Consider the following 56,425-nt stretch of genomic DNA (forward strand, 5'->3'; position numbering starts at 1 on the left):
GCCAACCGTTGGAACCAAAAGATGAGGTATTCGCGAAGTTATACTGATGCGGAAGGCAGGCTGATTTTAGAAAGTGATTTTGATTATTCGGGTGGGGTATCAGAGGAAGCGATCAAAGAGTTTTTACAAAAGTTTCAGATTTTGAATTCTCAGTTTAGCACGTTACTGATCCTGGCAGAATGAGTCGGAAGGGATTCCATCAATTCATCATATATTTTTTGATTTATTGGCTTTCACTAGTTCAATTAGATTCAAAGGAAAACTCTTTCTCGGAAGCATCCGATATTCGATTGTGTTTTGAAAGGGTAAGTGAATGTCTAAATCGTTGTCACCTCAACCATCCTACTAGTGATACAAGATTTCCGGAATACAAACGAAATTACTGCAGAGAAGAGTGTATCACCGATCCAGCGAATTTGATTTGTAGGAATCTATTCCAATCAAGTTACAAATAAGAAGGAATCCTGATAATTCAACCTACAAAACTCGACACTCTATCTGAATGCGTATGCATCTGCCAAAAATTTAAAATACTTTAATGCTTTGAAAAAAATAGTATTCGGAGAGGAACTGGGAAAGGACATTGAAGGAGAAGTCATACTCGGTTGATGCAGAACGAAAATAGGAGAGAATCAAACATGTCACGTCCATTCAAAGTATTAGGGATCCAACAAGTTGCCATTGGTGGGGAGTCCAAGGAAAAATTATCCAAGTTTTGGGTCGATCTAATGGGCCTTACGAAGGTTTCCGAATATAAAAGCGAAAAGGAAAATGTCGATGAAGACATCCTTTCGATGGGAAACGGTCCCTATAAAGTCGAAATAGATTTGATGCAACCGATTGATCCGAATAAAAGTCCAAAAGTTCACGATCCGAAACTCAATCACATTGGTCTCTGGATTGATAAATTGGAAGAATGTGTGGATTACCTTACCAAACAAGGAGTTCGTTTCACACCAGGTGGGATCCGGAAAGGGGCCGCCGGGTACAATGTATGTTTCATCCATCCAAAAGGAAATGAAGAATTCCCCCTTTGTAGCGAAGGTGTACTGGTTGAGCTTGTCCAAGCGCCAGAAGACGTCATCAAAGCGTTGGGTTAAACCAAAGCTAAGTCAGTAGGATAACAGACGATTGGTGTCATAACCAATCGTTTTTGCATATTCTATGTACTCGGTTTCAATCTGGGGGGCTATGGTTTTCTCTCTGGAGAATACCCACAAAAAATTGGGATCAGGTCCACCGATGAGGGCTGTTTGGTATCCCTGTCGGTCAATTCGTAAGACCAAATAGTCCCCAAAGAAAAACGGAAAGAAAAAACTAACTTTTAGTTTGCCTACACTTGGGTTCGGTATGAGTGCCACTCCATCCAAACGAGTTTCCCCAGTTGCACTGAGGCCTTGGTTTGTGACTCGGATGGTTCCGTCTCCTGGTAAGGAGTAGGTAGCGGAAACGGCAGAGAGTCCAGATTGGAAAGAATTGTCGATGCGTTTGATTTCATTCCATGTTCCTAAAAATTGATTCCAGTCAACATTGGTTTCCGCATAAGAATCAAAAGGCGAAGTGGATAGGTAGGTAACAGCACCAAAGGTTAGCAATCGACCAATCGTTAACTCATTTTGCTCTTCCTTGGTTTCAAAGGAAAGATCCTTCGTAGAACAGCCATTCAATAAATAGAAAAGGAAAAAAGGGAGGAGTAAGACGACTTGTTTCCTGTTTGACCGATCTAAAAATCCCATTTCCCTTTAGATCGGGGCAACCAAACGTTTGATCCAAAATTTAGATTGTGTTTTCTTTTTTTTGGTGGGCCCACCGCCAGTAGGCATAAGCAAAAAGTGCAAGAACCGTGGTGATCAGAAATTGTGTTAAGTGTACAACGGTTGCATACACAAGTCCTTCTCCCGGATCCCTTCCTAAAATGATAAAGCCAGAGATTATGGCAGCATGGAAAACTCCAATCCCAGAAGGAGCCGAGGGAATTGCCACACCCATTCCACCGAGGAACATAAAGAGTAAGGCTTCTGGAAATCGAATTGGCATTCCAATGAGCATCCCTGCCAAGTAATAAGAAACTGCATAACCGAATACCCATGTTGGTAAAGAATATGCCAACGGTTTTACTAGTTTATCCCCTTGTAGGAACTCTGAAAATTCGATTAAGTGGTGGTCAAGTTTCGTTTCATACAATGATTTTTTTCCAATAAGAGAAAAACACTTGAGAAGTAGGGATCGTAGTAGGGGTAAAAAATACTTCACTAGGATAAGACCAACTAACATTCCTATGATGACGAGACTAGAAATCAGAAGTAAACTTAGGTTTTTAGATTGTCCAAGGCCCATATAAAACAGGGCAGTCGCTCCAATCACAACAACGGCTCCCAAATCCATCACCTTTTCTAAAAATATCCGGCTAAGGAGGTGTGTGAGAGGTAAATCCGAATCTCGTTTGTTCATGAGTAGGCGCACTAAATCGCCACCCCTCGCGGGGAGTACCATATTGAGTCCCACTCCAATGATTGCGGTAGAAAAGGATTGTGTGAATGTGATTTTTTTCTCGAGCAGGTGGAACCAACGGATGGAAAAAGGGACAAAGGCCCAAAGGTTTGACAAAATGAGTAAAGGAAAAATCCACCAATTGATTTTACCTTCCAAACGTTGGAATTCTGTAAGATCAAAATTTTTCTGTAAAAAATAGATGGCAATGCCAGAGACGATGATTCCAAATAATAATTTTTTCATTTGATTAACCTGGTGGCCACACCATATGCCTTCCACCTAACAAGTGAAAGTGAATATGCCCAACGGTTTGCCCTCCATAATTTCCGCAATTGTTCACCACCCGGTATCCTTTCTCCATAATTCCATTTTTTTCGGCAACTTTTGGAATCACTTGGAAAATTTCACTTATCACTTTTGGATCAAGGTTTCCAATTTCATTCATACTTGTGATATGTTGTTTCGGTATGATGAGTAAGTGGATGGGAGCTTGGGGAGTGATGTCATGGAATACAAAAATCGAATCCGATTCGTATTCTTTTTTTGAAGGAATTTCCCCATTAATGATTTTACAAAAGATACAATTTTCCATATCAAACCTTCTTATTTGCAAAGACTAAGGATGCAGCCCCGAGAGTTCCAGAAAGATTCCGTCCTTTCCCCAGTTTTAATCTTTCGTTTAGGATAGGAAAAATATTGGAACGAATTTCTTTTTCTAATTGTTCACCAAACAAATCAAAGGAGTTGGTGATCCCTCCTACAAATACAACGGCTTCGGGATTCAAAAGATGGATGGCTCCCCGAACCGCATGTGCTAAGGCTAAGGTTCCAAAATGGAGGATTTCTTTTGCAACTTGGTCTTCTTTTCTGACAAGTTCAAAAAAGGATTCTGCATGGGGCAGTTTTGTATTCGTAGATTCAAAATAACGATTGAGAAACCCTCTAGTGGAAAAATAACTTTCCACACAACCACGGGCACCACAACCACAGAGTGCACCTCCGATAACAGATGTTGTATGGCCAATCTCAATCCCGTTTCCCAAATATCCTGTATACAAAACCCCATGTTTGACAAAACCTCCACCTACACCTGTTCCTAAAGTGAGGATGAGTTGGGATTCGCACCCTTTGTAAGATCCGAAATAGGCTTCTCCGAGAGCTGCACAGTTTGCATCATTTTCATAAAAAACAGGTAACAAAAATTCCTTTTCTAACGTTTGTTTGATTGGGACATTTTCTATCCCTACCATATTGGCGCTTGTTAGTAAGATACCCGTTTCACTATTGAGAGGACCTGGTGATCCAACACCAATCCCTATGTTATCTTTTAGGAGTGGACGGATGGTTTCCGTGAGAGTTTTCAAAAACGAATCATTGTCTAAGTGATCTGGAGTTTTGGATTGGTTTGACTTCAGTTCATTTCCTGATTCATCAAAGAGTGAAACTCGGATACTCCCACCACCAATATCAACTCCGATCGCTTGTTTCAAAACATCACTCTCCCTTAATCACTTGTTCGAACCTTCCGTTTTTCATTTCGTAAACGGTTTGGGCATCAAAGGCAAGTTTCATATCGTGAGTGACGAGGATGATGGAATGGTTTCGTTTGTTGTATTCATTGAGTAAAAGTTGGACTAAGTAACTATTTTCTGGATCCAAATCCCCTGATGGTTCATCGGCAAAAAGGATGGCTGGGTCGTTGATCAGGGACCTAGCAATTGCTGCCTTTTGGATTTGCCCACCTGATAAGGTCCTTGGTAAGGAATTTTGGATGTCTCCCAATTTCAAATGTTCGATGAGGTAATCACATTTTCTAAGGTAGTCATCGTTTGAGAATTTTTTTGTAAATAGAGCAGGGAGAAGGATATTTTCTTTGATCGTAAGGTTACCAACAAGTTCGGAAAATTGGAAAACGAGACCAAGGTCTCTTGCCCGAATCTCCGCTAACTCTTGTTTGGAAATTTGGGAAAGTTTGATTTGGTCGTACAAAATGTCCCCTTCCGTGGGTGACAACATACCCGTTAGCATCGAAAGCAGGGTGGTTTTCCCCGATCCCGAAGGCCCAATGATGGCTACATAATCCCCTTGGTTCACATCGAAGCTTACCGAACTCACCGCTTCTTCTTTTCCAAATCGTTTGGTGAGGTTGTGCACCCGGAGTAACATTATTTTTGCCTCCGAATGGACTTGTAGGGGTCCATAAAGGTGCTGATCCCAACCGTTGGGAAGGAAACAAGGATTCCTAAAAACACATAAAGCACCAAACAGGTGAAAACGGATTTTACTTCCCCTAAAATACCAAAATCAGGAGGAGGCGGTAAAAAACTCAAATTGACCAAGATGGAGAAGAGGAAACTAGGTAAAAATAGGAAAAATAAGGACAAAGAATGGAGGAGTATACAGCCCATCCGGTTCCCACCCACAGCCATCATCACTCCGATATCTCCCAGCGCATGTAGGCAATGGAAGAAAAATAAAGTCATCAGTGCAAAGCTTGTGGCGTAAAAAAGAATCTGAGGAGACTTGTCAAAGGAAACGATACTAGTAAGAGACACTCCTGCATACAAGTGGAAGTGGATCCGTACCGCAAGTACGAGGAAAGTAAAAACAAGGGTTCCCACAAGGCCATAGGCCAAGGAATAGAGACGATCTCTCGTGAGAAGTCGAAGAGCAAACGAAATGTAGGTGAGTTGTATCACTTCCAGGACAGAATTGACGTAAGACTCTTTTTTACCAACCAAAATAGGAATTTAGGAAGGATTCGAATTTGGCATTTTTTATCTTTGTAGGAGCCGCTGTGATTATGCTAGGCTTTCTCTTGACCTTTGTCATTGGTCAAAGGCGGGATAGTTATGCCAAAGCCCTAAGCCTTGCAACTTTAGGGAATTTTCTAGATGCTCGCGCCCTAGTTCGGGAAAAATTGGAAGAAGACCACCAAAACCCCTATGGTCACTACGTGATGGCAAAAATTTATGCCATGGAAAATGACCCGTTAAACGAAGCCAAACACCTCGAAATCATCAAAAAAAACAATCGATACAACAAGGAAATTGATCCCGTCACGGTTTCGAACCGGATTGCGGAGATTTATTATAACAAAGATTTTTTTGAAGAGGCGTTTTTCCACTACCTCGATACCCTGCAAACCGACCGCTCCAATCCAATTGCATGCATCCGATTGGGATTTATGGCCCTCGGACAAAAAGAATTCAAAATTGCTGACCATTTTTTTTCCCGAATCCCGGAAGAAAAAATAAATCTCACTTCGTTTTACATCGCGAAGGGTGTGATCTCAGGGGTCACGGGTGGGGGAAAGGAAAGAGATTACTTTGAAAAAGCTTATAAACTCGAAAAAACTCCTGTCTCCGGATTTTTGTATGCACTTTCCCTTTCCAGGGAAAACAAACACAAGGAGGCAGTGAAAACTGCCATCGCCATCAGTGAACAAATCGAAGACGAATTTGTTAGGTTCACTTTATTCCAGTTCCTTATGACAGAAGCCATCCTTATGCAAAATTTCCCGGAGGCTCTAAAGTATGGAAGGTTATGCCTTGAGATGGCAAAACTCAACGCATGGCAAAGTGAAATCACAGAGTGTAGCATCCATTTTGCGATGATCACAACCTATATGGGTAGGTATGAGGAAGGGGCCGAATACCTAATCGAAGCAGAAGCAGAACGATTGGATGATCCTGATGTGATTGCCCTTGCGAATTTAAAATACCGTTTGGAAAGGGGCACTGGGACCGTTGAATCCTTGACCCATGAATACGACCTAACACGTGAATTGAATTTATTATCTGTGAATATTTTCCCGAACTCACGTTATTTCGAACTGAGTGGGATGCGATCCTCCAAACCATTTAACATCAAGGGGATGGTGGATGAAAATGGAAAAAAACTAACATCCAAATTGGACATGCTTGGCTTAGATAAATTTGAAAAATTCATAAGCCTTCCTGGAACCAATTTTAAAAACCAAGCTACCCGAATGGTGATGAGCCTTGGTTACCGGGTGACAAAAGAAATTTCCAATCCCGAAGCAGATGGTGTCAATTTGCTTGCTTCCTCAAAAGAAGATGTAAACAAACGGGCATTATTTCGAGTGCGAAAGTGGAAAGATGCTAAGGTATCGGATGTATTTCTACGAGAGATGACAAACCAAATGGAAGATTTAGGCGCATCCAAAGGATATGTGATCGGCAATTTTGATGTTACAGAAGCTGGAAAAAAAATCATCTCTGCAAGTAATGGTGCTCTTGAAATGTATTCAGGGGATTTGTTTGAGGACCTCCTCAACAAAACGATGTAATGCGAAAACATTGCCTGGTTATGATTCCAAAAGTCCCTAATCAAAAGAATTGTATGTTTCTTTGGAATGGTGTCGTATTTCTTATCCTCATTTGTTTTTTAAATTCCTGTTTTCTTCCCAATCGAGAGAAAGCCAATGGATTGAATCCGTCAGCAAACGAAGTCCAAACACGTAAAATCCAATGCCCTTTTCCCGTTACCATGGGAGCCATTTATGGAAAAGGCATCACCAATTTTGATAAAACCATGGTTTTATTTGTAACCAAACAATTATTACTTGATTTATGTGAAGGGCATTTTCGGCATTTGTTGTCTTATGTAGAAAAAGAAACAGGATTGTTTGTGGATGCCAAAGGATACTGGACCATTCAGGAAGTAGAGGAAGACTTAAACGATCCTGATGGATACTTCGCCCTCTATTATATCAATCAAACGAAACTAAACCAAACAAAGGGAAGTAGTGGAAACCTAACCATCCGTGATGTTTTTTTGGAAGCGGGTCCTGTTGTTTTAGATTTTTATATTGGATCGAGTGAAGAAGTAGAAATCAAATTTCGATTTCCAAAAGATCCTAAGTTAGAACGTTATCTCATCAATCCTAATTTTATCAAAATCAAAAACACTTGGTATTTGCACCGCATGTTTTAGTCATTTGGTGCCTGTGATCACTTGTTTCACAATGTCAGAAGCACTAAGTCCTGGATGATTTTTCTTTGCATCTGATACTTGTTTTGTGGCAGTTTTTTCGTCAAAACCCAGTTGGATGAGGGCAAGGGTTGCCAAATCGGTTTCTCGATCCAAAACATTGTTTTCCGTTGTTCCTTCGTTTAAAAAGATTTCGAATTTTTTTAGGTTTTGTTTGATTTCAAATAGAATTTTTTCAGAAGTTTTCCCTTTTACTTTTGGGATTTTTTCTAAGGTTTTTTTATCATCTGCTTTTGCAATTTGGTACAAATCATCTGCTTGGAAAAATGATAAAATTTTTAAGGCAGTGAGTTCGCCAATCCCATGTAGGGATTTGATGAGTTCGAATAATTCTCGATCTTTTTTTTGTGCAAAGCCAAACAACCGTTGTGCGCGGTCTGTAATGGAGTGGTAGGTATGGATAAAAATCTCCTGTCCAAGTTTCTCTTTGCATTCTAGATGAAGGGGAAAGGGAATCATCACTTCATAACCAACACCTGAAACTTCGACCACCAAACGATCGATTTCTAATTGGAGTAATTTTCCACGTAAACTTGCTATCATAATGACTTCTCCTTTCCTATTGTAGGCGGGGAAGAATTATGACTACTCTTCTTTTTTTTTAAAGAATCTTTCCGAAGAGCGAACGATAACAAAAAGGTTACTTGTAATTTTAAAAAGAAGAGTTAAAAACAGTTGTTGTGAAACGGATCCGAAAATCAAAAAATCCTGCCCTGGCCCAGTACCTCACCTTAGCGGATTTATTCAAAAATCTCCCACATTCGGTCCTTCGTGAGATGATGGACCATACGGTCCGGGAATTCTTAAAAGGAGGAGAGGTTTTATTTTTAGAAAATTCCATAGGGAATGATTTGTACATCTTGGCTGCAGGGAAACTTCGTTATGAGAAACGTGGGGCGGATGGAAGTTTGCGTGATAGCGGGGAATTCAAACGACTTGATATCATTGGGGAACTCAGTTTGTTTACCGGTGAAAAACGTTCTGCAACTGTCAAAGCAGTGCGTGATTCGGAACTCATCCGAGTTCCAAGAGAAGTGGCACTTTCCATCCTCGTCAAATACCCAGAAAGCCTTTTGCAAATCACTAAAATCATCGCAGAAAGGCTTGCGCATGCAAAAACCGAATCGAAACCTTTTGTGCCACAAGCAAAAACATTTTCTTTATTATCCTCTCTTCCTGAAAAAACAATTTTAGATGCCATCCATTACCTCGGTCTTGTTTTTTTGAGGTATGGTTCGTTTTATGTGGTCGACGAATCCATGTTTAACGAAAGAGTTAAGGAACTTGAGAAATTAGAAGAAGCCGACCGCGAGCCTTGGATCATTCGATTTTTCACTCAGATTGAATCAGAATATGATTATATCTTTTACATTTTAAAAGATGGAAAAAGTATCAGCTCGTTTGCGGAAAGGGCTCTCCGCCAATCTGATAGTTTTGTGTATATCAAAGATGCATGTGAAACGCCAACTTGTATCGAATTAGAAGCTTTTATCGACAAACGTAAGTATCACGATAGAAACCATGTATTGGTTTTAATCCAACCAGACAAAAATTCAGTGATCACAGGTACCATCAAACATTTAGAAAAACGAAGGTACGAACGCCATTACCATGTTCATATGGAACGGATGGATACTTGGGAACGATTGGGAAGGGGTTTACTTGGAAAATCCATTGGCCTTGCACTCGGTGGTGGTGCCGCAAAAGGTTTTGCTCACTTAGGAGTGTTAAAGGCCTTAGAAGAAAATTCAATTCCCATCGATATGGTTTCTGGTACAAGTGCAGGTGCGATTTTTTCTGCCCTCATTGCCATGGGAGAATCCAGTGAAGCAAGTAAAGCCAAAGCCAAAGAATTTTGGGTTTCCAGGGAGCTCTTGAATGAGTACACAATCCCTGTTTTATCACTCACGACTGGACGTAAGTATACGGAAGCCATCCGTGAATTTTTTGGAGAGATCCAAATAGAAGATTTATGGATTCCTTATTTTGCGATTGCGACTGACTTATCCCATTCCGAAATCGAAGTGCAAGAAAGGGGGAGTTTGTGGAAAGCCATTCGTGCGAGTACTTCGATCCCTGGAGTGGTCCCACCTTTTATCAATGAAGGGATTGTGTATGTTGATGGCGGGGTTCTCGACAATGTGCCAGGCATTACCTTAAAGGAACGTGGTGTGGGCAAGGTGATTTCCGTTGATGTATTTGGAGATATTTATCCAGACCAAGACCGTGAACTTTGTGATTACTTTGATCCGAATCGGCCTGGTGTGATGACAAATCCCTTCTTTCAAATGACTAACCTAATCAATTTCCAAGACCTAATGAAACCCAAATTCCCTCCCATTGGTGACATCATCATTCGTTCCATTTTGGCATCGAGTCGGGAAAGGATCCGCCAAACTGAAAAAATATCCGATTTGTTTTTGCAAATCCCAACCAATAATTTTGGGTTACTCGATTGGTTTGCCTACGAACGATTGATTGAACTAGGATACATATCTTCAGTTGAGAAAATCAGAATGAACCGAGAGAAATTCATAAATCCTTCTTTACAATGAAGGATTCACAGTCTACTCATTGGATCATGTTTTCAGAATTTTCTTTCCGTATGACAGGCCGATGGTTTATCCTTTTTATTTTCCTATTTCCCTTTCTTTTACACTCTCAAAACTTAGATAACTTACTTAAGTCGGGATACAACAAACAAGAAACCTTACTCATCCGAAATGAAATCCGAAAGAAATTGGGAGACCGGGCCAACCAAAAACAAATCCAAGATACCATCGAATCCCTTCGCGTATGGGCTGTGTTTGAATCCATGAGCCCGTCTGAATTTGCCTTGGAAGTGGAACGATTTGTCATTTTACAGGACCACGGTTATGATTGGGAAGAGGTAGAAGACCTGATTCCCTATTTCATCACCACCAAACCATCGAAAGCCGAAATCCCTTTTTTTGGAAAATTCTATCGTGAGATGAACTTAAGCCAAGTCCCAGAAGAAGAGATCATTCAATTTTTCCAATTGGCAAAAAAGAAACGTTGGACAGGAGATACCATTTTTGTTGCAGGAAGACTTTATGTTTTACTTCGAAAACAGGAACCTAATTCTAGTTTGGTGTTCAATCTTCTCGAAAAAAAATTACCAAATAAAGTAACAAGTTTAAATCCCGAAAAACAGAAAAAAATATTCATTGAGATCAAATCAGATTCCAAAGGACTTGTGGATGATGAAAAATGGAGTTTGGTGATCGAAGATACAATTTCTGTTTTGAATGGCAAAAATTCCATTTCGGATTTTAAGGTGTCAAACCGCCGAACAGAAATCCTTTGGAATGAAGAAGGCAATTGGATCAAAAAAGAAAGACCAAAATTAGATCCTAGTTTGATTTTTATCGAAGAACAAACGAGTTTAGTCCTTTCTCCAGAAAAACAAGAATCCAAACGAAAACTTGTGGATCCAGTGGGAAGGCAGTGGATTGGAACGCCTTATCTGTATGGTGGGTATTCCAAACGTGGCATTGATTGTTCAGGTCTTACCAAATCCATACTCACTGATACAAAAATTGGTATGAAGGAGAAAGCCATCCCACGTTCGGCAAGAGACCAAGCAACTATTGGAAACTTTGTTTCCCGAGAAAAACAAGAGATTGGAAATTTGGTCTTTTTTTCGGCTTCCCCCAATACAAAAAAAATCACTCATGTCGGTTTAGTATTAGAAAATGGAAATTTTATCCATGCCTCAACTAGCAGAGGTGTTGTCATCCAATCACTCAATGAAAAATGGTGGAAGGAACGTTACGTCACTGGACGAGATATCTTTGTAAGCGGTAAGTAGAATGGCAAAAAAGAAAGCATTAGTATTGTCAGGTGGTGGAGCGAGGGGAGCCTACCAAGCCGGAGTATTGCGGTACCTAGAAGAGATTGGATGGAAACCAGACATCATTTGTGGGACTTCTGTTGGTGCAATCAATGCTTGTGCCATTGGGTCTGGAATGGATTCCAAAGAGTTATCCAATTTATGGTTACAACTTAACCAAAAGCATATCATGCGTTATTCGATTTGGAATATGCTGAAAGGGTTTTTCAGAAGGAAATATTATCCACTCGTAGAGACTTATCCCCTTAAAAAATTCATCCATGAACATCTGGATTTTACAAAATTAAACCAAACAAAAACAAAAGTGATCATTTCTGCAGTGAATATTCTCAGTTCAGAACTTCGGTTTTTTGAAAATCCAAAATTGCAAATCGAACACATCCTTGCTTCATCCGCGATCCCCATGATCTTTCCTTGGCAGATGATTGATGGGGAACCATATTGGGACGGAGGAGTGATGGCAAATACTCCTATTTTACCTGCATTAACCCATGAAGCATCTGACATTGTGGTGGTATTACTTTCGCCTGTAGGAAGTTCGACGATTATGGAAACTCCAGTGACCAAAGACGAGGCCTTGGAAAGGTTATTTGAACTTTATTTACTTGGATCCTATCGAAGTGTCGAACAAGGATTGGAATACAGAAAATCTGTTATGGATGGCTTGACATCAATTGAAAATTTTTTCTTAGGTTTGCGTACCCAATTTACCAAAGCAAAAATTTCTGTCATCGCCCCAAAACAAATGTTAGGTCTTGGGAGTATCTTAAACTTTAAAAAAGAGCAGGCGGAAATACTTTTGGCAGCAGGGTATACGGATGCAAAAGACTTTTTTGAATCCAATCCCAAATCAAAAAAATAGTTTAGTTTCTGGAACTCACCATGATGTAAATGGAATGAGCACTGTATTCAAAGGATTGGGCAAGTGAATTGGGGTCAATCCTAGAAGTTCCATAACCAAGTTCGCGGATGTAGGTGACGGAAACTGATGATTTTGAAGTGACCCAAGAGAATCCTAAACTCAAACCCCGATTCCTCGAGTATTCGTTTCGTGGATTTGTACCAGACCTTGCTACCTTATAAACCACGCTCGTTTCTCCCGACGATTGAGAAACTTGGTTTCCAAATGTATTTTGTAAGTACAAATCAACAGCAGACTCTGTCCATGAAATGGGTTTTGTATTGGGTTCGTTTGTGTAAATCCCACCAAGTACGGCAAAGGTGTCAGCAAGGTAGTACTCCATGCCTGCCGCAAAATTGGTGGTGGAGATACGAGTGAGTTCTCTCACTTCAGTGTCATTGATTGTATACGTGACCCTTCTTCCTAATGTGCTAATTTCATCCTGGTTCCTTCTTATCTTATAACCGGAGGTATGGATCATATCAAAGGATGCAAGGAATCTGGCTGTTGGGAAAAATGCCACACCAAACCGCATTTCGGATGTTTGGGGGATGGATGTGATGAGTTTTGGTTTTTGAGTGAGGACACCTTGTTCGATGGAGGAGGCACTTTCACCTGTTCCTTCTATGAAATCAATGGCTGATGTTCCGGGCCGTCTTGTGGAATCAGCATACACTTCATTGTACAATCTGTCTCCACCTGTAACAAAAATCCTGCGGTAACTCATTCCAAGGGAGAGTTTTGGATTGGGTTGGTATTGGATTCCAAACACTGGCATAAGACCTGTAGTCTTTCTGTTGTCCACATAAGAACGCATCACATAACTCAAATCTGAAAACTGTTGGAATTGTGTCCTCGAAGCTTCCTTGGTATCATTCATATAATAAAGTGTAGCACCTAAAGAGAGTTTGTCGTTTACAAGGTATGCTAAACTAGGCCCTACAAGGAGTTGGTTGTACCTTTCTTTTGTATAATTCCTTGTGGAATTGATAGAAGGAGAAACAAGTGGGTAGTTTACTTGGTCCACTCGGTTGTACGAATAATTGTATGTATTCACAATCGAAAATGCAAATTTCCACCGGTCAAAGTTTTTTAAAAGTCCAATGAAATTGGGATCAAAACCTTGGTGGGTTTGGTTGTATCTTTGTCCTGGAGTATCTATATTGATATAACTACGTTTCACATCTTTAAAATTACTGGCAGATATGGAAATCCCATCGTTATGGGTGAACCCAAGTCCCGCAGGGTTGTAATAGGCACCAGACGGGTCATCAGCGATTGCCGTAAAGGCACCGGCAAGTCCCGCCGCTCGTTCTCCATAAAATCCATGTAAGTTGTGGAAAGGTTCGGAAGCGAACATAGATTTTGGATAGTTTGATAATGCAAAAAGGAATGTAACTAGAAGGAAAAATCGAAATTTGGATTTTGATTTTACGGGTCCGCTTGGGTTCTGGAAGGGTTTTTTTGACATACGATTCTATATTCTTTTCGGATTTTATTGAACTACTATTTCGATTGATGATTTTTATAATTGGTAAATAACATCTGCTAGGGGAGTGTATACTTCATTTCCATTTGCATCTACTTCATACCGGTACACGACTGCCGTCGCTACTTGGTTTGCTTGGCCATAAAAGTCTACGTAATAGGAAACTGTGGAATCGGATTCGTTTTCATAAAATTCACCCCACCCGATGTATTCATCTGGAAAATCATCTGGATCCACTCCCGCGGGCATGATGACAAAGGCATCATAGGCAGAGTAGGCTCCGGAACCAATTCCAGCACCAGGAGGAGTGATGGTAAAGTCCACATACACATCCCATTCAAAGCTATACGCTGTTTCGATAAACTCTCCGTATAAGTCGGTATCGAGGACCCCAAGTTCTTCATATTCATCATTTACAGGTGCATCAATATCATAATAATCAACTGCAAAATAAGTAATGTCCCCATTGTTATCATAGGTTTCTGTTAAGTAGTATTCAAAGTTGTCAGCATTGTCAATGTATTCCGTTAACACATAACCACCGAAATCATTGGTGCGACCTTTTACGGAAGTGGTAATTTTGTTACCGGCGGCATCATCGTATACATTGCTATAATTCAGAGTCACACAATTGTTAGCGTTGGCATTTGTATCATTCGCACATTCTTCAAAGGTAAATCTGGTTGTGGATTTATCAGTGTTGCCCGAACCCGAAGTGACTTGTTTGATATTGAGGATTGCTTTGTCTTTTTTTCCGTTTTGTGTGATGTAAGTGATAGAGGCATCAACACTTAGCGAGATACCAAATACCTTTAGCGAACGACTGATGGAACTCAAAACCTTTGTTTTGTCATTTTTGAATTTGATACTTTTTTGGAATTTGTTGTTTGCTGGGCAAGGTTGGGGGGTACCAAGCGAATCGGCAAACGAATACTCCACTTCAATATCATATTCATTATTACTTAAGTTCCTGAAAACCATCGCTGGAGTTGGTACGGCTTGGCCAATGAAAGGCAATAATCCTTCATTTTGCAAACTGACGAGTTCTCCTCTTGCTTCTTCTGTACTGAGACCAAGCCTTTCGATCCCTTCTAAAAATTCATCTTCCATCGCTTGTGTGATGCGCACCGTAGACGTTCCACCAGGGATACAAACTCCAGGACTTGCTTTTGCGATTGTATAGGAACCACTAATGAGTACTAAATCTTTTTTGGAGTCGCGTAAGATTTCGGCAACGATCCCCGTACCTTCGGTTAAAAAGTTTTGTCCAGTAAAACCATAGTCCAAAGTGTCCTGTGCAATGCCTTTATTTGTAAAATTCATTTTCGATGTTTTGCGTTTGGTTTGCAAACTGGCGCCGAGTCCACTAGAAGGCTTACGAATGGACCTTGGAACGGCCACACTTAGATTGGAAGGTAGCTCTGAATTGATACTGGATGATAATAAACTTCGGATAAAAAAACGTGTGACTAAGGCACTCAGTGAATTACTTTCATCTTTTTCTTTTTTGCATCCTACGAAGATGGCAAAAGATAAAAAGAGGATAAGAAAAAAATGTTTCATCGCCCATTCATCACAATGGATTCATAAGAATTGTCAATACGAAAGTCAAAAGTAAAAAAAGAGTTTTCAAACTTTAGGAAGAGATCACATTCAAGGGAAATGAGATCGAATTATTATTTCATTGGTTTTCTTTTACTTGGAATTTCAGTTTTTGCAAAAGGAAATGTCTATGTGCAAAGCACCAAAGCAAAGTTACTCTCGCAACCCAAGTTGAATGCTGAAGGTTTGGGTTTAAAAGTAGGAGAAGTACTAACTCCAATTCAAGAACAAGGACTTTTTGTACAGGTCCGCGTGGAAGAGAAAACAGGTTGGGTTTCAAAATTATTTGTTTCTCCTTTGCCTCCAGGGAACCAAATGAAATTGGGCATCACTTCCAATTCCAGTGAAGCTGTTGTTGCTAGGCAAAGGGCTTCCGATTTTACAAAAACGGCGGCTGCAAGAGGACTTTCTGAAACGCAAAAGATGCGAGTGAGAGGTGAAGGTGATTTGTATGACTTCGAATCCTTACGTTGGCTTGAGTCCGTCCCCTTAACGATTGATACAAGGAACACAAAACCAGAAAGGAATAAACAACTAGAAACTATCGTTACGTCTAACGCGGATTTAAAAGGGGACTTGTTTGTGTTAGGTGAAACAAAGGCGGAAGTGAAACTCGGTCGTTCCCTTGCAGCCAGGTTATTAAAACGGTATCCATTGGTTCGTGATTTAGAACTTACACGTTATCTCAATTCCATTGCCACAAAACTTGGAGCCGTTTCGTCGAGGAAGGATTTGGAGTTTCGTGTTGGTGTGATAGAATCCAGTGAAATCAATGCGTTTTCATGCCCGGGTGGTTATTTATTTTTAACAACCGGTAGTTTGAAAAAGATCCAAACGGAAGCAGAACTTGCGGGGATCATTGCCCATGAGATGGGTCATGTGATCTTGTTCCATAATGGAGAATTTACAGAATCCAATGTATGGATTGATATCCTTTCGGGACTTTTAACACCTCCTGGTAGTGAGGTAGTAAATACTGCGATGGCAACAGCAATCGGAGAAATGGAAAAACAATTTTTTGAAACAGGTCGCGATGCTAAAGTTGAATTGGAAGCAGATGAAGCGGCAGTGGGTCTTGTTTCGCAAGTAGGTTATTCACCTTTGGGATTGTCCAGTTATTTGAATGCCATGTCAAAAGCGGAAGGAACTGAACTCTTAAAAAAAACTCACCCTGAAACCAATATCAGAATCGCAAAACTGGTATTTGCCGAGCAGTCGGTATCCACTGATGGCGCCCCGCTCGTCGTTGACCGGTGGAGTGAATATAAAATTAGAATCGCAAAATGAAGAAATACAAAATATTTATCCCAATCATATTAATGGTGGTGATCCCTGCGATCTTCATGACTTTCATTTCCTTTTTTCGGTTTTCAACAACATTAGATCGAAAGTTATCGGATGCATTTTTTCATATCTTACCATCCCATCATTTTTTTTCGAAAGACATTGTCATCATCGACATTGATGAACTAAGCATCGCAAAATATGCAGATCATCCGGAACTTGGACAGTGGCCATGGAAACGGCATATCTATCCAACTTTAATTGGTTATACGAAATTACTCACTCCACCTAAAATCACAATCATCGATATTATGTTTACAGAGAGATCTGATTACGATGAAGCCATCGTGACAGCAAACGAGAGTTTGGGGGAAATTTCTCATGCAGCCAATTTTCGAGATGGTGGGATTGTGATCCCAAGACAAGGTATAAACGAAATCAGTCAGAGGTTTCGTGTCAATTTGCAAACAACGTTACCCTTTCCCCAATACGAAAATGCATCGTTTCCCATAGGTAAAATTGGAGAAACGGCACCAATGGTCCATGTGGTAAATGTGAGAGCGGATAGTGATGGAATTTTGCGGAGATTTTCTCCCGTTGTTATGTGGAACGGTTTGTACTTTCCTACTTTAGCCCTACAAGCATTTGTTTTGGGGGAACCTTATCAAATTGAAACGATGGATTCTAATCTTTTGTTAACAAAAGAAAATTTAAAACGTGTTGTACCACTTGGTAAAGATGGAATGGTTCGTGCCTATTTTTATTCGGAAGCAGAATTACGAAATATTCCTCGTTACTCTGCTTCTGGAATCATTGAATCACTGGAAAAATTGAATTCAGGAGAAGTGGAAGATCCAAACGATTTACTTGTCCCCCCAAGTTTGTTTGAAAACAAAATTGTTTTGATCGGGACATCCGCCGCTGCTACCCATGATGATGTGGTGACCCCTCATGGTTTGTTCCCTGGAGTGATTGCACAGGCGGTTTTTGCATCCAATCTAACAGAGGGCCATTTGTTAAAAGAGTTACCTGAATCCTATGGTATCAGCTTTACCATTTTGGTATTACTCATAGGAGTTCTGATCCTTTTTATCAACCAATGGCACCTTTTGAAAAATTTATATCCAATCATCGCCATATCTATGTTTGTTGGATTGTTTTACATTTTGTATCGAATGGATTTTGTGATATCTACCTATTCTTTTGTATTGGGATTTCCTATTTCCTATTTGTTGGGATTTGCCTATTTAACCTATACGGAAGGAAAGGAAAAACGTAAATTTAACAACATCTTAAGGAACTTAGTGGATCCAGGTGTTGTGAGTGTGGCTCTCGAGAATATGGACTCCCTCAAACAAGGAGGGGAGTGGGAAATCACCGCATTTTTTTCTGATGTGGCAGGATTTTCTACGATTAGTGAAGAGTTAAGCGCAACAGACCTTGCCAAATTACTCAATGAATACCTTTCTGCGATGACACTCGTTTTGAAATCCAATTCTGGAACCTTGGATAAATACATCGGTGATGCAATTGTTGGCATTTTTGGAGCACCGATTCAATATAAAGACCACCCAAAAATGGCATGTAAATCTGCATTGGAGATGTTATCCGAACTAGAAAAACTTCGTACCAAATGGAATGAAAACAATGAATTTACACCACTTGCACGTGCTATGGTGTTTCGCATAGGACTTAACTGTGGTTTGGCGAAAGTTGGGTTTATGGGAACTGATAGTTTGGCTTCTTATACCATGATGGGAGACAGTGTGAATTTAGCGGCTAGGTTAGAAGCAGCTGCAAAGGACTATGGGGTTTCCATTTTGGTTTCAGAAAGCATCGAATCAGTTTGTAAGGACGAATTCCATTTCCGTTTTTTGGATTGGATCCGTGTAAAAGGAAAAGAAGCACCTGTTAAAATTTATAGTTTAGAATCATTACAAAAAGACGTAACCGATGTGATGAGACAAGCAGAACGCGAATATGAATTGGGATTTGAAATGTATTTGGGTCGCAATTGGGAAAAAGCCATCGAACATTTTCAGAATGTTTCTAAATTATACCAAAGAGAAGATATAAGCAGTCATTTACTCATCAAACGTTGCCAAAGTCTTTTCCAAAACCCACCACCTGTCGATTGGAATGGGGTTTATACACGTACATCAAAATAATACTATACGTTAATATCTTATTTTTACAATGTCCAGAAAAGGATTTTCTGGGATGGATGAAACTAAAGTAAAGGCAATTTGTTGGAGGTTGACAATTGGTTTAGAATTACTGACAGCAGTTCTTGCTGTGCCGACAGCCGTATTATTTATAATCATTGGTGGGATGTATACATTCGATAAATCGTTGTTAGTTGTCTTGGGTGCAACGATTGCTCTCTTTTCATCGTACATAGTTCCTACGGTTCGATTTCTGAAGTTAAAGAAATTACTTCGAAAAACAATTCCCGAATCTTTTCAGAATTTAAATCTCCTAGAAAAACAAAATATCAAATTACAACTACTCGAGTTCCCGAAAAAGAATTCTTGGTATTTTTTAGTGCAATGGTCTTTTGGGATTCCATTCGCTGCATTTGTTACCTTTCAATTTTTTACTCCCACGATTGTGGAATCATTACCTTATGTGATTTTGCCATTGCTCATTTATCCAGTATTAGGTGTATCTCATTTTTTTCTAACAGAGCTTGTTATCACTGAGGTTTTGGTAACAAAGGAACTAAAAGATTTACCTTTAGAGTCTCATACAATCCCGAAAGTCGGCATTTATGCACGAATCTTTTTTACGATGTCTGCAGTGTTTAGTATGACGTTAACTGCCTTGGGATACCTTTTGGTTGCCGAAGTCACTCAATTCATCCAACTTCAAAATGCGGAACTCACATTGGTCCTCATGGCAGCCTTTATCACTGTCAATATTTTTGTATTAACCTCTCTTTTTGTGAAGGCTATGAAGTTTAATACCATCCAAATGGCAACTCGTTATCGGGAATTAGCAGATGGTGACTTAAGGGAGTCAGTTCCTATCATTTCGACGGATGAGTTGGGGCATGGATCAATTTCTTTGAATTCATTTATCTTAAACATTCGCAAAATCACTTCGGATGTTTTAGAAGAATCAGACAAAGTAAAATCCGATGCTAAAATCATTGCAACACAAACACAAGGTTTAACTCAGGCGATGATGGAACAGGCTTCTTCTTCTGAAGAAATGTCTGCTGGAGTCGAAGAAATGTCAGCAAGCATTCGTTCGACTGCCTTTGGAGCCAAAAAACAAAACGAAATCACAATAGAAGCTAAAGATTTAGTCCTCGAAATGGAATCTTCCATTGGATCAATCCATGATTTGATGAGTTTAACTGAAAAAGAAACCAAACAAATGGAAGAAGAAACGAAATTAGGACAAAATGCCTTGTTGTCTACACTTTCAGCTATGTCAGGTATCGAATCAAGTGTAGACCATACTTCCAATGTCATCCAAGTGATTGGTGAAATTTCTGATAAAATTGGACTTTTATCACTCAATGCTTCGATTGAAGCCGCGAGGGCAGGGGATGCTGGACGTGGCTTTGCAGTCGTTGCGAGTGAGATTTCCAAGTTAGGAGAACAAACACTATCCAATACAAAACGAATTTTGGAAGCAGTGTCCCAAGCATCCATTTCCACAAAATCGGGAAGAGATGCTGTTTCCAATACAGAAAAAACCTTCAAACAAATTGAAAGCTCAGTGCACACCACAATCGATCTCATCAAACAGTCCAGTGTCATGACAAAAAAACAACTGGAACTTGTAAAAAATGTAAAAGAGAGTTTCGAAAAACTAACCAACAGAGCGATGGAGATTGAACAAAATACAAATGAACAAGCAAGGACATCCGAAGAACTAGCAAAAAGTATCGCAAGTATCACAGAAGGAACTGAATATTTAAATCAGTTTGCAAGTGATATTGACAAACTTTGTGCGGCCTTATCCAATAAGGCAGCTAACTTAAGGCAAACGATTGATTTTTTCAAAATCTAAAGAATTGGATTGATTCGAATCGAGATACTGCCAGAAAAACAGTCAGTTTCAATGTTTTGTTTTTCTCACCAATTCTGGTGAGGAAAACAAGGGTTTATTTGTTAAAAAATTATTTACAGTTTAGAATGATTTGTGCAAAACTTTTCCCGAGTGAAGTTCAAATGAAAAAAAAATTAATCTTTCCATGTTTATTTCTCATGATAAGTTTCAATTGCATTACGTTCTATGAGAAAATCCAAAACCCTTCTTATGAGAAAAATGTTTTCAAGAAGAATGCATCACAACCTTCACAATCTTCACAAACCTCTAACTCTCCAAAACCATTCATCTATGATAAATCTTTTTCCTTACAACCTGGGCAAATGGTTGGAAGTTTGTTATATGATCCGAATTCTGATTTTTTTAAAGTTGAAATCGAAGAAAAAAGAAAGTATAAAGCAAACAATTCACCGTTTTTATGTTTGCTAAGTATACTTACCATTACTTTGATACCATGTTATTATGACGCGGTTGAAACAGTTCAGTTTACGGTTTCGAGTCCCTATTTTTTCGATAAGAGGAAACCCATAGAACAATCGATAAGGAAAAAAGAGTATGCTTGGTTTCCGTTGGTATTTGTAAGTCCATTTTTTGGAGATAAATCTCCTGAGGATGGAAACTTAATCGCATTGGAGGAGGTGGAAGGAAAATTAATTAAAGAATATGATGCGATGGTTTCTGAAATCGAAGTTACAAAACGTAAACTAAAACCATTAATCCAAAATCCAAAAAAATATTCGATCATATTGAATGATTTTGCAACAACAGATCTCTATGCACAGAATTATCAATTTAATTTAGGAACAGGAAGAGATGTCATCATTCAAATTTTTAATAATTCATTTAAAACTATCAGAAAAGTAAGATACCATTTAACTTCCACAAATAGTCTCATCAAAAGTCCCAATGATGTTTATGAAATCATTGAAAACGAAGAGATTGTGATCCCTGGGGGATTTAGTAAAAATATTTTATTTGCCAATCGTAATCCTCGACCAAACTCCTTATTTTTGTTTATGGATAAAGTTGAAATTGAATGGGAAGATGGTTCCAATTCGGTGATTTCAAAAGCTGAAGTAAATCAAATAAAGGTTGTGGCCTCTCCCAGGGTGATTGCCGATCTGTTTAAGTAAACATTTAAGATTTGTCATTCCAGAAGTGAATTGATTCTTTTTCATTTGATAAATCCTAATTTCCTCGCTCGTTCGATCAATTGCACTCGGTTACGAACTCTTAATTTTCGATAGATGGTTTTGAGATGAGTGTTGAGAGTATTGTCACTAATTCCTAATCTTTTTCCGGCTTCATGGATGGATAATCCGGAAGCTATTTCAAGTAATACTTGTTTTTCACGATTCGTTAATTCAAACTCAGATTTCTCATTTGGTGTGCGAAAGTAATGGATCATTCTAAGGGCAATGGTGGGGGTGATCATGGCCCCTCCATTCATAATGGTTGTGATGATATGGTTTAAATCAGATAACTCTGATTTTAATAGATATCCAAGTGCCCCTGCCCGGAGGGCTGCAAATATTGTTTCTTCCGAATCCGCAATGGTTAGGGCAGCTGTTTTTAAATCGGGGATTTCTTCCGAAATGATTCTGATCAGTTCAATGCCATCCATCTGGGGCAAACGGATATCTACAAACAATAAATCAAGGTCAGTTTTTTTGCCATGTTTTAGGAAATCTTCAGCGGAGGTCCAAGTCTCAAGCCTAACCGGAATATTTAATTCTTTTGTTTTCACTTCAAAAGAAATTTGGAATTCGAACTGATTTTCAACCAAACCTAGTTTTAGAAGATTATTTTTTTTCATTATGCATTAAACTTTGAATAGGAATTTGAAATTCGATTGAGTAAGTATTGTTTATAATGGATTCCGAATAAGTTGCATTCAGTGATTGTAGTCGTTTTTGAATCGATTTACTTCCGATTGAAATTTCCTTCGAAGGCAAAAACTTGGTGCCAACATTCATCTTAACAGATAAAAAATAATCAGTTAAAACAAAACTCCAATTGGAAGTATTGATTCCATATTTCAAATCATTGGTCGCAATCTCGACTGTAATTGCATATAAAATCCTTTTGGTATCTTCTTCTTCGATGTTTTGGAATTGATTTCGCGTATATTCCGTTGTTTCAAATCGAAGTTCTCGATTTGCATTTGTGTACCTTCTCGTAAGATTTAATTGCAAACCAAACATGTAATCTTCAGCCATAATTCGAAAATCGTCATTATCATAGATTGTATCTCGAAAACTTTGAAAACATTTTTTGACATCTATTTTTAAAGAATCGATGTCTTTCTCGGTTAATTGGATGTTTGGTTTTAAATTATCAATTTTTAATCTTAAATCAGTTAATTTTGCTCCCAAATGGTCGTGTAAATCGGAGACAATTCTCTCCCTTTCATTTGACAATGATACTTCCAGTCTTAAATTTTTTCTTTTTTCATTTAATATTTCAATTTCCGCATCTGTTTTTTCTTTTCGTAATTTTTCTGTATGAAGTGATAACACGTACGCCTGTGACAGTAAAAATGTGATAAAACCGGGTACTTCTATAAAATCGATTCCTTTGATAATATTTCTTTCGATTAAGATTTCAATGAGTACGATCACTGCAAGAAATAAGAAAAGAAGGAAAACAACTTTTGCTCCTCTGTCTCCTTTTTTGATTTCCTTAACCAGTAGAATGGACAAATCGACTACAGCTAGGCCAATAAGAATGTATACAGGAATTGGAATATGCGCAAAAATTGCCGGAGGTGTCAAAATGACAAGTAACGAAAGAGATATAAAGATCACGTTTAAAAATTTTGAAAAAATCTTTTGTGGTTCTTTTGAATACGAAACACGGATGAAGTGATAAAAAAAAGGTAAGAGAGCTAAGAAATTTAAAAATTCAATTTTTTGCCAATTTTCCCACGAAATCATGGGTAGTGTTTCAACTAAATATTGTTCGTTGATAAGTAATGGCCTTAAAGATAAATTGAGGCAGAAAATTCCGAAATATAAAAAAGGTTTATCCTTTCTAAAAATTAAGTAAGCAATGATATGATAAAATCCAAGTATAAATGCAGCACCAGATAAAAAAACTGATTCAGCAATTCCATTTTCCCTATAACTGATAATATTTTTGTATTCTCCTATACGCAAAGGAGACGGTATCCCACCTCGTGGGAAATGAAAATTTGCAACTTCAATGGATAAAATGATTTCGCTGGAAATTGAGTTAAGTTGGATTACGTTTCGGTTAAATGAAGGGATTGCCAATTCTTTCGTATTGGCAACTTGTCCGCTACTCGCTACTAAAGATTGATTGATATAAACATGATAAGAGGAATACATTTCTGGTATGTGTAAACCCATCAAAACGTTCGGAATGTTTTTGATTTTTAATTGGTAAACACCAAACCCTTCGGCAGGGATTCCAGGATCATTGGTCCATAAGGAAGGCATTCCAACGAAGAGTTTAAAATCCTCTTTGATCGTGTTTAATCTTTGGTTTGGATAAAATTCCCACTCCCCATTTAAGGGGATCACCCGACTAGACAATTTGTTTCCTAAATCAAAAACACCTTTTTTTGCATGCACTGTCACTTCAGAACAATTAGTGAGGACGAAACAAAAGAATACAAGCAGGCGTAAAATCACAGTATTTGAATAGATAGAATCCATTCTTACTTTGTCTAGAAATTGTTTCCTTTCAAAAAATTGAATCTCACCAATTTTGGTGAGATTTCTTTTATCCATTGTCACCAATACTGGCGATTGTATTACACAGCGATTTCTGATATCGTTAAAGGATCAAATTTGAGGATTTCAATGAATATCTTATTAAAATATATTTTCATGTTTAGTTTTTTCTCTATCTTAGTTGTTAACTGTGCTTCTTTATCGACCTTAAGCGATAGCGAAGTAGAAGCACGATTAGAAAACTGTAAAAGTTTGGGTATGCCTGAAATCCCTTGTCGAGAAGTTGCCAATGAATTTGGAAGACGAAAACAAGCGGAATACAAACGTGAAAAAGAAGCAGAAGCACTTGAGGATCAAAAAATCCAAAATGAAAAAGATGCAAAATCGATAGAGATGGCAAAAACGATAAAAATGCCACCTGCTGGAATGGTTGATCCCAATTTATCCAAACAGATGTTAGAAGCGTATTCTGCCGCTTTCTCGGAAGAAAAGTTGACGAGTATGAGGGCTGTGATTGTGTCCAAGTCTTTTAGTCCGATCCGTCATGAGATCAGTGGGATCATCATAGCGAGAGGATTTGCTGGAGTTGTTGCGATGAAGCGACCCAATGGAGAGTGTTTTGTTGCATCTACCTATTATGAGCAAGTGTATGATGGACAAAAATACACAAATGTTTATTTTAAGCGGTATTCCACTGCATGGCCACCAGAAAGTACGAAATACCAACAATTGATCGATTGTAATCATGTTTATAAATAGGATTTTATTCGAGAAATAATCTGTAAAAATTAAAGTTCACATTCGTTCGTTCTGTTCCAATGCATCTTTTTTCCTTTAAAGCCTGTTTGCAAAAAGCAGGCATATTTTTTCTCGAATTTGGGTACCTTCCGAATATTTGATTGTCAATTGATTCACCTTATGACCTGATCAAAGTTATGGCACAACATGGAAATTTTTATTTACCCTATGGGGTTACATTGGCATCACCTTCGCAACGATTTATCGCAGCATGCATTGACATCCTTTTCATTTATGGTAGTGGATTCGTCGTTTTATTAGTAGTATTAGTGATCAATGTTTTGATTCCTTCTGAAAACCAGTTTAGTACGATTTACCTCACAGGAATCTTTTTGTTCTTAATCTTTTTAACGTTTTTCATCAATCTGTATTTTTTGGAAAAAGATGGTCAAACTGTTGGAAAAAAATTGATGAAAATTAAAATCGTGGACGAGTCTGGCGCGATGCTCTCGACTGATCGTCTAATCATGTTAAGGCAAATTGTTCCAGCCATTGTTTTCCACATTCCCATTTTAGGTTTCATCTTGTTTCTTTTTGATTCTGTTTTGATTTTTTCAAACCGAAGGCAATGTTTTCATGATCGAATTGCCAAAACCATTGTTGTGAATGTTCGTAAAAATAATTAATCGCAACTTGATTTCCTAGTGTCAAAGTGTACAAATTCGTATACTTTGCGATTTTTAGTTTATTTAATGTTTTTTTCAGGTGTAGAATCGATTAATCATTCCAGCCGAAACGATACCCTAGACCCATGCCAATATTCCATTGATGAATGGATCCTCGTAATTCTATTAAACTTGATGAACCTACATTTTTTGACAATTGATCATAGCTAAAGAATATTGTGACTGCCCAATCCATTGATATTGGTAAGAGAACTGAGCCAGTGAATCCAAAGAAAAAAAGTCCCGAATCAAGATTTTGAGGGAAAATTCCTGTCCTACCGAATTGAAAGATGTTTATGCCGAAATAATGGTTTAAAAATTCTTTATTTGCAAGAGAGATTCTGGGCCCAAAATTAAAGGAAATTGGTCCTTTTCGATTCGAATAAGTAAAATAAAAATCCAAAAGTTTTCCGTAATGTTCATATACTCCATTTCTGAATTCACTTCTAATCTTAAATTTCTCTATATTGTATTGAATGAAGAAACCTAGTTCGCCAGCAATACCTAAATTACCTAGTCTATTTATGTCTTTGGTTCCCTTTGAAATAAGAAAGGGTGAGGCACCATCTTCGTCATTTCTACCGAAACGAATTTTAAAAATAGGACCGTAAGACCAATTTTCATTCAATAAAAAATTATAAGATAATCCATCTGGTATAGAAAAGTTTACTTTGTCTTTATATTTGAATCTTAAATCAGGAAAGATTGAATATCCAGAATACCTTGATCCAAAAAAGACAGGCCCATAAATAGGTGCGATTCCCAATGAAATAGTCCAATCATAGGAAGGTGGAGGTTTCCTGATACTCTCATTTGAGTAAATTGAGCGACTTAAAAAAAATGTTAGAATATACAGTAAAATTTTTAAGAAACAACTTTTCATTCTTTCTGCTTTTTTGCAAATGCCTTCCAAAAAATATCAGTATGATTGTGTAAATATTCATCTATGTTGAGAGGTCTTACTTTGTGACCACCTAATTTTTTTTGGTGTAATAATACCAAAAATAAGGGAGAGATTAAAAATAAAGCAGCGACTCTAGGTTCACATTCGATCAATTCATTTTGTTTCTGGTGAAGGATCAATCTTCTTTCAACAGCATCTAATAATGGTTCAAATAAATGGACCAAATAAGATGGTCCGAGTTCTTTTTCACCCATGCCATGTGACAATCCGAATTGATGGATTGTTCCTACTGGACCTGATTCAAAACCACTTGTAATGTATTGGAGTAATTTATATATTGATTCTTTTCCATTTCCTTCCGGTACCAATATTTTTTCTAAATAAGCTTCGCCCTTGATTTCTATGTGAGTGAGTAGGGCTGTCATGACTCCATTTCGGCTTTGAAAATAGTGTTTCAAAGTTGGTGGAGAAACATTCAGTAACTTCGCTACATTTCTAAAACTAGGAAATTCTCTGAATTTTTTTTGGACTAATTTTTGAAAGAGTGATTCCAGAATTTTATTTCGTTTCACTTCATAGTCTTCGTTTTTACTACCTTCCGGTCTAGTCATTGATTGCCTCTAAAGATAATTCCATAAATAGTAAGAAATTACAATTTCATGCTGAATAAGTTGACTGAGATGATTTCTGTTCTTTGATTTCATCTTGAAAGCTCGATTTGGGTTTTTATCAAATTTGACTTTTAGATAGAGATTGTAATCTCTTTCTAGTTTTTTTTTGTTTTCGAAAATTCTTTTTAGCTCCCCGATTTCCATTTTTAAGATTTTTGCAATTTCACGAAAATTGGGTAAAGAATCAAGTTTCTGATTTTTTAACACTAAATTCAGTTTTCTCAATAAAATCTGCTTTTTTGATTTTAAATGAGTATTTTGATTAGGTTCCCTTAGTTTCGTCATTGGAAGTCTTTTTATAAAATATATCACTTGATATAGATTATAAAATAGAATATTCCAGGTGGAATAAGATAATCAAGTTTTTTTTAGTAAATTTTTGACTGATTTTATTAATTATATTCGCGAATCTCTTATTAACTCGGTTTTGTTCGTCGCCTCCCATCCAGGTCGGCTTTTCCAAAACATTGCTCAATCCACCCTCTAGCCTGTAAGGCTAGCCAACGCTTCACCACCTCCCGCAAGTAGGCTCCGGCGGTTCACGGGGTCGCAATGGATTGGCTCACAAAACTGTTCGATTCCCAATTTGTTTTTGTTAGCTGGACTTGGTTTTGAAATTCTAACTGGTGCCCCAGGAGGGAATCGAACCCCCACTGTCGGTTCCGAAGACCGATGTTCTATCCGTTGAACTACCAGGGCAAATTGGCGGGATGTATTGTCAGGATAAGGGGAGGCTATCCTTGGGCAAATGATTTTTTGGAAAAGAAAAACTCATTCGAACGATGTATGAAAAAAGTAAAATGGTCCAAATGACAAGAAGGAATCGTAAGAACAAAAATACATAGTAAATTGGTTTTGGTTTCCCTGGTACAAGAAAAACGGTAAGGTCATTCACTTGGAAAAGACTGGAACCAGCTATTTTTTTTCGAATCGCATCAAAGTTCTTTCTGAAATCACCTAATCGTTCGGATGGATCCAATTGAAAGTCGTTTGTGTAACGTAAAGAACCTTCATCACCAAAGGCATAAAACGTTGCTTCCCAACCGACAAAGGCAAGGTGGATGGGAAAAGATCCTGGTGGGTTTCTGATAAAAAAATAGATGGTGCCTCCCTCATAGGAGAAGGATGGGATTTGGCCTTCCAAGCGAAGTTTCTCTTTGCTAAACCCATCTTCATAAAAATCAGACCAATCTCCCCATTGGTAAATGGTACCACGATCTTCTTTCCAAAGAATCCCACCTAAGTTTCCTATTTGTTCTAAATCTAGTGCCCATGCATTTCGTTTCGTTTGGGAAGAGATCAAGTTGTCTTTTGTGATTTGATTTTGTTTTAGAGAGTTTTTGATGCGGATGCGAAGTTGACGAACTTCGGATTGGTTCGTTTCCAAAAGCCTCTTTTTAATTTCGATTTCCTCTTTTTGGAAGGGATCGGAAAAAATAACTTCTGAAATTGTGATGAGAAATTCTGTGAGTGGGTCTTGTTCCGTTTTTGGTGCTACTGCATTCATAGGTGAGACCAAAGAAAATAGAGAGACAAGGAAAATAAAAATATAAATTCTCATCATATGTTATATCGGCAATCTGGAGTCTATTTATGACTTGTTCCATCTGCGAAGCTCACAAAAATCCCAAAGAAATCCTATACGAAAATGAATTTTGGATTTTACGAAAAGCAAACCAAAACCTTGAGGGTTATCTTTATTTAGAAGTGAAAGGTCATGTCGAATTTTGGCACCAATTAACACTCGAACAATTTGAGTCCTATGGCAAGGCACTCCACAAGGGGACAGAAATCGTAGAAAGTTACCATCCAGAAAAAATGTACATGACCGCAATCGCCGAACGAGTTCCCCATTTGCATGTCCATCTCATCCCCCGATATGTAGGACAAACGCCTGGAATCGAACATATTGCAAAGGCAACAGGGCCAGGATTTCCCAAACCAATGTAAAAAATGCTTGGAGGTTCAAACAACCTCTATACGATTTTGGTTTGTGATTTTAGAACGACATCCAACAAACCAAATTCCCAAATCTTTGCCAGAAGATTTGGAGACCTTACAAGAGCGTTTCTTTCTTTTGCAAAGAGAAAGTGTACGACAAAAGATTGCTCACATCTTTATACTCGAAGGGTTTGCTTCTTCTGGAAAAGGATCTATCTTACAGTCTTTGACCATCCGCCTAGACCCAAGAAAATTTAAAGTACATTCCCCTTACGTAGACCAATCAGAGGATCGTGGGTATCCATTTCTATGGAACTTTTGGAAAGTGTTGCCTAGATATGGTGAATTTCTTTTTTATTTGAACACATATTACAGTCGTTTGGCGTATCTCAGGTCACAGAAAAAATTAAGTTTGGTGGAATACGACCACAGATTGTTGTCCATTCTCAATACAGAACGGATTTTATCGAAAGACAAAATCATCGTTCATAAATTCTTTTTCCATTTATCCAAAAAAGAACAAAAGAAACGACTAGAGGAGGCAAAAAAAAAGAAAAAAAACTGGGAACTTTCTCCATACGACAAAGACCAAGGTGAACATTACAAACGATACTTTGAAATTTTTGATTCGATTTTAAGTTCCTCACGGACAATTGATTCTCCATGGACCATTATCGCGAATGATAAAAAAGAGGATACCAAACTACTTGTGTTTGATGCCATCTTGGAAAAACTGGAACGTACGTTAGACTATGATTCCAAAGCAAATTTACAAATGATCCAACGAGGAATGGAACTTATCCCATGAAACAAAACCTCTTTCTATCTAAAATTTTAAATTTAAAGCAACTGGATCTCGGTTTGTCGATTCCAAGTGATGAATACCAAATCCAAATGAAAGGTTTAAAAAATAAAATCAGAGATTTAACCTTTCTTGCAAAATCTAAAAACAAACCTGTGTTAATTGTTTTTGAAGGTTGGGATGCGGCAGGGAAGGGGGGAGCGATCCGCCGGCTCACATCGGAAATTGACCCACGTTTATTCGAAGTACATCATATTGCAGCTCCCAATGAAGAAGAAATCAAACACCATTACCTTTGGAGGTTTTGGAACCGAATTCCCAAAATAGGTCATGTTGGTATTTTTGATCGTTCGTATTATGGGCGAGTGCTTGTGGAACGAGTGGAAGGTTTTGCAAGTCCTCCGGAATGGTCACGTGCCTACGAAGAAATTTTTTTATTTGAAGAACAACTCCAAAGTTTTGGCACCATCATCATCAAGTTTTGGTTGCATATCAGTTCAGATGAACAACTCAAGCGATTTGAAGAGAGGAAAAACGATCCCCTCAGGCGATGGAAACTCACAGACGAAGACTGGCGTAACCGTGACAAATGGCAATTGTATGAGGATGCAGCCAATGAAATGTTTCATAAAACGGATTCTCCGAAGGCTCCATGGCTTTTGGTACCTGCCAATGATAAATACTATGCGCGGGTCATGGTTTTGGAAGGAGTGGTGAACCGATTAGAAGAGGAATTAAAAAAAAATTGATTTAGATAGCTGATTTTTTCGGTTATTTCGGTAATAGTATCATTGACAATAGTTTCCTAGGAAACTAAATGTGGTTTATGCCAAATGAACCTAATCTGGAGCCAAGCCATCTAAAATCACATTTGGGTTACCACCTTAGGGTGGTTTCGAATGCAGTCTCACATGCTTTTGCAAAAAAACTATCCCATTTGGATGTGACGGTTGCTGAATGGGTGATCTTACGAGAGATGTATGCGAACCCAACCAATACTTCTCCAAGTATCGTAGCTGAGTTTACAGGCCTTAGTCGAGGCGCTGTGTCAAAACTCATCGACCGATTGTTACACAAAGGCCTTGTGAGTAGAGAGGAAGGCTCCGTCGATCGACGTTACCAAGAGATCAAACTCACCAAACAAGGAAGGACTCTCGTTCCGAAATTGGCAAAGGTAGCAGATGAAAACGATGCATACTTTTTTTTACGGCTCACCGCAGCGGAAAAAAAAGAAATCCTAAGGATTTTACTCAAACTCACAAACATACACAAGTTAAATACAAACCCAATAGAATGAGGAAAACAAAATGACAAGTTTAATTACAAAACTCACTGAGGCACAAAAATATGCCATGTCCATCCGTCCCAAAATTGGTGGCTTTCCCGTACTCGCTGAAGTATTAAGGCAGGCTGGTGTTACAATGAACCGTTGGACCTTACCATCCTGCCAGTCCGTTTATATGATGCAAGGTGGAGCCATTGTCCAACAAGGAAACCCACTCCTAACGGGTGTTTCTGAGATTCCTGTGTTTCAGAAAGATAAATTAATTACGGCCCTTCGTTTAGACCAAGAAGGTGGGAGCACATTCCCTGAATTCTTAAAGTCAACTTGGGAGGCAGGTGTGGTAGGCTATGATGCCGACTTTGTGAAACGGAATGTAAGGTATTACGGAGTCAACGGAGAAAGTTACCAAGAAGATTACCCGGAAGTTCATTTATAAGGTTTTTGTTTGATTTGGAAGGTATAGGTTCTGTCACTTGATTGTAGGACCACTTGTGCATAAAAACCTAAGTCCAAGGATCGAAATTTAGAGCGAAATATTGAAGCCTCTTCATCAAAAATTTCTTTGCGGCAATCGGGGACAAGAGTTTTCCATTTTTCTTTGGAAACAGAATGGTACAAAAACCCATTGGTTTGGGAAGGAATTGTCCTTTCTTCCCAAGGGATTGGCTCTGAAAAACACAAAATTCCATTTCTTGTTTTGATCCGAAATTCTGATTTCCAATCTGGGTTTGGAACTTTAGATTCAGATTTTGTATTATTTTCGATAAATAAAAAATAACCTTGGTAAGTTGGGTCTTCTTCTCTCGACAAACTTAAATACATTGGAAATCCATCTACCACTTGTTTGTCGGATTTTGTACTGTTTTGAAAACTACCAGGGTTTAGCGCTTTGAATCCAATGTAGAAAATAAGCACAACGAGTACCAAATCAATGAGAAGGACAATTTGCCTCCATCTCGTTTTTTTGTGTTTGTCGTTGATTTGTTTTAAGTAATCACGAAACTCTTCTGGTGAACGTGAGTGGTATCCTTTTCCCATTACAATGCCTCCACAAGTGATTTGAGGATTTGGTGTGCCGATGGATACGGTTCTTCCAATTGTTTGGAGTTGTCCAAAAAGGAAAGTGCAAGTAATACAACTTCAGGAATGGAAAGTTCTAAATCCAAACTAAAATACCTAGTTAAAATTCCAGAGAGAAGATCTCCAGTTCCCATAGTCGCAAGTTTTGGATTCGGTGACTCCCAAACATACGAAGATCCATCTGGACAAACAAGAAGGCTCACAAATGATTTTAATAAAACATAAACTTGGTGTTCTTTTGTAAAAGGAATTAAACTATCATAGGCTTCTTGGATGGAATGGTGATTTTTTCCTATTAATCGATTTAACTCACCCACATGAGGTGTGAGTAGGATCCGATCACCAACTGGAAGTTTCGTGCCAATTTCTGGGATTGCGCCAGCGTCCAAAATACAAGTTTTCCCACTTTCCAATTTTAACTCAGAGAGGCCTGTGGGGTAGGACTTTAGCCCAGGACCTACTAAAATGGTTTTTGTTTTCGCATAAAAAGGATCGGAAAGAAGAGAATCAAAATCGCCGAAAAGAGCCATTTTGGATAAATCTTCTTTTAATACATATTGGGATATTTGTTTGGAAGGAGAATAAATCTTTGAAATACCACCACCTAACCTAGAAAAGGCCTCTTCTGAGAGAAGGATCGCACCTTCCATTCCTTGTGAACCCCCAAAAAACATAGCAGATCCAACACTGTATTTATGAGCATTGTTTTTACGTTTCAGAACCTGAATGGCTTTTTCTGGGTCCTTTTCATAATAGTATTTATTGGAAAACTTTGTTTCTGTTAGGTGGGTGCGGATCGGGAAACCAATCGATTCAAAATACCTTGGGATTAGATTGTCTTTTTCATAAATAAAACCTACATTTTCCCATTTCTGTGTCCCTAATTCTTCAATGGAATCTGCGTACACATAATGATGAGTTTTTTGCCCTTTGGGTCCGAGGGAGTACGGATCCCAACCACTAGGGGTATCCAGGGAAAGTCGGTAAAAAAATACTCCAGACTCGTTAATGGTTTCGATGAGTGATTGGAAATCCTTTGCGAGTGGGGACTTGAATCCAGTGCCAAAAATCGCATCCACGAGTAAAACGGAATCTTCTTTTGTCAGTTCGGTTTCAGTTTGGAAATCCTTAAGACTGCCGATCTTACCAATTGTGTTTTTCACAAGTGATTCATAGAACTGTCCCGCTTCGTTTTTATTAGGTGAAGTTTGGAAAACTTGTACCGTGTGACCTTCTTGGTAAAGGAAATGGGCCAAGGCATAACCATCCCCACCGTTCCCTCCAGAACCACAAATGATCCAAATGGATTCTGCTGTATTCCAAAGGTCTTCATTCGCATGAAACACGGATAAGGCGGCCATTCCCATAAGAGATTGTTCGGAGAATCCTAGTTTTGTGATGGCCAAAGAATCCATTTTTTTGGATTCATCACTTGTAAAAAGCGGAATTTGTTTCATCTAAATCCAGCGGTACACTTCTAAGGCACCAGACCGTATGCGAACAGAATAAATTGTATCAAAGGCATCTGTATATGTTTCTCTCCACTGGCCCCTTGGACTAGAAAAAGGAATCCGTTTGTTGTTGATGTGGTTTCCTTCTTTGTCATGGACTTGCAGACGAACCGAATTCCCACCATCTTCTGTTTCCCAAATATAGAACTCACCATTGTTTCGAATGGAAAATAAAATTTCAGAAGGGTCTTGGATTTCTTTTAAGAGTTCTGAATTTTTCGAATCAAATTGGAAACGGTAAATCCTACGAAATTTAAAACGTTTGTCTTTTTTGGAATCATAACTAAAAGAACCTAAAACGTAGTCTCCCTCAGGATGGGGAATGAGTTTATCCAATGTGATGTCGTATTCTTTGGCATCACTTGTATTGAATACATCGAGTGCTGATTCCTTCAAATTCCCTTTGAGTTCTCCTTCCTCAAAATAAGAGAGTCGCATCTCTTCTGCTATGCGGTGGTAAACAAATAATTTATCACCCTCACCAGGCATTATGGATTCAATGTAGCGGAAGGGTTCTGAGTTTTTTCCCGAAGCCCCTAACATAAACTTTACGACACCTTTTTGTGTGATTTGTACAAGAAAGGAAGGGAGGACAGTTGTCCCTTGGGTCGAAAAGGCACCACTGTAGGTTTTGTATAAGTTCTCTTGGCCGGGGGGGAGTTCCATTCCCTTGGAAGAAATCCGGTTTTGGACCACAAGGTCCCCGTCTTCATTCATGGCGACAATGCCAATCCCGCCAAAACGAAAGGGGTAGTGGGGGATCCCTGCAACGGATTTGAAATCCGGATTCCCGATCGTCGCATCGAGCCTTCCATTTCGATCAAAAAGTTTGATGACAGACTGTTTGTTATCAGCAAGGGCCGAAATATTGGAAGAAGTAGGGATGGTTAAGGGAACATTGGTCAATACTTGGTTCACCACCACACCTTCAAAGGTTTCATTGGTGGCTCCGAGTGGGATGCGAAAGAGGATTTCTTCCTTTAGGTTCTCCACTCGGAAACGCAAACAGGAAATGGAAACGAAGAGTAGGACGCCGATGTACAGGGTTCTCATGGTGCAACATCCATTCCCTAATTTTTTATTTACAGGACAACTCGCTTTTCCTAGCCTGTCTAGAGACGTGCTAAATTTTAGCATGAGCTTTGGTCTCTTATACAGATTCCTATTGGAATCTTTGGATATGGTTTGGTATATACCGAGGAAAACATCAGAGAACTGATTTTACGAGTTCTCGCTCCACCTCTAGCGCTTTTTTCGCTCCAAGTACAGAATCGGAAAAACCACGCCCTCATTGAGATTGAACTGGATCATCTCACAGACAAAACTGGCTCTGCTAGTTTGGAAGACTGTGAGACTGTGTCTAGGAGACTCAAAGAGGAGCTGGACCAATGGGGAGAGGAATTTGATTTCACTCTCCAAGTCTCCTCCGCGGGAGCAGAACGTGTTTTACGTTTGCCGGAGGATTTAATTCGTTTCCAAGGACTTTTAGCAAAACTAGAAGTGCCGCTGGAAGCAGGGAAATGGGACAAACGATTGTTTCGTTTGGGACCGGTTTCGGGGGATTCCGTTGAGCTTACGCTTTACGATCGTAAAACTCGACACAAAAAGAACCAAAAATCGGTATCTATGCCCATCGCAGAAATACGAAAGGGAAATTTGTATTTAGAAATTTAAGACTATGGCGACAAAACAAGCAACGAAAGAAACTGGGCTATTCGAAGCCATCCAACAATTCTGTCAGGACAAATCTCTTGATAGAGAACTCGTACTCGGTGTCATCCGCGACTCCCTCCTTGCCGCTTATCGCAAAAAAGTTGGTTTAGAAGCGGAAACGGACGACCGCTGCCAAGTTGAATTTGGCTCCGACAATAAAAATGAAATCATCATCTCTGTGTTACGCGATGTCGTAGCAGATAAAACAACAAACCCTCTCGAAGTTTCTTTGGAAGATGCACAAAAGATCGATCCAAAGGTCGAAGTAGGAAGCCAAATCCGAGTGTTTGAAAAACCACAAGACTTGTCTCGTGTCCTTTCAAGCCAAGCAAAACAAATGGTTTTCCAACGTCTACGCGACATGGAAAAAGAATTACTCTACCAAGAATACAAATCCAAGGAAGGGGAACTCACTCATGGGTACTTCCAACGTTGGAAAAAGGACATCATGTCAATCGACCTTGGTAAGGTAGAAGGCATCATGTTAAAAAAAGACCAAAACCCTGGCGAAAAGTACCGCCAAGGGGACCGTCTGAAAGCCATCATTTCTCGTGTGGAACTGAGACCTCGTGAACCGATGCCTGTCATCACATTATCCCGTGCGTCTGGTGACTTTGTCAAAAAACTCTTCGAAATGGAAATCCCAGAAGTGTATGATGGCATTGTGGAAATCCGAGATGTCGCGCGTATCCCGTCTTACAGAACAAAGGTGGTTGTCACCACAAGTAAATCTGATGTAGACCCAGTGGGTGCTTGTGTGGGGATGAAAGGGGTTCGGATCCAAGCCATCGTAAGAGAACTTGGAAATGAAAGGATCGATATTGTGCTCCATTCGGATGAACCAAGTGTCTTCATTGCCAATGCCATCTCTCCTGCAAAACCAGTAGAAGTGCATGTGGATAGAAAACGTGGGGATGCACTTGTCATTGTCCCAGATGAATCCTTATCCCTTGCGATTGGGATCAATGGTTCCAATGTAAAACTTGTGTCCCAACTTTCGGGATTTAAAATCGATATCAAAACTGTATCACAATACAACCAAGAACTCGCATCACCTGAAGCACGCGAAAAATTGGACAGACTCTTCAATGCCCAACAAGAAGCAATGGAAGAATCGGAAGACGGTTACAACGAGTCAAGTGGAGAAGAGGAAGAAGAAGGTTCTGGATACACACCTCTCTCTGAAATCCCGGGTCTCACACCGAGGATCGTTGGCCTATTAGAAGCCGGTGGGATCAAAAATGTGGAAACCCTCCTTGAGTTCAGCCAGGAAGAACTTTCGAAAATTTCCGGGATCGGAAAAACCACGGCAGAACAGATATTACGTCTGTTACGTGAGTCAATCGAATGGGTAGAAGAGGGTTAAGTTTTAAGGCATAATATGGAAGAGCAAAAATCGATCAAAGAAACCCTCCAGCAAGGAGCCAGTGGTGACAAAACCAAGAAAAAACTTGTCATCAAAAAGAAAGCGGCCCCTTCTGATGAGAAAAAAGAATCCAGTTCCGGGAACCAAGAGCCTAAAGCTGCGGCAGAAGTGAAACAACCTTCTACTCCTAGTGCGGACAAAAAAAAGGATTTAAACGAACTCATTCGGGAAGAAGCAAAACGACAAGGTCTCGGATCTGGTCCGCAAGCTCCTTCCCAAGCATCTCCGATTGTTTCTCGTCCAGAACGAAAACCGGAACCTCTTCCTCCACAAGAAAGAGAAAAACCACCGATGGACCGAAAACCGGAATCCATCTTATCAGGCGACACATCTTCACCAAACTATCGTTCTGGTGGAGGGCAAGGTGGTGGAAACCAAGGGTATTTTAGAAAAGAAGACCGCAATCCAATTGTGAGCCGGCCTACAACCCCACGTCCGCAAAGACAGGATGGCCAAGGTGGTGGTTACCAAGGGAATCGCGGACCAGGCCAAGGTGGTGGTTACCAAGGGAATCGTGGACCAGGCCAAGGTGGTGGTTACCAAGGGAATCGCGGACCAGGCCAAGGCGGTGGTTACCAAGGGAATCGTGGACCAGGCCAAGGCGGCGGTGGATACCAGGGAAATCGTGGACCAGGCCAAGGCGGCCCAGGTGGATACCAGGGAAATCGTGGACCAGGACAAGGTGGTCCCGGTGGCTACCAAGGAAACCGTGGGGCAAGACCCATTGGCCAAGGTGGCCCAGGTGGCGGTGGCAGACCTCCCGGTGATGCTCCCTTTGGTGCTCCTCCAGGAGGACTTCCAGGTGCTGGTGGTCCCGGTGGTGCCAAAAAGAAAGTTTTTGATAAAGAAAAAGGTGGAAGGGAAGAAAACGAAAACACAAAGTTTTTCAAACAATCCTTTCGCAAACAAAAAGCACAGGCTGCTGCCCTCGCCGCAGTTCCCAAAGAAATTTCCATTTTAGAAAACATCCAAGTGGGTGAGATTGCTAAAAAACTAAACCTTAAACCAGGGGAAGTGATTAGCAAACTCATGAAGATGGGGATGATGGTAACGATCAATAACGTTATCGATGCGGAAACGGCATCGATTCTTGCAGACGATTACGGTTGTAAGGTGAAGATCGTTTCCCTTTATGACGAAACTGTCATTGAAGAAGAAAAAGACGATCCAGATGATTACATCACACGTCCTCCTGTTGTTACTATCATGGGTCACGTTGACCATGGTAAAACCAAACTCCTCGATACGATTCGGTCTTCCCGAGTGGCAGAAGGGGAATCTGGTGGGATCACACAACACATTGGTGCTTACCAAGTGCAAACAGAACGTGGAAAAATTGCCTTCCTCGATACACCTGGTCACGAAGCCTTTACTTCGATGAGAGCACGTGGTGCCTCCGTTACTGATATTGTGGTGCTCGTTGTGGCTGCTGATGATGGGGTGATGCCGCAAACCATCGAAGCCATCAACCATGCCAAAGAAGCAGAAGTTCCGATCATTGTTGCGGTGAATAAAATTGATTTACCAGCAGCAAACCCAGAAAAGGTAAGACAAGAACTTTCCAACTACGGTTTACAACCAGAAGAATGGGGTGGAACTACCATCTTCTGTGATATATCAGCAAAAAGTAATATTGGAATTGATAAACTGCTTGAGATGCTCATCATCCAGGCAGAACTCCTAGATCACAAAGCAAATCCGAAACGAAAAGCAAAAGGAACCATTGTAGAAGCGAAACTCGATCCAGGTCGTGGTGCTGTGGCAACGGTTCTCATCCAAAACGGAACCCTTCGTGTGGGTGATGCCTTTGTTGCGGGTGTACATGCTGGTCGCGTCCGTGCGATGTATGACGACCTTGGTCGTTCCATTAAAGAAGCAGGCCCATCCTTCCCGGCACTTGTGACGGGTCTTGATGGTGTTCCTGATGCAGGAGCTCCATTTGATGTGGTGATCGATGACAAAGAAGCAAGGACCATCTCGCATAGCCGACAAGACTATGAAAGACTTGGCCAATCGAAAAATGCTGCCACTCGAGTGACACTCGACAATATGAGTGAGATCATCAAACAAGGTGCACTCAAAGAACTCAAAGTCATCATCAAAGCGGACGTTCGCGGATCGACTGAAGCGGTGAAAGAAGCCCTCGAAAAACTTTCGACTGCAGATGTTCGTTTGAATGTGATCCATGCAGGGACTGGTGCCATTGTGGATTCCGATATCATCTTAGCTTCCGCATCGAATGCGATTGTGATTGGTTTCCACACCCGTGCGAATCCAAAAACAGTATCTCTTGCTGAAAAAGAAAAAGTCGAAATCAAATACTACAGCATCATCTATGATGTGGTGAACGAAGTGAAAGCTTCCATGGAAGGAATGCTCGAACCTGAGAAAGTGGAAAACATCATTGGAAAAGTGGAAATACGAGATGTATTCAAAATTTCCAAAGTGGGGAACATTGCAGGTTGTATGGTGAAATCCGGTAAGGTAACCAAACAAGCACATGTTCGTGTGATTTCCAGCGAAACAGGTGAGATCACTTGGGAAGGGAAAATCAAAAACCTCAAACGTATGAAAGACGATGTGGCTGATGTCCTCACTGGGTTTGAATGTGGTATCTTACTTGATGGATTCAACGACTTCTCCGTGGGTGATGAGATCGAAGCATACGAGATCCGAGAGATTGCTCGTAAACTCTAAGGCGGCCTAAATGAATCCCATTCGAATGAAAAAACTCGAATCGGAGATCATCCGCCTTATCTCCTCTGCGATCTTAGAAGGCAAGGTAAAAGACCCTCGGGTCTTTTTGCCAAGTTTCCACCGCATTGAAATCAGCGAAGACTTAAAGTATGCGAAAGTATACTTCACTGCACTCTGTAATAACAACGAACGAAAAAAACTCACACAAGGGCTTGTTTCCTGTGCGGGGTTTTTATCTTCGCTTGTTGGGAAAAACCTCCACCTTCACACCAATCCAAAATTTAGTTTTGTCTGGGACAACAACTACATCAAAAGTTTAGAAGTGAACCGACTCATCGATGAATCAGCACCAAAAACTTTATTTGAAGAACTCCATCCAGAGGAAAGGGAAGAGGAAAACGCAGATACAGATTCGGAAATAGCGGATACAGAAAACGATACCGATTTCGAATAAACACATAAGTGTTGTTTGGTGAAATGCTATGGCAAGACCTTACCAATCTGGATTTTTATTTGTGTATAAACCACCTGGGATCACGAGTTCCGATTTGGTTTTAAGAACCAAACGTTTGCTCGGTCAGAAATCGGTGGGGCATACGGGAACTCTCGACAGGTTTGCAGAGGGACTCCTAATTTTGCCTTGCGGGGATTACACGGCATTCTCCCAAGTATTCCTAGGGAAAGACAAAACCTATTTGGCAGAAGTGATTGTTGGGCTTCGTACGGATTCAGGTGACCCCGATGGGGTTGTGGAAATGGATGAGCGCAAATCAGCGAAACAATCTTTCCTTTCTACCTTTCCCATCCAGAAATTGGAATCTGAGCTCCAAACTCTTACCAATCTCAAAACCCAAAAAGCACCGAAAATTTCAGCTCTGAAAGTTGGTGGGAAACGGCAATCTGATCTTTTCCGAGAAGGAACTACTGTGGAAGAAAAGGAACGTGCCATCACCATCCATTCGGTAAACGACATCCAATTCACAGAAGACGGGTTTTCCTTTCGCATCCATGTGAGTTCTGGGACGTACATCCGTAAAATTGTCCTCGACCTCTCTGAGAAATGGGGGATCCCACTCTCGCTTGGAAGGCTTGTCCGAGAATCCATTGGAGAGTATGGGTTGGAGGGTGCCAAAACCTTGGACCAGATTACCTTTTTGGATTTGAAAGGTTGGAAAGAAGTGTTCCCTTTGCCGATTCGCCTCGTGGATGAAGCGGAAAAAAAAGCGGTCATCCACGGCGGATACATTTGGGACAAACTCCCCAAGGCGGATGAAAATGGGTTTTATATCGTAGACTCTGACGAAAAGACGATCCTTGCTTGGTGTTCGTACGCAGAGAAACCGGCCCACATTCCTTACCGATACCGAAAAGTATTTTTTGACCCTTCCGCAAAAATTATGTTTTCTAAATGAGTCCTTCTTAAAATCTGGATACTGTTATGATCACAAAAGAACAAAAACAGCAGATCATTGCTACTTTCGGTAGCAAGCCAAACGACTCAGGTTCTGCAGAAGTACAAATCGCTCTTCTCGACTCTCGTATCAAAGACCTTACGGAACACTTCAAAGCAAACAAGAAGGATTTCCACTCTCGCCGTGGCCTCATCGCTATGGTAAACCAGAGAAAGAGTTTATTGGAATACCTCAAACGTTCCAACCTAGAAAGTTATAAAAAGCTGATTGAAAAACTCGGCCTTAGGAAGTAATTCCTATGGCTACAGAGTACACTGGTGTTTGGGGTAGAGATTCGATTACCCTAGAGACCGGCAAGTGGGCGAAACAAGCTCACGGGTCGGTTGTATACAAAACCGGAAATTTGGTCCTGCTTGCCACAGTGTGCGCGGCAGACGAACCAAAAGATGGACAAGATTTTTTCCCATTAACTTGCGAATACACGGAGAAGGCTTACTCGGTAGGTCGTTTCCCTGGTGGATACTTCAAACGTGAAGCAAAACCAGCTGAACACGAAGTACTCCTTTCCCGTATCATCGACAGACCCATTCGTCCTATGTTCCCAGAAGGTTACTTCTCGGAAGTCCAACTCCTCGTTCAAGTTTTATCCGCAGACAAACAAGTATCGGTCCAAGGCCATGCGATTAACGCAGCTTCGGCGGCGCTTTCTGTTTCTTCCATTCCGTTTGCAGGTCCCATTGCAGGAGCTCGTATCGGTCGTATCGGTGGAGAATTTGTTCTGAACCCTACTAACGAAGAGATCACAAAATCTGATTTGGACTTAGTGGTTGCGGGAACCAAAGATGCCATCGTCATGATCGAAGGGGAAGCAAACGAAATCTCCAAAGATGACATGATGGCAGCACTTCGTTTTGCACAAGAGCAATTGAAAATTGCTGTTGCCATGCAAGAAGAATTAGCAAAGAAAAATGGAACTGTCAAAAAGGAAGTGGTTTTAAAAGCTCCTGACAAAGAACTCCATGCTAAAATTCGTGAATTCGCATTCGAACGTTTGACTGCTGCCAACAAAAATGCAGACAAAGCAAAACGTAACGACGACATCAAAGCCATTAACAAAGAAACGGTTGAACATTTTAAAACCTTACTGGCTCCTGAAGACAAATCGAAAGACATCAAACATTTCTTACATGAATTGGAATACGAAGTGGTCCGCGAACTTGTGCTTGGCGAAGGGATTCGTTTTGACGGTCGTAAAACGGACGAGATCCGAAAGATTTCTTGTGAAGTGGATGTGCTCCCTGGACCACATGGTTCAGCAGTTTTTACCAGAGGGCAAACACAGTCCCTTGGGGTGATGACACTCGGAACCACTTCTGACAACCAAAGGTATGAGACACTCGAAGGTTCCAAAGAAAAGAACTTTATGTTACACTACAACTTCCCTGCGTTTTCCGTAGGCGAGGTAAGACGTAACTCTGGTCCTGGAAGGCGTGAAATTGGTCACGGGAACTTAGCGGAACGTGCCATTAAAAAAGTCCTGCCAACACAAACGGAGTTTCCGTATGTGATCAGGCTTGTCTCTGAAATTTTAGAATCCAATGGATCCTCTTCCATGGCATCTGTTTGTTCTGGAACACTGGCGCTTATGGCAGGTGGAGTTCCGATTTCTGGCCCTGTGTCTGGGATTGCGATGGGACTTTTCAGTGATGAAAAGGGTCGTTTTGCAGTACTTTCTGACATTGCTGGGATTGAAGACCACTTCGGTGATATGGACTTCAAACTTGCAGGGACCAAAAAAGGGATCACGGCTTTCCAAATGGACCTAAAAGTCAATGGACTTGGTTTGGAAGTCTTACAAAAGGCCATTGAACAAGCAGAAGTTGGTCGTGACCATATCCTTGGTGAAATGAACAAAGCCATTTCTTCTGTGAAGGGAAACCTTAGCGAAAACGCTCCTCGCATCACACAAAAACAAATTCCAAAAGATCGAATTGGAGAGCTCATTGGCCCAGGTGGGAAAATGATCCGTGCCATCATCGAACAATCTGGTTCTGAGATTTCAGTGGATGATTCAGGAAAGGTAACCATTGCCTCCCCAAGTGAAGAGTCCAAAGAAAAAGCCATTGCCATGATCGATGGAATCTTTGAAGAAATTGAAGTGGGAAAAATCTACGAAGGTGTCATCAAACGTATCGCTGACTTTGGGGCTTTTGTGGAAATTTTACCTGGAAAAGAAGGTCTTTGCCACATCTCCAAATTGGATGTGAAACGAGTACAATCTGTTCGTGACATTGTTTCCGAAGGGGAAAAAATCAAAGTGAAAGTGATTTCCGTTGATAAAATGGGAAAAATTGATCTTTCGAGAAAGGATGTCCTTTTAGACAACTAAACAGTCCCCAAACATCTGTTTGGGGGGAGTGAACCAAATGGCACCCGTCATTGAATGCAAACGAACTGTATTGCCAAACGGCCTTACGGTTCTTTTCCAACCTATGAAACACGCATCCTCGATGGGGGTGGGTGTTTTTTTAAAACAAGGCAGTCTTGCCGAAACCAATTCCGAACATGGATACTTTCACTTTTTAGAGCATATGCTCTTCAAAGACACAGAAACTCGCACGAGTAAAGAAATTGCTGAGTCCATTGAGAGAGTGGGTGGGATCTTAAATGGTTCTACGGGTCGCGAATACACACAGTACTATGTAGTTGCCATCAAAAACCAAGCAGAACTTGCCTTTGAAATTTTATCCGATATGTTATTTCGACCTCTCTTTCGAAAAGAGGACATCCAAACAGAAAAAGGTGTCATCATGGAAGAGATGCGTTCGTATGAAGATGCCCCTGATGATTTTGTATACGATTATTACTTTCGTAATATCTTTGGGAAGTCACCTTACGGCCGTGATATCATTGGCACTAAAAAATCAGTGACTGGAGTCACAGAAAACTCCATCCGAAAATTTTTTGAAAAACATTACTTTCCTAAGAATATGGTGATTTCTGTTTCAGGGAATTTTACTTGGGAGAAGGTGCTCGACCTTACCAAAAAATACTTTTCCTTTGAAAATCCCAAAGGGAAATCACCGACTGAACTCATTATCCCTGCGCCTAAAAAGAGTTATTCGAAGCATTTGGAACGTCGGAAAATCGAACAATTCCATATCATGTTAGGTGTGAATGGAAAACAGAGGGACTACCGAACGGTCACAGTATCAGGTCTTATCTCAACCATTCTCGGTGGAGGTATGGCCTCTCGGCTTTTCCAAAACATCCGTGAAAAAGAAGGTCTTTGTTATAGCATTTATAGTTTTCCTTCTTATTACAAAACCACTGGGCTTTTTTCCATTTCCTCTGCGACTTCAAAAGAAAAGGCCGCACGGTGTGTGGAACTCATCTTAAAAGAATTGGAACAAATCACAAAACAAGGTTTTTCCAAACAAGAACTTGCTGATGCCAAATCCAACCAAATGGGTTCCATAGCCATCGGGTATGAACTACCAGAAAACCGGATGAATAATATTGGCTTACAGGAAATCTATTATGGTCAGTACTTTTCTTTAGAAGATAGAATGAAGGCAATCAAATCCGTTACCTTAGACGAAATCAATCAGGCCGCCAAAGAGATGTTTGGTTTGGATAAAGTGCATTTGTCTTGTGTGGGGGATATGACAGAAAGCCAATTTGCTAAAATCCCCGTGCAATTTGGTGGATAAAAAAAGACTGAGTCTAGGTAGCAAAACATGAATTGGGTGTGCCCATTTGACTCGTTATCTACTGGATCCGAAGTAAGTCGTCTGATTTAGAAAATCCAAAATCCAATGTGTAACAAAAGGACTTTATGTTAGAATTCAAAGGCCAGCTCCAAATCCAAATCTTAAAAGAAGGGGCTGTTGTCCCAGAATACAAAACTACCGGGTCAGCAGGGATGGACCTCTCCGCATGCCTTTTGGAAAACCTTATCCTTCCAAAAGGAGAGGTGGTTTTTGTGCCGACGGGCCTAGCCATGGCAATCCCCGAAGGGTATGAAGGGCAAATTCGACCTCGCAGTGGATTTTCAACCAAAAACCGCATCATGATGCCGAATGGCCCAGGGACAATCGACTCAGACTACCGGGGTGAAATCCTGATCCCACTCCTCAACTTGGGTGGAGAGGACTTTGTCTTAGAACCAGCGACAAGGATTGCCCAAATTGTTTTCCAATTAGTGGCCAAACTCTCGGTGCAAGTGGTTCCAAAACTTGGGGATACGGCTCGGGGAACGGGTGGGTTCGGCAGCACCGGAAAATAAGACATAATCAAAAAAAAAGACACTTAGCTTTTTTCGGAGATGACCGATAGAAGCTGTAGAGGTGCCTTTTTATGATGCGATCCCTTTGGACCGGTGCGACCGGGATGATTGCCCAACAATTTCACATTGATACCGTTGCCAATAACTTAGCCAACGTCAACACAACAGGGTTTAAAAAGAACCGTGTGGACTTTGAAGACTTAGTTTACCAACACCAAGTGCTTGCGGGAACTCCAGCCACCTCTGTTTCCGAAATCCCAACAGGTGTGAATGTGGGACATGGTGTGAAAGTCGCCGCCACACAGAAGTTATTCGAGATTGGATCCTTCCAAGCCACAGGGAATAAACTAGACCTCGCACTTACAGGCGAGATGGCATTTTTTAAAATCCAAATGCCTGATGGTACTTTTTCTTACTCAAGAGATGGGTCATTTAAAATTGATTCCAACCAACAAGTGGTTACATCGAACGGGTATTTGCTCGAACCTCCCATCATCCTACCTGAAAATGCCATTTTAAATACACTTATGGTTTCGGAAGAAGGGGAAGTCACCGTAAAAATCGGAAATGACATTCGCCCGACCACCATCGGCCAATTGGAGCTCTACCGATTTGTCAACCCAGCGGGTTTGCAAGCTGTGGGGAAAAACTTATTCCGTGAAACCGTCGCCTCTGGACCTGAAATACCAGGGATGCCATCCCAAGAAGGGTATGGAAGTGTGTTACAAGGATTTTTAGAAATGAGTAACGTAAAAATCGTGGAAGAAATGGTGAATATGATCGTAGCACAAAGGGCTTATGAATCAAATTCCAAAACCATCCAAACCTCAGATAACATGCTTTCGACGGCAATTGGGCTAAAACGTTAATGAAACTTTGGATTCCTTTCCTATTTAGTTTGGTACTTGGTTTGCCAATTTTTGCAAACCAAGAGGACAATCGTTTGTATCTCAAACCGAAAACAATAGTAGGTGTGGGAGAGGTGAGGTTGTCAGAATTTACCAACTGGAAAGGAAATTGGAATCCAATTGTCTACCAAAATGTAAAGGCACCTATCCTCATCAAACCAGAGGATCTATCTGGTCTCCTCCAAAACCTCTACAGAAAGGAAATGGGAACCAATGTTCCTTTTAGCGTGATGGGAAAAGACGGAATTTTACTTCCAAAGACATCTGTACTTTCTAAAAAAGAACTCGAACTATCACTTTGGAAAGACTTAAACGCTTCAACTGATCATCCGTTAGGTGAGTTTGGGGAAACCTTTCGAATTAGTTCTGAAAAAGAAACCTTTCCCATCATCTCGGGCACTTCGACTGTTTGGCGTTATCCGGGAAGGTCCCTCCATGCGGGGAAACGCCTTTTCCCCTTGGATTTTTACTTTGAAGGCAAACTCGTGCATTCAGAATCAGTCCCCTTTCTCATTGAAGAGAAAAAAAAAGCATACTTCACGAAAAGGGAAATCCCATCCAAAACAATATTGACGGATGATGATGTGGAATTACGGTATTTTTTCTCCAGTGACTCGTTTAGAGAATACACGGAAGAAAACCCAGTCGGCAAAACGGCTTTAAATGGATTTTTACCTGACACAGCCATTGAGAAAAAACAAGTGAGAACCCTCCATACCATTGAACGTGGGCAAGAAGTAGAACTTGTGTATACCGCCGGGAATTTATTACTCAAAATCAAAACAAGGGCATTGAACTCAGGGGACCGAGGGGAAGAAATTTCACTTCTCAACTTGGCTTCACAAAAAACAATCAAAGCCCGTGTGCAAAATGAAGGTGTATGCCTTTTGGAAGAGAAATAAGTGATGCCCTGCCTAGTGATCAAAGCACAGTTTATTCGTTTCCATCTAACACAAGGATTGGTTACTTCCCATCGAATTAGAACCAAACTGTTTGTTTTATTCTTTTTGGTTACCAGTCTGGTTGGGCTTTCTGCGGAATCCTTATGGAAGGACAAAGACCCGTATTCTTATCCAAAAACCATCCAACCCGGAACTGTTGTCAAAGTGGTACTGAAAAATGGACTTCGAGTGGAATATGAATCGGAATACAAAGCGACCTTTGACAATGACATCAAAACTGTCCCTGATAAAAAGTTAGTGCCCGACCTTCCGAATTACACAGCAAATTCTACTTATATGCGATCCAAAGTGGGAAAATCAAAATCCCAAGGAAAAGTAGTAGGGGTAATGGCAGTGCTTGTCACTGGCATTGATCCTGGAACTGGGAATCTGGAACTCGAAGGAAGTCGTGTTTTTAATTTATCAGAAGAGCGGATTAACCTTCGTTTGTCGGGAACAATTTCGCCAGAAGACTTAGACAAAAACAGATTCATTGCAAGTGACTTAATTGCCAATTTACGAGTCGAATACCAAGGAACTTTGAACCCAAAGGAATTAAATGATCCTAACATCCAAATGAAACGGATCACAAACCCTGATGGAACCATAACGGAAAAAGCGGAACTTTCCGATAAAGAGAAACAAGAAATCATTTTAAAAAATATCAAACGACTCTTAGGTGAAAGTGAGTGATTGGCATGAAAAAAATAGTGAGTTTCAAAATCACGAACGATCAAAAAAAGATCAAAATAAAAGGGCTTTTGACTAATCGTAACCGTTTTTTTGCAAAGCCAAATCACCCAAATGGAAATTCTTTTAAAATGCAGTTTCCCTTCGTTCGCGAACAGAAAGAATCCATAAAACAAACCATTGTTTCCTTATTTACTTTCTGTTTTTTGTTTTTTGTAACACCTCTCCTCGCCGTTGAAACAAGACTAAAAGACCTCGTTCGAATTGATGCGGTCAGGGAAAACCAACTCACTGGTTTTGGGCTTGTGGTGGGGCTCAATGGGACAGGGGATACCAAAAATCCACTTACCGAGGAAGCCTTACAAAATTACTTAAGTGGGCTCGGTGTGAATACCAAAAAGAACCTCCGTGATGCAAAAAACACAGCATCTGTTCTCATCACTGCAAACGTTCCCGTAAACTTAAAAGAAGGTGACAAAATTGACATCGTGGTTTCGTCACTGGGTGATGCCCGTTCCTTAGAAGGTGGGGTTTTACTCCAGTCTCCCCTCAAAGCCGGAAATGGAGAAACCATTGCCGTTGCTTCCGGTGTACTTGTGTTTGGTGGGAAAGAGAAAAAACGTGGTGCAGATAAAAAGTCTGGTTCCAATACAGCCCTCGTTCCTATGGGTGCAATCTTAGAAAAATCGATTCCAAATGCACCTGTCACAAAATCGGTCAAACTTACCTTACTCGAAAAAGATTATACAACCATGGGTGCAATCGTTGATGCAATCACTGCGGAAATGGCAGTGGTGCCGGAAGTGGTTTCCCCAACAGAGGTCCTTGTCCCACTTCCCACCTCACAGGGGCAAACGGGGCCGAATGGAGAGTTGGTGTCGGGTGCACCAAAACTCGATCTAACTTTTTTATCGAAATTGGAAAACCTCACAGTGAATTCCTCGCCAGTGGCTCGGGTGGTGATCAATGAAAGGACTGGGACCATCGTCATGGGGGCAAACATTGCAATCGATGAGGTTGCAATCTCCCAACAAGGCCTTACCATCCAAATTGCCAACCGGGACAAAGCTCGGTATTTTTTCCCCATCCAGGACGAAGGGAAAGGGGAATCTGTTTTTGTTTTGAAAGAAACCACTCAAGTTTCGGATGTGGTTGGAGCCTTAAACAAAGTAGGAGCCTCTACAAAGGACATTATCTCCATTTTGGAAGCCTTAAAAAAACAAGGGGCCCTCAAGGCCGATCTTGTGATTCAGTAATTCCAAAAATTGCCGATAGGAATAGTAGACATAATATGGACATTCATAAAATCCAAGACTACTCAGGAAGGTTAAGCCGTTCCAATGACGAATCCATTTTAAACAGGATGAAGTCTCTTTCGCTTCCAAAGGAAAAAGAAGAACCAAAACAAGGGATTTCAAATTTCCAAAACCTTTTGGAAACTCACGAAGGGCTGATGGGGAAAGTGAGTTCATCTTCCTTGCGAGTCCCACAAAACATCCGTGAGGAGATCACAATTGATCCCTACAGAAAAAAATTGTATGATGCTTCCGTGGAATTTGAATCTGTATTTGTGAAGATGATGTTAAAGGAAATGAAAAACACCATCCATAAAGAAAAACTCATCGATGGTGGGTATGCGGAAGAAATTTTTGAAGATATGTTATACGATGAGTATGCTAAAAATATCTCTCAAAATGAATCGATGGGACTTGCGGAAGAGATTTACAAACAAATGTCAGCTTCTCTTCCACCCGTGAAAAAAAATCCTTACCTTTAAACCCAATCCGAAAAGGAAGTTTTCCGGAGTTCATCCTTCCATTTTTCTTCTAACTTCGTTAGGCTATCATTGAGTTTGGGAGACAAACTCGCGATTTCTTTTGGAGCTCCCAATTTGAAACTCGAGGTTGATTCATAAACTGAAACCAAATCGATTTGTGATTTTAGTTTTACCGGTGTGATTCGTTTTTCTTCCGTGATTTGGATGAGATTTGCATCCGTCAATAGATCTAAAATTTGTGATAAATCCTTTTCCGGCAATAATAAAGATTTTCTAAGTTGCGAGAGCTTAATGAGTTCACCTTTGTTTTCCTGGTGGGTATAGGTGAGTGTCAAAACTTGTAAGATCTTATAAAATTCATACGATAGTGTAGAATCGATATCATCAAATGGATGTTTGGGGAGTAAATACCTGTCAGGGAATTGTAGGGTTGCCGTGACTTCTGCTCCATACAAAATGATGAGTGAAATGGAATAAATCGCAAGTAATGCAATGGGGATGGCAGCAAGTGCTTTGTACACTAACATTGTTTTTTCCGTAAAGGAAGTTAGGTAGATATTGATAAATCCCCAAAAGAAGAGGATGAGGATGAGTCCCGTCACAGCCGCTCCAATGGAAGATGCTTTCAGTGGAACTTTTGTATTGGGGATGATCGTAAAGATAAGTAAAAAGAATAACCACAGAGACAATAAAGGTAACAAAATTTGAAAGATGGAATAAAGAGAAAAAAAACGTTTTCCACCTTGGTATTTTTTCCAAATCGTTTCCCCTTTCTCATTTTCTTCGACTCGGATGATTTTGTTAAATTCTCCCACACCCACAATTCCCAACATCCCTTCGTTCGGGCTTTCTGCTTCATTTTGGTTTTCGATTTCAATCGGAGAATCCGTTGTGAGATTACCAAATGCATTTGCCTCCGATTGGTTTTTTGTTAGGTTTCCTTCTGTTTCTGTGGGTGTTTGTTTCTTGGAAAGTAGGATCATGTCCAAAATCATCCCTGCTTTCCCTTTGTAAGCGATCGACCAATTTTCACCTTCGTCTTCTGAGAGGAAGATGTCTCCAAGGGAAGTTAGGACAAAGATATCATAGTCTTGTTTTTTGGGAGATGCGAAAACCCAAACTCTTTCGTAGGAATACTTTCTGTGGCTTAGGTCTGTCCACGTATAACCGCCATCAGTTGTTTTGTAAATCGCTCCACTATCACCGACCAAAAATCCAATGTTTCGATTTAAGAAAGAGATATCGTTTAGTGGTTTTCTAGAGATTTCTTGTGGGAAAAAACTAGTTCCTCCATCACTTGTTTTCCATAACCTACCTTCTCGGTCTAAGATGAAGCCATCTTTGTCTGAAAAAAATCGAACTCGAATCGGAGTGATCCCTTCATCATGGAATCGTTTGATTTCTTTGAATGGTTTTCCTAAGTCATATCGCAAGGTACTTGTATCCTTTGTGAGGATAAAAATTGTATCAAAGTCAATGGCTCCAAAATCGGATACATTGACTCCTTTTAAGGAGTGAACCTTCCAAGAATTCCCAAGGTCATTTGAATATAAAAACGTTCCTTCTTCCGATATGGTAAATAAATCATTCCCCACACTGCGGATTCGAAAGAAATTCTCCTTTCTGATATTGGGTTTTTTGCATGTCCCAGTTTCGACAGTTTCCATATCGATGCATAACATGTTTTCGAAATCAATACTAGATTCGGGAATGAAAGAGATTGATTTGTTTAATTCCTTCATCATCCCAATATTTCCTTTTTCGCCAGCCACCCAAAGTTCTCCGTGTTTTGTTGAAACGATGGATTTTAAATGGGGTGCGCGAACCGAATCGGAAATGGTATCTGTGATATTTTTTCCGACCACAAATAAAAGTGGTCCAAATGAAATCAGGAAAAAATAAAAAACAAATTTGTTGATGAAACTTCGGTGAAGGTCAATCTGCCAAATGATATGGAAAGCCTTCTCTAACGAACGTAATACGGCAGTTGCGGAAAAAATAAAAACAACAAATCCTACGGCTCCAATTTGTGTGGCAGTGGAAATGATGTCGGAGAGAGTTTCTAAATAGGGCGTGATGTCAAATTGGATATTGTTACGGAGGAGATAGGAGTTGATCTCATCTACCATTTCCCCTTGTCTAGTGTGGATGCCGGAAGCTACGGTAATCAAAGCAAGGGCAACCGTTAGTGTGGGGATGAGAGTTACGATTGTTGTATAAGCAAGGCTTGAACCGATGATGAGGCAATCATCTTTTATGAATCGATGTACGGAAACGAGTAAAACCCTGAGTCCAAGTATGATTTTACGTTTCCATGTTGGTCCTTCCGGGATAGTAGTCAACCGAACAAGGAGTGGGGTTTTCATTGTTTCGCTCATAATCGTTCCTATTTTTTAAATGCGTACAAAACGTAACTTGATGTGAGGGGGAATCCCTTTCGTTTCCACCTGGAACGAAAATGGTAAAAACCAATCCGAAACCAGTGTCGGTAGTCTTTCCAATTTTGGAATGATCCCCTTACTTTTTTCAGTTTGGCTACCAATGGGAAATCCACACCGAAGTAAGATACGAAACTCCCAAATCCATGCCCAGTCAATATTTTTTTTAACAATTCATCTGAGTAATAAAAGACATGGCCAGGCATATAATAATGGTAGCCACTCCCTTCTTCTTTTGCCTGCCAACCCTCAAAATTGGCGGTTTGCAGTAAAAGCAAACCACCAGGCTTTAAAATACGAGTTAACTCTTTAAAAAAACGATTTGGATTTTCAATGTGTTCGATGACCTCAACAAGAGTGATCACATCAAAACTCTCCGTAGGGAAATTTGCATCATAAAGGTTCCCATTGTATGTTGGAATTTTGTTTTCGTTTGCATAACTTGCCGCATATTCTGAAATTTCTACCCCTTGGATGGAAAAACCTTCTTCTTTTGCCACCTCAAGGAAACCGCCAAAGGAAGAACCAATGTCTAAAAAATGCCCCGACGCCACGTACCGTTTGATGTTTTGGATCCTTGCTTTCCAAACATGACGGAAAAATGGTTTGGATGCCCTTTCATCAATGTAAGAATACTCTGCCTTACCTTGGTAATAGTCTTTGGAATAAAGTTCGTTTTGGTTGGGCCTTGGGGAAAGGGCTTGGAGTTTGCAGGTTTGGCAAATGGCCACTCGTAACCCTTTGTATTTGCCTGTGGTTTCATATAAATACTTCCAATCACAATCCTTTTTTAGGGGACATTCATCACGTAAAAAATCAAAGGATGGCATTATTTTTTAGCGAGGAAAAACCAGTGGCAAATTCTTTCGCTGAGTTTGCCAATTGGGGTCCTTTCGGAATACCCAATGGATACCTCTGCAAAAGGAGAAAGGAAATCTTTTAATTCTGATAATGAGTAGGTTTCCGCATAACCTCCGCTAAGGTCTGTTAAGTTCATTTTCCCTGCCTTTAGTCCTAGGTGGGTATCACCTTCTGCACGGATGGAACCAACGAGGTATCCATTGTTTGTCAATGCATTGTAAAGCGTTTGGAGGTATGCCTTTGCGTCCTCCCGTTTGTTGTAATGGAAAACACCCCAACTCACGATCAAACCAAAGGAATCTGGTAAAAAGGGAAGTTCGTGGCTTGGGGTATGGAGGAAATGAATTTTATCGGTTTCTTTTTGTAAGGCATCGATCGTGGTTTTTGCATTGTCACAAGCAGTGACGGTATAACCGGCGTGATGCAATAGATAAGAATGCCTACCTGAACCACATCCAAAATCCAAAGCATTGCGGTTTGGTGGATCGATTTTAGCGAGCAAACGCACCAAATTTTCATCTGGAAAGTTTAACTTCGACTTAGGCCTTTCGTAATGAGTGTCCCAAACGTTTTTCATGGTTCCAATCGGTGTAAAATAGATTCCAACCATTCTTTGGCAGGAATGGATTGTTTTGTACTCATTCCCATAACAGACGTTCGTTTGTGGTTACCCTCTCGTTTTTCCAAATTAACACCGGTTTCTACTAATTGTTTTGTAAAAAATACGGATTCAAACGGTTTGGGTATGAATGGAACCATTTCTCCCATCTTTTTTTGTTTGGGACCAGGGAGTGTAAACACAATCGCCGAATGGTTGGATCCATTTTTGGATTGTTTCAAAAATTCTGGCCTTGTTTTTTCACCGATCGTAACAGATAACAAATCTTTAAAATAGTCATAACCATAATGGTTTGGCAATAATTGGTCAGCTAAGTATTCTCCACCCACCTCTGGTGCTGCTTCCATTAAAATGCACTCCCCATTCTTTGTGATTTTAAATTCGGCTACAAAAGGACCTGTTTTCAATTTGGTGGCAGTGACAATACTTTGGCAGATCATTTTTAATTCTCCTGCCATATCAATGTGGGCGGAAGGGGCGATGTGGACAATTTCAATGAATTCCGGAACACCTGTTGTGATTTTGTCTGTGATGGAGATTAAATAAAATCGTTTGTTGATCACAAACCCAAGAACAGTCACTTCATCACCTGTGGTGTAGGCCTCGAGTAAAAAGGAATCATTTGATTTGAGTTTTGTGAATTTTTTCAATTCCACTTCTGATTCTAAAACAGTGATTCCTTTTTTGCCAGACCCTGATTTCGGTTTTGCGATGATGGGAAAAACAATGTCTAATTTTTTATCTTTTGTTTTTACAGGAAGGATTGTGTTCACAGCTGCCGGGACAGGGATCCCATATTTGGAAACCGTTTGTTTGCACTTCTCTTTGTCTAAAAAAAGGTTGGTACTCTCTCTTGGGTTTCCGCGAAGTTTTAATTTTTCTGCCAAGTAAGATACAGTAAAAACCGCTTTTCCAAATGACCTCGAGCCAACCCCTAATAATTTATAGGGCAGGGGAACCTTACTCATTGCATGTAAGATTTTACGGTATTCATGAGTAGATTCTAATATTTTAATGTCGCATTCATTTAAACCTGGTGCCATGGGGTTTGTGTCCACGGCAATGACTTTTAGTCCCCTAAGTTTCGCAGCCCGAATGAGAGGGATTTGGTTCTCTCCCGCTCCAATGGAGAGATAACTTCCATTCAATTGTTTCATTTACGACCCGCGGGAACCACCTCGGCGTTGCACTCCCGTGTTGCCACCACCAGAAGTTTGGTTGCGTCCAAACGTTGGTTTCGCCACAGCAGGACTTCCTTTTTTCTTTTGTGCTTCGTTTTGTGCTTTGGTCAGTTCTTCTTGGTTGACAACTACGATCTTTTTGCCTTCCAATTCCTTTCCATTGAGACCTGCGATTGCTTTTTCTGCATCGGCATCTGCCATTTCGGCGGTTCCATACCCAAGCGAAACCTTAGTCAATTTGTCTCGTTTGATTTGTAGGTGTTCCACCTTTCCGTATGCGGAAAGAAGTTTCTCGAGGGCATCGTCCGTTAGTGTCTGAGGGAGGTTTCCGATAGATAACTTCATGTCCTTCTTTTTTCTAAAAAATTCTCCAAAACTTCAACTCTTTTTTGACTATGTCGCATTTTCTCTTGGGGAAATGGTAGATTTGGTCGATTGGAATCTTAGGTAGGGACTTATGTTACGAGGATTGTATACGGGTGCAAATGGGATGATTTCCCAACAAGTGCGTATGGACGTGGTTGCCAATAATTTGGCCAATGTGGACAAAACTGCATTCAAAAAGGATACCACTGTCTTCAAAACGTTTCCTGAAATGTTACTCCATCGTTATTCCGAAGATGGAATTGGAAAAACACCAATGGGTTCCTTTGATACCTCTCCCGTGGTCGGTAAACTTGGGTTTGGCGCTGAAGTCAACGAAGTGTACACTCGCTTCGAACAAGGAGCCGTGAAAAAAACTGACAATATCTTTGATCTCATGCTCCAAGACCAACCTGGGATGGAAAAACCTGCCTTCTTTTCGGTCCTTACCAATCGGGGAGAGAGGCTCACTCGGAGTGGGAACTTTGTTTTAGATAAAAATGGTTTTGTTGTGACCCCACAAGGTTTTCCCCTCCTTGGAGAAAAAGGTCCCATCCAAGTGAACCAAGGAAATTTTCTTGTGAAAGAAAATGGAGAAATATATATCAATGCGAAACTAGGAACCGCTCCAAAAGATGGGACCAATTTTAGTGAAAATCGTTTCGAAGAACCAGTGTTACTTGATAAATTAAAAATTCGCACTGTGGAAAATCCGCGCCACCTAGACAAAGAAGGGGATTCATTTTATGCAAACACTCCCGAATCGGGTGAACCAACAGCATTTCCAGAACTCCTTGCACCCCAAGTTTTACAAGGGTATCTGGAAGCCTCGAATGTATCGGTTGTGACAGAGATGGTAGATATGATTGAAGTGAACCGCGCTTACGAAGCCAATTCCAAAACCATGCAAACCCAGGATAGTTTACTCGGTCGACTATTTGAGATTATGCGGTAGAGTAGATATCCTAGATACATTCGGCACAACTCCTTCCCTCTGAGCTGTCACTAATCTATCCATCCCAACTGCCTTTATGG

The 56,425-nt window shown here is 40.3% G+C and carries 55 protein-coding genes and 1 tRNA gene (1 of these 56 running past the window's edge); 33 read left to right on the forward strand and 23 right to left on the reverse strand.

The annotated features are described in order from the left end of the window. Positions 1 to 183, forward strand: partial view of a YbjN domain-containing protein gene (locus EHQ62_RS06515; RefSeq protein ID WP_135641376.1) — the end only. It extends 306 nt beyond the left edge of the window; the window shows 183 of its 489 coding nt (coding positions 307–489); its start codon lies beyond the left edge, outside the window; the stop codon is at positions 181 to 183. Positions 184 to 608: 425 nt separating this feature from the next. Continuing rightward, on the forward strand, positions 609 to 1,100 hold the full coding sequence (locus tag EHQ62_RS06520) for a VOC family protein (RefSeq protein WP_341866968.1): 492 nt from the start codon (positions 609 to 611) through the stop codon (positions 1,098 to 1,100). A gap of 12 nt (positions 1,101 to 1,112) precedes the next feature. Here the strand turns inward: EHQ62_RS06520 and EHQ62_RS06525 are convergent, their stop codons facing one another. Genes EHQ62_RS06525 through EHQ62_RS06550 form a run of 6 tightly spaced genes read right to left on the reverse strand, consistent with a single transcriptional unit; the run spans position 1,113 to position 5,234 of the window. Then, a complete protein-coding gene (locus tag EHQ62_RS06525) occupies positions 1,113 to 1,736 on the reverse strand; it encodes a lipocalin family protein (RefSeq protein WP_135641378.1) in 624 nt (207 codons plus the stop codon). A 40-nt stretch (positions 1,737 to 1,776) separates the two neighbouring features. Continuing rightward, entirely contained in the window at positions 1,777 to 2,736 is a 960-nt protein-coding gene (locus EHQ62_RS06530; protein ID WP_135641379.1) for a lysylphosphatidylglycerol synthase transmembrane domain-containing protein, read from the reverse strand. A gap of 4 nt (positions 2,737 to 2,740) precedes the next feature. Beyond that, a complete protein-coding gene (locus EHQ62_RS06535; RefSeq protein WP_135641380.1) occupies positions 2,741 to 3,085 on the reverse strand; it encodes a histidine triad nucleotide-binding protein in 345 nt (114 codons plus the stop codon). A gap of 1 nt (position 3,086) precedes the next feature. Next, positions 3,087 to 3,983 carry an ROK family protein gene (locus tag EHQ62_RS06540; RefSeq protein ID WP_135641381.1) on the reverse strand — a complete coding sequence of 299 codons (897 nt, stop codon included), beginning with the start codon at positions 3,981 to 3,983 and terminating at the stop codon, positions 3,087 to 3,089. 4 nt (positions 3,984 to 3,987) lie between these two features. Beyond that, on the reverse strand, positions 3,988 to 4,659 hold the full coding sequence (locus tag EHQ62_RS06545; protein WP_015675730.1) for an ABC transporter ATP-binding protein: 672 nt from the start codon (positions 4,657 to 4,659) through the stop codon (positions 3,988 to 3,990). Continuing rightward, positions 4,659 to 5,234, reverse strand: coding sequence for an ABC transporter permease (locus tag EHQ62_RS06550; RefSeq protein WP_244241660.1), 576 nt, complete (start codon positions 5,232 to 5,234; stop codon positions 4,659 to 4,661). The genes EHQ62_RS06545 and EHQ62_RS06550 overlap by 1 nt, the downstream gene beginning before the upstream one ends. 62 nt (positions 5,235 to 5,296) lie before the next feature. On the opposite strand from EHQ62_RS06550, the gene EHQ62_RS06555 reads away from it, so the two are divergent. Beyond that, positions 5,297 to 6,805 (forward strand): tetratricopeptide repeat protein, encoded by a 1,509-nt coding sequence (locus EHQ62_RS06555; RefSeq protein ID WP_244241661.1) that lies wholly within the window; start codon positions 5,297 to 5,299, stop codon positions 6,803 to 6,805. Between the two features lie 53 nt (positions 6,806 to 6,858). Further along, positions 6,859 to 7,452 carry a hypothetical protein gene (locus tag EHQ62_RS06560; RefSeq protein WP_135641383.1) on the forward strand — a complete coding sequence of 198 codons (594 nt, stop codon included), beginning with the start codon at positions 6,859 to 6,861 and terminating at the stop codon, positions 7,450 to 7,452. Here the strand turns inward: EHQ62_RS06560 and ruvA are convergent, their stop codons facing one another. After that, complete coding sequence (gene ruvA, locus EHQ62_RS06565) at positions 7,453 to 8,052, reverse strand: Holliday junction branch migration protein RuvA (protein ID WP_135641384.1); 600 nt, start codon at positions 8,050 to 8,052, stop codon at positions 7,453 to 7,455. A 137-nt stretch (positions 8,053 to 8,189) separates the two neighbouring features. Here ruvA and EHQ62_RS18785 point away from each other — a divergent pair, with 137 nt between their 5' ends. Genes EHQ62_RS18785 through EHQ62_RS06580 form a run of 3 tightly spaced genes read left to right on the forward strand, consistent with a single transcriptional unit; the run spans position 8,190 to position 12,245 of the window. Then, positions 8,190 to 10,064, forward strand: a complete 1,875-nt coding sequence (locus EHQ62_RS18785) for a patatin-like phospholipase family protein (protein WP_135641385.1) — start codon at positions 8,190 to 8,192, stop codon at positions 10,062 to 10,064. 26 nt (positions 10,065 to 10,090) lie between these two features. After that, a complete protein-coding gene (locus tag EHQ62_RS06575; RefSeq protein ID WP_208720631.1) occupies positions 10,091 to 11,341 on the forward strand; it encodes a C40 family peptidase in 1,251 nt (416 codons plus the stop codon). Position 11,342: 1 nt separating this feature from the next. After that, positions 11,343 to 12,245, forward strand: coding sequence for a patatin-like phospholipase family protein (locus EHQ62_RS06580; RefSeq protein ID WP_135641386.1), 903 nt, complete (start codon positions 11,343 to 11,345; stop codon positions 12,243 to 12,245). A 1-nt stretch (position 12,246) separates the two neighbouring features. On the opposite strand, the gene EHQ62_RS06585 is transcribed toward EHQ62_RS06580, so the two are convergent. Both EHQ62_RS06585 and EHQ62_RS06590 read right to left on the reverse strand, forming a co-directional pair. Continuing rightward, complete coding sequence (locus EHQ62_RS06585; RefSeq protein WP_135641387.1) at positions 12,247 to 13,755, reverse strand: OmpP1/FadL family transporter; 1,509 nt, start codon at positions 13,753 to 13,755, stop codon at positions 12,247 to 12,249. A gap of 54 nt (positions 13,756 to 13,809) precedes the next feature. Then, entirely contained in the window at positions 13,810 to 15,336 is a 1,527-nt protein-coding gene (locus tag EHQ62_RS06590; protein ID WP_135641388.1) for a hypothetical protein, read from the reverse strand. Between the two features lie 99 nt (positions 15,337 to 15,435). On the opposite strand from EHQ62_RS06590, the gene EHQ62_RS06595 reads away from it, so the two are divergent. From EHQ62_RS06595 to EHQ62_RS06610, 4 genes are all read left to right on the forward strand, one after another. Beyond that, positions 15,436 to 16,662: a M48 family metalloprotease gene (locus tag EHQ62_RS06595; protein WP_135641389.1), complete on the forward strand. Its 1,227-nt coding sequence runs from the start codon at positions 15,436 to 15,438 to the stop codon at positions 16,660 to 16,662. Next, a complete protein-coding gene (locus EHQ62_RS06600) occupies positions 16,659 to 18,827 on the forward strand; it encodes an adenylate/guanylate cyclase domain-containing protein (RefSeq protein ID WP_135641390.1) in 2,169 nt (722 codons plus the stop codon). The genes EHQ62_RS06595 and EHQ62_RS06600 overlap by 4 nt, the downstream gene beginning before the upstream one ends. Before the next feature lie 52 nt (positions 18,828 to 18,879). Further along, positions 18,880 to 20,682 (forward strand): methyl-accepting chemotaxis protein, encoded by a 1,803-nt coding sequence (locus EHQ62_RS06605; RefSeq protein ID WP_135641391.1) that lies wholly within the window; start codon positions 18,880 to 18,882, stop codon positions 20,680 to 20,682. Positions 20,683 to 20,843: 161 nt separating this feature from the next. Then, entirely contained in the window at positions 20,844 to 21,854 is a 1,011-nt protein-coding gene (locus EHQ62_RS06610) for a hypothetical protein (RefSeq protein ID WP_135641392.1), read from the forward strand. A gap of 41 nt (positions 21,855 to 21,895) precedes the next feature. Here the strand turns inward: EHQ62_RS06610 and EHQ62_RS06615 are convergent, their stop codons facing one another. Next, positions 21,896 to 22,537, reverse strand: coding sequence for a response regulator (locus EHQ62_RS06615; RefSeq protein WP_135641393.1), 642 nt, complete (start codon positions 22,535 to 22,537; stop codon positions 21,896 to 21,898). Next, on the reverse strand, positions 22,524 to 24,476 hold the full coding sequence (locus EHQ62_RS06620; RefSeq protein WP_135641394.1) for a 7TM diverse intracellular signaling domain-containing protein: 1,953 nt from the start codon (positions 24,474 to 24,476) through the stop codon (positions 22,524 to 22,526). Before EHQ62_RS06620 ends, EHQ62_RS06615 begins: the two co-directional genes overlap by 14 nt. Before the next feature lie 72 nt (positions 24,477 to 24,548). Between EHQ62_RS06620 and EHQ62_RS06625 the strand changes: the two genes are divergently transcribed. Beyond that, positions 24,549 to 25,178 carry a hypothetical protein gene (locus EHQ62_RS06625; RefSeq protein WP_135641395.1) on the forward strand — a complete coding sequence of 210 codons (630 nt, stop codon included), beginning with the start codon at positions 24,549 to 24,551 and terminating at the stop codon, positions 25,176 to 25,178. A gap of 140 nt (positions 25,179 to 25,318) precedes the next feature. Continuing rightward, on the forward strand, positions 25,319 to 25,843 hold the full coding sequence (locus EHQ62_RS06630; protein WP_135641396.1) for an RDD family protein: 525 nt from the start codon (positions 25,319 to 25,321) through the stop codon (positions 25,841 to 25,843). Positions 25,844 to 25,934: 91 nt separating this feature from the next. On the opposite strand, the gene EHQ62_RS06635 is transcribed toward EHQ62_RS06630, so the two are convergent. The 4 genes from EHQ62_RS06635 to EHQ62_RS06650 all read right to left on the reverse strand — a co-directional run bounded on the left by EHQ62_RS06635 (position 25,935) and on the right by EHQ62_RS06650 (position 29,018). Continuing rightward, entirely contained in the window at positions 25,935 to 26,765 is an 831-nt protein-coding gene (locus tag EHQ62_RS06635) for a MipA/OmpV family protein (protein WP_135641397.1), read from the reverse strand. Next, positions 26,762 to 27,397, reverse strand: coding sequence for a TetR/AcrR family transcriptional regulator (locus tag EHQ62_RS06640; protein ID WP_135641398.1), 636 nt, complete (start codon positions 27,395 to 27,397; stop codon positions 26,762 to 26,764). Before EHQ62_RS06640 ends, EHQ62_RS06635 begins: the two co-directional genes overlap by 4 nt. A 684-nt stretch (positions 27,398 to 28,081) precedes the next feature. Beyond that, positions 28,082 to 28,156, reverse strand: a tRNA-Arg gene (locus EHQ62_RS06645). 19 nt (positions 28,157 to 28,175) lie between these two features. Next, entirely contained in the window at positions 28,176 to 29,018 is an 843-nt protein-coding gene (locus EHQ62_RS06650) for a hypothetical protein (RefSeq protein ID WP_135641454.1), read from the reverse strand. 32 nt (positions 29,019 to 29,050) lie between these two features. On the opposite strand from EHQ62_RS06650, the gene EHQ62_RS06655 reads away from it, so the two are divergent. The 5 genes from EHQ62_RS06655 to EHQ62_RS06675 all read left to right on the forward strand — a co-directional run bounded on the left by EHQ62_RS06655 (position 29,051) and on the right by EHQ62_RS06675 (position 31,921). Beyond that, positions 29,051 to 29,407, forward strand: a complete 357-nt coding sequence (locus EHQ62_RS06655; protein WP_135641399.1) for an HIT family protein — start codon at positions 29,051 to 29,053, stop codon at positions 29,405 to 29,407. A 43-nt stretch (positions 29,408 to 29,450) separates the two neighbouring features. Continuing rightward, positions 29,451 to 30,206 carry a polyphosphate kinase 2 family protein gene (locus EHQ62_RS06660; protein WP_135641400.1) on the forward strand — a complete coding sequence of 252 codons (756 nt, stop codon included), beginning with the start codon at positions 29,451 to 29,453 and terminating at the stop codon, positions 30,204 to 30,206. Then, on the forward strand, positions 30,203 to 30,949 hold the full coding sequence (locus tag EHQ62_RS06665; RefSeq protein ID WP_135641401.1) for a UDP-galactose-lipid carrier transferase: 747 nt from the start codon (positions 30,203 to 30,205) through the stop codon (positions 30,947 to 30,949). Before EHQ62_RS06660 ends, EHQ62_RS06665 begins: the two co-directional genes overlap by 4 nt. A 68-nt stretch (positions 30,950 to 31,017) precedes the next feature. After that, a complete protein-coding gene (locus EHQ62_RS06670; protein WP_482793325.1) occupies positions 31,018 to 31,497 on the forward strand; it encodes a MarR family winged helix-turn-helix transcriptional regulator in 480 nt (159 codons plus the stop codon). A 10-nt stretch (positions 31,498 to 31,507) separates the two neighbouring features. Continuing rightward, the gene (locus EHQ62_RS06675) at positions 31,508 to 31,921 is read left to right on the forward strand and encodes a DUF1398 family protein (RefSeq protein WP_135641403.1); all 414 of its coding nucleotides are present in this window, start codon (positions 31,508 to 31,510) and stop codon (positions 31,919 to 31,921) included. Here the strand turns inward: EHQ62_RS06675 and EHQ62_RS06680 are convergent. The 3 genes from EHQ62_RS06680 to EHQ62_RS06690 are packed head-to-tail and all read right to left on the reverse strand — an operon-like array spanning position 31,912 to position 35,129. Further along, positions 31,912 to 32,523: a hypothetical protein gene (locus EHQ62_RS06680; protein ID WP_135641404.1), complete on the reverse strand. Its 612-nt coding sequence runs from the start codon at positions 32,521 to 32,523 to the stop codon at positions 31,912 to 31,914. The two genes, EHQ62_RS06675 and EHQ62_RS06680, sit on opposite strands and share 10 nt — an antisense overlap. Further along, entirely contained in the window at positions 32,523 to 34,022 is a 1,500-nt protein-coding gene (locus EHQ62_RS06685) for an NAD(P)H-hydrate epimerase (RefSeq protein WP_135641405.1), read from the reverse strand. Before EHQ62_RS06685 ends, EHQ62_RS06680 begins: the two co-directional genes overlap by 1 nt. Then, on the reverse strand, positions 34,023 to 35,129 hold the full coding sequence (locus EHQ62_RS06690; protein WP_135641406.1) for an LIC_12708 family protein: 1,107 nt from the start codon (positions 35,127 to 35,129) through the stop codon (positions 34,023 to 34,025). 132 nt (positions 35,130 to 35,261) lie between these two features. Here EHQ62_RS06690 and rimP point away from each other — a divergent pair, with 132 nt between their 5' ends. The 14 genes from rimP to EHQ62_RS06760 all read left to right on the forward strand — a co-directional run bounded on the left by rimP (position 35,262) and on the right by EHQ62_RS06760 (position 49,928). Then, positions 35,262 to 35,750 carry a ribosome maturation factor RimP gene (gene rimP, locus EHQ62_RS06695; protein WP_244241663.1) on the forward strand — a complete coding sequence of 163 codons (489 nt, stop codon included), beginning with the start codon at positions 35,262 to 35,264 and terminating at the stop codon, positions 35,748 to 35,750. A gap of 4 nt (positions 35,751 to 35,754) precedes the next feature. Next, positions 35,755 to 37,155, forward strand: coding sequence for a transcription termination factor NusA (gene nusA / locus EHQ62_RS06700; protein ID WP_135641408.1), 1,401 nt, complete (start codon positions 35,755 to 35,757; stop codon positions 37,153 to 37,155). 15 nt (positions 37,156 to 37,170) lie between these two features. Beyond that, the gene (gene infB, locus EHQ62_RS06705) at positions 37,171 to 39,912 is read left to right on the forward strand and encodes a translation initiation factor IF-2 (RefSeq protein WP_135641409.1); all 2,742 of its coding nucleotides are present in this window, start codon (positions 37,171 to 37,173) and stop codon (positions 39,910 to 39,912) included. Positions 39,913 to 39,922: 10 nt separating this feature from the next. Continuing rightward, complete coding sequence (gene rbfA, locus EHQ62_RS06710; RefSeq protein ID WP_135641410.1) at positions 39,923 to 40,366, forward strand: 30S ribosome-binding factor RbfA; 444 nt, start codon at positions 39,923 to 39,925, stop codon at positions 40,364 to 40,366. Between the two features lie 28 nt (positions 40,367 to 40,394). Beyond that, the gene (truB, locus tag EHQ62_RS06715; protein WP_135641411.1) at positions 40,395 to 41,324 is read left to right on the forward strand and encodes a tRNA pseudouridine(55) synthase TruB; all 930 of its coding nucleotides are present in this window, start codon (positions 40,395 to 40,397) and stop codon (positions 41,322 to 41,324) included. 26 nt (positions 41,325 to 41,350) lie between these two features. Then, positions 41,351 to 41,617 carry a 30S ribosomal protein S15 gene (gene rpsO, locus EHQ62_RS06720; protein ID WP_002973902.1) on the forward strand — a complete coding sequence of 89 codons (267 nt, stop codon included), beginning with the start codon at positions 41,351 to 41,353 and terminating at the stop codon, positions 41,615 to 41,617. A 5-nt stretch (positions 41,618 to 41,622) separates the two neighbouring features. Next, the gene (gene pnp, locus EHQ62_RS06725) at positions 41,623 to 43,713 is read left to right on the forward strand and encodes a polyribonucleotide nucleotidyltransferase (RefSeq protein ID WP_135641412.1); all 2,091 of its coding nucleotides are present in this window, start codon (positions 41,623 to 41,625) and stop codon (positions 43,711 to 43,713) included. Between the two features lie 37 nt (positions 43,714 to 43,750). Continuing rightward, the gene (locus EHQ62_RS06730) at positions 43,751 to 45,037 is read left to right on the forward strand and encodes a M16 family metallopeptidase (protein ID WP_135641413.1); all 1,287 of its coding nucleotides are present in this window, start codon (positions 43,751 to 43,753) and stop codon (positions 45,035 to 45,037) included. A 125-nt stretch (positions 45,038 to 45,162) separates the two neighbouring features. Continuing rightward, on the forward strand, positions 45,163 to 45,612 hold the full coding sequence (gene dut / locus EHQ62_RS06735; RefSeq protein ID WP_135641414.1) for a dUTP diphosphatase: 450 nt from the start codon (positions 45,163 to 45,165) through the stop codon (positions 45,610 to 45,612). Between the two features lie 71 nt (positions 45,613 to 45,683). Beyond that, entirely contained in the window at positions 45,684 to 46,481 is a 798-nt protein-coding gene (gene flgG / locus EHQ62_RS06740) for a flagellar basal-body rod protein FlgG (protein WP_100790205.1), read from the forward strand. Then, complete coding sequence (gene flgA / locus EHQ62_RS06745) at positions 46,481 to 47,422, forward strand: flagellar basal body P-ring formation chaperone FlgA (protein ID WP_135641415.1); 942 nt, start codon at positions 46,481 to 46,483, stop codon at positions 47,420 to 47,422. The genes flgG and flgA overlap by 1 nt, the downstream gene beginning before the upstream one ends. Continuing rightward, a complete protein-coding gene (locus EHQ62_RS06750; protein WP_244241664.1) occupies positions 47,423 to 48,154 on the forward strand; it encodes a flagellar basal body L-ring protein FlgH in 732 nt (243 codons plus the stop codon). It abuts the gene before it with no gap. 128 nt (positions 48,155 to 48,282) lie between these two features. Further along, positions 48,283 to 49,407: a flagellar basal body P-ring protein FlgI gene (locus EHQ62_RS06755; protein ID WP_244241665.1), complete on the forward strand. Its 1,125-nt coding sequence runs from the start codon at positions 48,283 to 48,285 to the stop codon at positions 49,405 to 49,407. 35 nt (positions 49,408 to 49,442) lie between these two features. Next, positions 49,443 to 49,928 carry a rod-binding protein gene (locus EHQ62_RS06760; protein WP_135641417.1) on the forward strand — a complete coding sequence of 162 codons (486 nt, stop codon included), beginning with the start codon at positions 49,443 to 49,445 and terminating at the stop codon, positions 49,926 to 49,928. Here EHQ62_RS06760 and EHQ62_RS06765 read toward each other — a convergent pair. From EHQ62_RS06765 to EHQ62_RS06785, 5 genes are read right to left on the reverse strand one after another with little or no spacing between them, the layout of a single operon-like run. Then, on the reverse strand, positions 49,925 to 52,306 hold the full coding sequence (locus tag EHQ62_RS06765) for a YhjD/YihY/BrkB family envelope integrity protein (RefSeq protein WP_135641418.1): 2,382 nt from the start codon (positions 52,304 to 52,306) through the stop codon (positions 49,925 to 49,927). The genes EHQ62_RS06760 and EHQ62_RS06765 overlap by 4 nt on opposite strands. Before the next feature lie 8 nt (positions 52,307 to 52,314). Then, a complete protein-coding gene (locus EHQ62_RS06770) occupies positions 52,315 to 53,196 on the reverse strand; it encodes a class I SAM-dependent methyltransferase (protein WP_135641419.1) in 882 nt (293 codons plus the stop codon). Continuing rightward, positions 53,196 to 53,804 (reverse strand): class I SAM-dependent methyltransferase, encoded by a 609-nt coding sequence (locus EHQ62_RS06775; RefSeq protein ID WP_135641420.1) that lies wholly within the window; start codon positions 53,802 to 53,804, stop codon positions 53,196 to 53,198. Before EHQ62_RS06775 ends, EHQ62_RS06770 begins: the two co-directional genes overlap by 1 nt. Next, a complete protein-coding gene (locus EHQ62_RS06780) occupies positions 53,801 to 55,003 on the reverse strand; it encodes an ATP-grasp domain-containing protein (protein ID WP_135641421.1) in 1,203 nt (400 codons plus the stop codon). Before EHQ62_RS06780 ends, EHQ62_RS06775 begins: the two co-directional genes overlap by 4 nt. Beyond that, entirely contained in the window at positions 55,004 to 55,372 is a 369-nt protein-coding gene (locus tag EHQ62_RS06785) for an RNA recognition motif domain-containing protein (RefSeq protein ID WP_135641422.1), read from the reverse strand. It abuts the gene before it with no gap. 112 nt (positions 55,373 to 55,484) lie between these two features. On the opposite strand from EHQ62_RS06785, the gene EHQ62_RS06790 reads away from it, so the two are divergent. Continuing rightward, positions 55,485 to 56,345: a flagellar hook-basal body protein gene (locus tag EHQ62_RS06790; protein ID WP_135641423.1), complete on the forward strand. Its 861-nt coding sequence runs from the start codon at positions 55,485 to 55,487 to the stop codon at positions 56,343 to 56,345. Positions 56,346 to 56,425 lie beyond the last annotated feature (80 nt).

The organism is Leptospira jelokensis (genome assembly GCF_004769635.1).
Lineage (GTDB): Bacteria > Spirochaetota > Leptospiria > Leptospirales > Leptospiraceae > Leptospira_A > Leptospira_A jelokensis.

Bases quoted from the DNA above. Each gene is read 5' to 3' on its own strand.
- infB (WP_135641409.1), top strand. From the start codon at position 37,171: ATGGAAGAGCAAAAATCGATCAAAGAAACCCTCCAGCAAGGAGCCAGT.
- EHQ62_RS06585 (WP_135641387.1), bottom strand. From the start codon at position 13,755: ATGTCAAAAAAACCCTTCCAGAACCCAAGCGGACCCGTAAAATCAAAA.
- nusA (WP_135641408.1), top strand. From the start codon at position 35,755: ATGGCGACAAAACAAGCAACGAAAGAAACTGGGCTATTCGAAGCCATC.
- EHQ62_RS06760 (WP_135641417.1), top strand. From the start codon at position 49,443: ATGGACATTCATAAAATCCAAGACTACTCAGGAAGGTTAAGCCGTTCC.
- EHQ62_RS06775 (WP_135641420.1), bottom strand. From the start codon at position 53,804: ATGAAAAACGTTTGGGACACTCATTACGAAAGGCCTAAGTCGAAGTTA.
- EHQ62_RS06605 (WP_135641391.1), top strand. From the start codon at position 18,880: ATGGATGAAACTAAAGTAAAGGCAATTTGTTGGAGGTTGACAATTGGT.
- EHQ62_RS06670 (WP_482793325.1), top strand. From the start codon at position 31,018: ATGTGGTTTATGCCAAATGAACCTAATCTGGAGCCAAGCCATCTAAAA.
- EHQ62_RS06665 (WP_135641401.1), top strand. From the start codon at position 30,203: ATGAAACAAAACCTCTTTCTATCTAAAATTTTAAATTTAAAGCAACTG.
- EHQ62_RS06600 (WP_135641390.1), top strand. From the start codon at position 16,659: ATGAAGAAATACAAAATATTTATCCCAATCATATTAATGGTGGTGATC.
- rpsO (WP_002973902.1), top strand. From the start codon at position 41,351: ATGATCACAAAAGAACAAAAACAGCAGATCATTGCTACTTTCGGTAGC.
- truB (WP_135641411.1), top strand. From the start codon at position 40,395: ATGGCAAGACCTTACCAATCTGGATTTTTATTTGTGTATAAACCACCT.
- EHQ62_RS06595 (WP_135641389.1), top strand. From the start codon at position 15,436: ATGAGATCGAATTATTATTTCATTGGTTTTCTTTTACTTGGAATTTCA.
- rbfA (WP_135641410.1), top strand. From the start codon at position 39,923: ATGAATCCCATTCGAATGAAAAAACTCGAATCGGAGATCATCCGCCTT.
- EHQ62_RS06575 (WP_208720631.1), top strand. From the start codon at position 10,091: ATGTTTTCAGAATTTTCTTTCCGTATGACAGGCCGATGGTTTATCCTT.
- EHQ62_RS06765 (WP_135641418.1), bottom strand. From the start codon at position 52,306: ATGAGCGAAACAATGAAAACCCCACTCCTTGTTCGGTTGACTACTATC.
- EHQ62_RS06650 (WP_135641454.1), bottom strand. From the start codon at position 29,018: ATGAGAATTTATATTTTTATTTTCCTTGTCTCTCTATTTTCTTTGGTC.
- EHQ62_RS06675 (WP_135641403.1), top strand. From the start codon at position 31,508: ATGACAAGTTTAATTACAAAACTCACTGAGGCACAAAAATATGCCATG.
- EHQ62_RS06640 (WP_135641398.1), bottom strand. From the start codon at position 27,397: ATGACTAGACCGGAAGGTAGTAAAAACGAAGACTATGAAGTGAAACGA.
- EHQ62_RS06635 (WP_135641397.1), bottom strand. From the start codon at position 26,765: ATGAAAAGTTGTTTCTTAAAAATTTTACTGTATATTCTAACATTTTTT.
- flgA (WP_135641415.1), top strand. From the start codon at position 46,481: ATGAAACTTTGGATTCCTTTCCTATTTAGTTTGGTACTTGGTTTGCCA.
- EHQ62_RS06680 (WP_135641404.1), bottom strand. From the start codon at position 32,523: ATGGGAAAAGGATACCACTCACGTTCACCAGAAGAGTTTCGTGATTAC.
- EHQ62_RS06580 (WP_135641386.1), top strand. From the start codon at position 11,343: ATGGCAAAAAAGAAAGCATTAGTATTGTCAGGTGGTGGAGCGAGGGGA.
- EHQ62_RS06755 (WP_244241665.1), top strand. From the start codon at position 48,283: ATGCAGTTTCCCTTCGTTCGCGAACAGAAAGAATCCATAAAACAAACC.
- EHQ62_RS06535 (WP_135641380.1), bottom strand. From the start codon at position 3,085: ATGGAAAATTGTATCTTTTGTAAAATCATTAATGGGGAAATTCCTTCA.
- EHQ62_RS06685 (WP_135641405.1), bottom strand. From the start codon at position 34,022: ATGAAACAAATTCCGCTTTTTACAAGTGATGAATCCAAAAAAATGGAT.
- EHQ62_RS06560 (WP_135641383.1), top strand. From the start codon at position 6,859: ATGTTTCTTTGGAATGGTGTCGTATTTCTTATCCTCATTTGTTTTTTA.
- EHQ62_RS06770 (WP_135641419.1), bottom strand. From the start codon at position 53,196: ATGCCATCCTTTGATTTTTTACGTGATGAATGTCCCCTAAAAAAGGAT.
- dut (WP_135641414.1), top strand. From the start codon at position 45,163: ATGTTAGAATTCAAAGGCCAGCTCCAAATCCAAATCTTAAAAGAAGGG.
- EHQ62_RS06590 (WP_135641388.1), bottom strand. From the start codon at position 15,336: ATGAAACATTTTTTTCTTATCCTCTTTTTATCTTTTGCCATCTTCGTA.
- EHQ62_RS06555 (WP_244241661.1), top strand. From the start codon at position 5,297: ATGCTAGGCTTTCTCTTGACCTTTGTCATTGGTCAAAGGCGGGATAGT.
- EHQ62_RS06785 (WP_135641422.1), bottom strand. From the start codon at position 55,372: ATGAAGTTATCTATCGGAAACCTCCCTCAGACACTAACGGACGATGCC.
- EHQ62_RS06655 (WP_135641399.1), top strand. From the start codon at position 29,051: ATGACTTGTTCCATCTGCGAAGCTCACAAAAATCCCAAAGAAATCCTA.
- EHQ62_RS06610 (WP_135641392.1), top strand. From the start codon at position 20,844: ATGAAAAAAAAATTAATCTTTCCATGTTTATTTCTCATGATAAGTTTC.
- flgG (WP_100790205.1), top strand. From the start codon at position 45,684: ATGATGCGATCCCTTTGGACCGGTGCGACCGGGATGATTGCCCAACAA.
- EHQ62_RS06520 (WP_341866968.1), top strand. From the start codon at position 609: ATGCAGAACGAAAATAGGAGAGAATCAAACATGTCACGTCCATTCAAA.
- EHQ62_RS06615 (WP_135641393.1), bottom strand. From the start codon at position 22,537: ATGAAAAAAAATAATCTTCTAAAACTAGGTTTGGTTGAAAATCAGTTC.
- EHQ62_RS06545 (WP_015675730.1), bottom strand. From the start codon at position 4,659: ATGTTACTCCGGGTGCACAACCTCACCAAACGATTTGGAAAAGAAGAA.
- EHQ62_RS06525 (WP_135641378.1), bottom strand. From the start codon at position 1,736: ATGGGATTTTTAGATCGGTCAAACAGGAAACAAGTCGTCTTACTCCTC.
- EHQ62_RS06730 (WP_135641413.1), top strand. From the start codon at position 43,751: ATGGCACCCGTCATTGAATGCAAACGAACTGTATTGCCAAACGGCCTT.
- EHQ62_RS06530 (WP_135641379.1), bottom strand. From the start codon at position 2,736: ATGAAAAAATTATTATTTGGAATCATCGTCTCTGGCATTGCCATCTAT.
- ruvA (WP_135641384.1), bottom strand. From the start codon at position 8,052: ATGATAGCAAGTTTACGTGGAAAATTACTCCAATTAGAAATCGATCGT.
- EHQ62_RS06620 (WP_135641394.1), bottom strand. From the start codon at position 24,476: ATGGATAAAAGAAATCTCACCAAAATTGGTGAGATTCAATTTTTTGAA.
- EHQ62_RS06690 (WP_135641406.1), bottom strand. From the start codon at position 35,129: ATGAGAACCCTGTACATCGGCGTCCTACTCTTCGTTTCCATTTCCTGT.
- EHQ62_RS06780 (WP_135641421.1), bottom strand. From the start codon at position 55,003: ATGAAACAATTGAATGGAAGTTATCTCTCCATTGGAGCGGGAGAGAAC.
- pnp (WP_135641412.1), top strand. From the start codon at position 41,623: ATGGCTACAGAGTACACTGGTGTTTGGGGTAGAGATTCGATTACCCTA.
- EHQ62_RS06625 (WP_135641395.1), top strand. From the start codon at position 24,549: ATGAATATCTTATTAAAATATATTTTCATGTTTAGTTTTTTCTCTATC.
- EHQ62_RS06790 (WP_135641423.1), top strand. From the start codon at position 55,485: ATGTTACGAGGATTGTATACGGGTGCAAATGGGATGATTTCCCAACAA.